At 72.0% G+C, this 55,853-nt stretch carries 53 protein-coding genes and 2 pseudogenes (2 of these 55 running past the window's edge); 18 read left to right on the top strand and 37 right to left on the bottom strand.

Translation table 11 applies throughout. The annotated features are described in order from the left end of the window. On the top strand, positions 1-341 hold the 3' end of the coding sequence (locus AB0K34_RS03075) for a helix-turn-helix transcriptional regulator (RefSeq protein ID WP_364544950.1). The gene continues 472 nt to the left of window position 1, outside the view; 341 of the gene's 813 nt are visible here — the last part of the coding sequence; its start codon lies off the left edge, out of view; its stop codon occupies positions 339-341. Then, on the top strand, positions 338-538 hold the full coding sequence (locus tag AB0K34_RS03070; RefSeq protein WP_364544947.1) for a DUF397 domain-containing protein: 201 nt from the start codon (positions 338-340) through the stop codon (positions 536-538). Before AB0K34_RS03075 ends, AB0K34_RS03070 begins: the two co-directional genes overlap by 4 nt. A gap of 143 nt (positions 539-681) precedes the next feature. On the opposite strand, the gene AB0K34_RS03065 is transcribed toward AB0K34_RS03070, so the two are convergent. Then, entirely contained in the window at positions 682-1,287 is a 606-nt protein-coding gene (locus AB0K34_RS03065; RefSeq protein WP_364544944.1) for a TetR family transcriptional regulator, read from the bottom strand. 105 nt (positions 1,288-1,392) lie between these two features. Here AB0K34_RS03065 and AB0K34_RS03060 point away from each other — a divergent pair, with 105 nt between their 5' ends. Both AB0K34_RS03060 and AB0K34_RS03055 read left to right on the top strand, forming a co-directional pair. Then, on the top strand, positions 1,393-2,580 hold the full coding sequence (locus AB0K34_RS03060; RefSeq protein ID WP_301175714.1) for an alkane 1-monooxygenase: 1,188 nt from the start codon (positions 1,393-1,395) through the stop codon (positions 2,578-2,580). 186 nt (positions 2,581-2,766) lie between these two features. Continuing rightward, on the top strand, positions 2,767-4,050 hold the full coding sequence (locus AB0K34_RS03055) for a phosphodiester glycosidase family protein (RefSeq protein ID WP_364544941.1): 1,284 nt from the start codon (positions 2,767-2,769) through the stop codon (positions 4,048-4,050). 2 nt (positions 4,051-4,052) lie between these two features. Here AB0K34_RS03055 and AB0K34_RS03050 read toward each other — a convergent pair whose 3' ends face one another. Then, positions 4,053-4,829, bottom strand: coding sequence for an NYN domain-containing protein (locus tag AB0K34_RS03050; protein ID WP_364544938.1), 777 nt, complete (start codon positions 4,827-4,829; stop codon positions 4,053-4,055). Between the two features lie 48 nt (positions 4,830-4,877). After that, positions 4,878-5,585: a MerR family transcriptional regulator gene (locus AB0K34_RS03045; RefSeq protein ID WP_364544935.1), complete on the bottom strand. Its 708-nt coding sequence runs from the start codon at positions 5,583-5,585 to the stop codon at positions 4,878-4,880. Between the two features lie 87 nt (positions 5,586-5,672). Here AB0K34_RS03045 and AB0K34_RS03040 point away from each other — a divergent pair, with 87 nt between their 5' ends. Next, positions 5,673-6,149, top strand: a complete 477-nt coding sequence (locus tag AB0K34_RS03040; protein ID WP_364544932.1) for a DUF6194 family protein — start codon at positions 5,673-5,675, stop codon at positions 6,147-6,149. Between the two features lie 10 nt (positions 6,150-6,159). Here the strand turns inward: AB0K34_RS03040 and AB0K34_RS03035 are convergent, their stop codons facing one another. The 6 genes from AB0K34_RS03035 to AB0K34_RS03010 form a co-directional block, all read right to left on the bottom strand. Then, the gene (locus tag AB0K34_RS03035; RefSeq protein ID WP_364544930.1) at positions 6,160-6,981 is read right to left on the bottom strand and encodes an SAM-dependent methyltransferase; all 822 of its coding nucleotides are present in this window, start codon (positions 6,979-6,981) and stop codon (positions 6,160-6,162) included. Positions 6,982-7,050: 69 nt separating this feature from the next. After that, positions 7,051-8,088, bottom strand: coding sequence for a phosphotransferase (locus AB0K34_RS03030; RefSeq protein WP_171069483.1), 1,038 nt, complete (start codon positions 8,086-8,088; stop codon positions 7,051-7,053). Further along, a complete protein-coding gene (locus AB0K34_RS03025; RefSeq protein WP_301175708.1) occupies positions 8,085-9,044 on the bottom strand; it encodes a hypothetical protein in 960 nt (319 codons plus the stop codon). The genes AB0K34_RS03030 and AB0K34_RS03025 overlap by 4 nt, the downstream gene beginning before the upstream one ends. Positions 9,045-9,179: 135 nt before the next feature. Further along, positions 9,180-10,745 (bottom strand): PQQ-binding-like beta-propeller repeat protein, encoded by a 1,566-nt coding sequence (locus AB0K34_RS03020; RefSeq protein WP_364544925.1) that lies wholly within the window; start codon positions 10,743-10,745, stop codon positions 9,180-9,182. 75 nt (positions 10,746-10,820) lie between these two features. After that, positions 10,821-11,264: a LytTR family DNA-binding domain-containing protein gene (locus AB0K34_RS03015; RefSeq protein WP_240807460.1), complete on the bottom strand. Its 444-nt coding sequence runs from the start codon at positions 11,262-11,264 to the stop codon at positions 10,821-10,823. A 94-nt stretch (positions 11,265-11,358) separates the two neighbouring features. Further along, a complete protein-coding gene (locus tag AB0K34_RS03010) occupies positions 11,359-12,978 on the bottom strand; it encodes a carboxylesterase family protein (RefSeq protein ID WP_138636090.1) in 1,620 nt (539 codons plus the stop codon). A 229-nt stretch (positions 12,979-13,207) separates the two neighbouring features. On the opposite strand from AB0K34_RS03010, the gene AB0K34_RS03005 reads away from it, so the two are divergent. Together AB0K34_RS03005 and AB0K34_RS03000 are read left to right on the top strand one after the other, a co-directional pair. Continuing rightward, complete coding sequence (locus AB0K34_RS03005; RefSeq protein ID WP_364544922.1) at positions 13,208-14,338, top strand: acyl-CoA dehydrogenase family protein; 1,131 nt, start codon at positions 13,208-13,210, stop codon at positions 14,336-14,338. Between the two features lie 151 nt (positions 14,339-14,489). Then, positions 14,490-15,389, top strand: a complete 900-nt coding sequence (locus AB0K34_RS03000; protein ID WP_364544919.1) for an acyl-CoA dehydrogenase family protein — start codon at positions 14,490-14,492, stop codon at positions 15,387-15,389. Here the strand turns inward: AB0K34_RS03000 and AB0K34_RS02995 are convergent. Then, the gene (locus AB0K34_RS02995; RefSeq protein ID WP_138636093.1) at positions 15,373-16,944 is read right to left on the bottom strand and encodes a FadD3 family acyl-CoA ligase; all 1,572 of its coding nucleotides are present in this window, start codon (positions 16,942-16,944) and stop codon (positions 15,373-15,375) included. The two genes, AB0K34_RS03000 and AB0K34_RS02995, sit on opposite strands and share 17 nt — an antisense overlap. Before the next feature lie 49 nt (positions 16,945-16,993). Further along, positions 16,994-18,391: a GH1 family beta-glucosidase gene (locus AB0K34_RS02990; RefSeq protein WP_138636094.1), complete on the bottom strand. Its 1,398-nt coding sequence runs from the start codon at positions 18,389-18,391 to the stop codon at positions 16,994-16,996. A gap of 60 nt (positions 18,392-18,451) precedes the next feature. Between AB0K34_RS02990 and AB0K34_RS02985 the strand changes: the two genes are divergently transcribed. The 5 genes from AB0K34_RS02985 (at position 18,452) to AB0K34_RS02965 (ending at position 24,632) form a co-directional block, all read left to right on the top strand. After that, positions 18,452-19,075 carry a TetR/AcrR family transcriptional regulator gene (locus tag AB0K34_RS02985; RefSeq protein WP_171068957.1) on the top strand — a complete coding sequence of 208 codons (624 nt, stop codon included), beginning with the start codon at positions 18,452-18,454 and terminating at the stop codon, positions 19,073-19,075. Positions 19,076-19,156: 81 nt separating this feature from the next. After that, complete coding sequence (locus AB0K34_RS02980; RefSeq protein ID WP_138636096.1) at positions 19,157-20,788, top strand: Coagulation factor 5/8 type domain-containing protein; 1,632 nt, start codon at positions 19,157-19,159, stop codon at positions 20,786-20,788. Next, the gene (locus AB0K34_RS02975) at positions 20,785-22,026 is read left to right on the top strand and encodes an MFS transporter (RefSeq protein WP_171068958.1); all 1,242 of its coding nucleotides are present in this window, start codon (positions 20,785-20,787) and stop codon (positions 22,024-22,026) included. Before AB0K34_RS02980 ends, AB0K34_RS02975 begins: the two co-directional genes overlap by 4 nt. A gap of 10 nt (positions 22,027-22,036) precedes the next feature. Further along, complete coding sequence (locus tag AB0K34_RS02970) at positions 22,037-23,806, top strand: sulfatase-like hydrolase/transferase (protein WP_138636098.1); 1,770 nt, start codon at positions 22,037-22,039, stop codon at positions 23,804-23,806. Positions 23,807-23,819: 13 nt separating this feature from the next. After that, positions 23,820-24,632, top strand: coding sequence for a formylglycine-generating enzyme family protein (locus tag AB0K34_RS02965; protein WP_138636099.1), 813 nt, complete (start codon positions 23,820-23,822; stop codon positions 24,630-24,632). A gap of 4 nt (positions 24,633-24,636) precedes the next feature. Here AB0K34_RS02965 and AB0K34_RS02960 read toward each other — a convergent pair whose 3' ends face one another. From AB0K34_RS02960 to AB0K34_RS02950, 3 genes are read right to left on the bottom strand one after another with little or no spacing between them, the layout of a single operon-like run. Beyond that, on the bottom strand, positions 24,637-25,230 hold the full coding sequence (locus AB0K34_RS02960) for a TetR/AcrR family transcriptional regulator (RefSeq protein WP_138636100.1): 594 nt from the start codon (positions 25,228-25,230) through the stop codon (positions 24,637-24,639). After that, a complete protein-coding gene (locus AB0K34_RS02955) occupies positions 25,220-25,459 on the bottom strand; it encodes a hypothetical protein (RefSeq protein WP_240807461.1) in 240 nt (79 codons plus the stop codon). Before AB0K34_RS02955 ends, AB0K34_RS02960 begins: the two co-directional genes overlap by 11 nt. Further along, the gene (locus AB0K34_RS02950; RefSeq protein WP_240807476.1) at positions 25,408-25,989 is read right to left on the bottom strand and encodes an SDR family NAD(P)-dependent oxidoreductase; all 582 of its coding nucleotides are present in this window, start codon (positions 25,987-25,989) and stop codon (positions 25,408-25,410) included. The genes AB0K34_RS02955 and AB0K34_RS02950 overlap by 52 nt, the downstream gene beginning before the upstream one ends. A gap of 204 nt (positions 25,990-26,193) precedes the next feature. Here AB0K34_RS02950 and AB0K34_RS02945 point away from each other — a divergent pair, with 204 nt between their 5' ends. Together AB0K34_RS02945 and AB0K34_RS02940 are read left to right on the top strand one after the other, a co-directional pair. Continuing rightward, positions 26,194-26,730 carry a hypothetical protein gene (locus tag AB0K34_RS02945; RefSeq protein WP_171068959.1) on the top strand — a complete coding sequence of 179 codons (537 nt, stop codon included), beginning with the start codon at positions 26,194-26,196 and terminating at the stop codon, positions 26,728-26,730. A gap of 25 nt (positions 26,731-26,755) precedes the next feature. Next, a complete protein-coding gene (locus AB0K34_RS02940; protein ID WP_138636102.1) occupies positions 26,756-27,268 on the top strand; it encodes an HXXEE domain-containing protein in 513 nt (170 codons plus the stop codon). On the opposite strand, the gene AB0K34_RS02935 is transcribed toward AB0K34_RS02940, so the two are convergent. After that, the gene (locus AB0K34_RS02935; RefSeq protein WP_138636103.1) at positions 27,265-29,391 is read right to left on the bottom strand and encodes a hypothetical protein; all 2,127 of its coding nucleotides are present in this window, start codon (positions 29,389-29,391) and stop codon (positions 27,265-27,267) included. The genes AB0K34_RS02940 and AB0K34_RS02935 overlap by 4 nt on opposite strands. Positions 29,392-29,480: 89 nt before the next feature. Here AB0K34_RS02935 and fxsT point away from each other — a divergent pair, with 89 nt between their 5' ends. Then, complete coding sequence (gene fxsT, locus AB0K34_RS02930) at positions 29,481-31,559, top strand: FxSxx-COOH system tetratricopeptide repeat protein (protein WP_364544910.1); 2,079 nt, start codon at positions 29,481-29,483, stop codon at positions 31,557-31,559. Positions 31,560-31,587: 28 nt separating this feature from the next. Here the strand turns inward: fxsT and AB0K34_RS02925 are convergent, their stop codons facing one another. From AB0K34_RS02925 to AB0K34_RS02825, 21 genes and pseudogenes are all read right to left on the bottom strand, one after another. Then, positions 31,588-32,217, bottom strand: coding sequence for an HNH endonuclease family protein (locus AB0K34_RS02925; protein ID WP_364544908.1), 630 nt, complete (start codon positions 32,215-32,217; stop codon positions 31,588-31,590). Positions 32,218-32,471: 254 nt separating this feature from the next. Then, a complete protein-coding gene (locus AB0K34_RS02920; RefSeq protein WP_364545126.1) occupies positions 32,472-32,681 on the bottom strand; it encodes a hypothetical protein in 210 nt (69 codons plus the stop codon). Next, positions 32,609-32,872, bottom strand: coding sequence for a MaoC/PaaZ C-terminal domain-containing protein (locus tag AB0K34_RS02915; RefSeq protein ID WP_364544905.1), 264 nt, complete (start codon positions 32,870-32,872; stop codon positions 32,609-32,611). The genes AB0K34_RS02920 and AB0K34_RS02915 overlap by 73 nt, the downstream gene beginning before the upstream one ends. Before the next feature lie 671 nt (positions 32,873-33,543). Next, entirely contained in the window at positions 33,544-34,890 is a 1,347-nt protein-coding gene (locus tag AB0K34_RS02910) for a DUF222 domain-containing protein (protein ID WP_364544902.1), read from the bottom strand. 562 nt (positions 34,891-35,452) lie between these two features. Then, positions 35,453-35,554, bottom strand: coding sequence for a DUF397 domain-containing protein (locus AB0K34_RS02905; RefSeq protein WP_364544899.1), 102 nt, complete (start codon positions 35,552-35,554; stop codon positions 35,453-35,455). A 32-nt stretch (positions 35,555-35,586) separates the two neighbouring features. Next, positions 35,587-35,892: pseudogene (locus AB0K34_RS02900) on the bottom strand (Scr1 family TA system antitoxin-like transcriptional regulator); the annotation flags it as partial. Between the two features lie 53 nt (positions 35,893-35,945). Further along, positions 35,946-36,125, bottom strand: a pseudogene (locus AB0K34_RS02895) (helix-turn-helix transcriptional regulator); the annotation flags it as partial. A gap of 396 nt (positions 36,126-36,521) precedes the next feature. Further along, complete coding sequence (locus tag AB0K34_RS02890) at positions 36,522-37,313, bottom strand: MaoC/PaaZ C-terminal domain-containing protein (protein ID WP_364544896.1); 792 nt, start codon at positions 37,311-37,313, stop codon at positions 36,522-36,524. Further along, on the bottom strand, positions 37,310-38,485 hold the full coding sequence (locus tag AB0K34_RS02885) for a lipid-transfer protein (protein ID WP_138637811.1): 1,176 nt from the start codon (positions 38,483-38,485) through the stop codon (positions 37,310-37,312). The genes AB0K34_RS02890 and AB0K34_RS02885 overlap by 4 nt, the downstream gene beginning before the upstream one ends. Then, positions 38,482-38,928 carry a MaoC family dehydratase gene (locus tag AB0K34_RS02880; RefSeq protein ID WP_240807857.1) on the bottom strand — a complete coding sequence of 149 codons (447 nt, stop codon included), beginning with the start codon at positions 38,926-38,928 and terminating at the stop codon, positions 38,482-38,484. The genes AB0K34_RS02885 and AB0K34_RS02880 overlap by 4 nt, the downstream gene beginning before the upstream one ends. Then, the gene (locus tag AB0K34_RS02875) at positions 38,925-40,001 is read right to left on the bottom strand and encodes an acyl-CoA dehydrogenase family protein (RefSeq protein WP_364544892.1); all 1,077 of its coding nucleotides are present in this window, start codon (positions 39,999-40,001) and stop codon (positions 38,925-38,927) included. Before AB0K34_RS02875 ends, AB0K34_RS02880 begins: the two co-directional genes overlap by 4 nt. Further along, entirely contained in the window at positions 40,001-40,984 is a 984-nt protein-coding gene (locus tag AB0K34_RS02870) for a MaoC family dehydratase N-terminal domain-containing protein (protein WP_301174682.1), read from the bottom strand. The genes AB0K34_RS02875 and AB0K34_RS02870 overlap by 1 nt, the downstream gene beginning before the upstream one ends. Beyond that, on the bottom strand, positions 40,981-42,144 hold the full coding sequence (locus AB0K34_RS02865; protein ID WP_301174683.1) for an acyl-CoA dehydrogenase family protein: 1,164 nt from the start codon (positions 42,142-42,144) through the stop codon (positions 40,981-40,983). The genes AB0K34_RS02870 and AB0K34_RS02865 overlap by 4 nt, the downstream gene beginning before the upstream one ends. A gap of 31 nt (positions 42,145-42,175) precedes the next feature. Next, a complete protein-coding gene (locus AB0K34_RS02860) occupies positions 42,176-43,831 on the bottom strand; it encodes an AMP-binding protein (protein ID WP_301174684.1) in 1,656 nt (551 codons plus the stop codon). Beyond that, positions 43,824-45,023, bottom strand: coding sequence for an NADH:flavin oxidoreductase (locus AB0K34_RS02855; protein WP_301174685.1), 1,200 nt, complete (start codon positions 45,021-45,023; stop codon positions 43,824-43,826). Before AB0K34_RS02855 ends, AB0K34_RS02860 begins: the two co-directional genes overlap by 8 nt. 89 nt (positions 45,024-45,112) lie before the next feature. Further along, the gene (locus AB0K34_RS02850; protein WP_301174686.1) at positions 45,113-45,466 is read right to left on the bottom strand and encodes a hypothetical protein; all 354 of its coding nucleotides are present in this window, start codon (positions 45,464-45,466) and stop codon (positions 45,113-45,115) included. A gap of 6 nt (positions 45,467-45,472) precedes the next feature. Then, a complete protein-coding gene (locus tag AB0K34_RS02845; protein ID WP_301174687.1) occupies positions 45,473-46,222 on the bottom strand; it encodes an ABC transporter ATP-binding protein in 750 nt (249 codons plus the stop codon). Then, a complete protein-coding gene (locus tag AB0K34_RS02840; RefSeq protein ID WP_301174688.1) occupies positions 46,215-46,979 on the bottom strand; it encodes an ABC transporter ATP-binding protein in 765 nt (254 codons plus the stop codon). Before AB0K34_RS02840 ends, AB0K34_RS02845 begins: the two co-directional genes overlap by 8 nt. Further along, complete coding sequence (locus tag AB0K34_RS02835; protein WP_301174689.1) at positions 46,972-49,182, bottom strand: ABC transporter permease; 2,211 nt, start codon at positions 49,180-49,182, stop codon at positions 46,972-46,974. Before AB0K34_RS02835 ends, AB0K34_RS02840 begins: the two co-directional genes overlap by 8 nt. 42 nt (positions 49,183-49,224) lie before the next feature. Next, positions 49,225-50,634 carry an ABC transporter substrate-binding protein gene (locus AB0K34_RS02830; protein WP_301174690.1) on the bottom strand — a complete coding sequence of 470 codons (1,410 nt, stop codon included), beginning with the start codon at positions 50,632-50,634 and terminating at the stop codon, positions 49,225-49,227. A gap of 245 nt (positions 50,635-50,879) precedes the next feature. After that, the gene (locus AB0K34_RS02825; RefSeq protein WP_301174691.1) at positions 50,880-51,641 is read right to left on the bottom strand and encodes an SDR family oxidoreductase; all 762 of its coding nucleotides are present in this window, start codon (positions 51,639-51,641) and stop codon (positions 50,880-50,882) included. Positions 51,642-51,891: 250 nt separating this feature from the next. Here AB0K34_RS02825 and AB0K34_RS02820 point away from each other — a divergent pair, with 250 nt between their 5' ends. Further along, positions 51,892-53,493 (top strand): AMP-binding protein, encoded by a 1,602-nt coding sequence (locus AB0K34_RS02820; RefSeq protein WP_138637799.1) that lies wholly within the window; start codon positions 51,892-51,894, stop codon positions 53,491-53,493. Between the two features lie 73 nt (positions 53,494-53,566). After that, complete coding sequence (locus tag AB0K34_RS02815) at positions 53,567-54,067, top strand: DUF4240 domain-containing protein (protein ID WP_138637798.1); 501 nt, start codon at positions 53,567-53,569, stop codon at positions 54,065-54,067. A 59-nt stretch (positions 54,068-54,126) separates the two neighbouring features. On the opposite strand, the gene AB0K34_RS02810 is transcribed toward AB0K34_RS02815, so the two are convergent. Further along, positions 54,127-55,035 carry a LysR family transcriptional regulator gene (locus tag AB0K34_RS02810; RefSeq protein ID WP_301174692.1) on the bottom strand — a complete coding sequence of 303 codons (909 nt, stop codon included), beginning with the start codon at positions 55,033-55,035 and terminating at the stop codon, positions 54,127-54,129. A gap of 71 nt (positions 55,036-55,106) precedes the next feature. Here AB0K34_RS02810 and AB0K34_RS02805 point away from each other — a divergent pair, with 71 nt between their 5' ends. Continuing rightward, positions 55,107-55,853, top strand: the 5' portion of a protein-coding gene (locus AB0K34_RS02805; RefSeq protein ID WP_138638302.1) for a putative sulfate exporter family transporter. Its footprint extends 273 nt past the window's final position; the window shows 747 of its 1,020 coding nt (coding positions 1-747); the start codon lies at positions 55,107-55,109; its stop codon lies off the right edge, out of view.

Below are 55,853 nucleotides of genomic sequence, written 5' to 3'. Positions count from 1 at the left end.
TATTCGTACGCCAGTCGGTCCTAGAGGATCCTGTGGGCGGGCCTGAGGTGATGCGGGCACAACTTGGTCACTTACTGGAATTGAGCCAACGCAAGGGAGTTGTGGTGAGGGCCATCCCAAAGACGAAGGCCGCCCATGCAGGGGTCGACGGTTCGTTCGTGATCTTGAGGATCGGCCAGTCGGAACACGCCTGGTCACCCGCCGTGAACGGCGGGCGCCTAGTATCCGATCCGACGAAGGTCAGGGCGTACCGACTACGGTGGGATTTGATAGGAGATGACGCCCTGTCTCGAGACTCGACTCGGAGTCTCCTGCGTGAGCTTATGGAGGCCATGAAGTGAATCCACCTGGATGGCGTAAGTCCAGCCGCAGCGGGGGCAGCGCCGGTGGTGGCGATGGGTGCGTGGAACTGGCCGCTCTCACTGGCGTGATCGGTGTGCGTGACAGCAAGGACCCCGGCGCCGGACACCTCACCCTCTCCGCAGAGAGCTTCGCCCAGCTCATCAGCGCTGTGAAGCGTGGAGAACTACACCTCTGACCCCCCACAAATGCTGCGAACGGCCTCGTCTTCTGGCGGGGCCGTTTCTGCTTCCATATGCGGGCGTGATCGAGCGGCCGGCTCCCCGGTAGATCGCGGCAGGGGCGACTGGCGAGGAAGGGGGCGTGCGCCGCTAGGGCGTCCTAGGCGGTGGGGTCGGGGGCGTTCGTGCTGGCTATGCGCATGGTGATCTCGGCCACGCGGCCGGCGGTCTCCTCTACCGGTGCGACCGGCTGGACGAGGTGGCTGATGGTGATGCGGACGACCGTCTCGATGGCCAGGCTCCTCGACAGCGGGTCGATCTCCGGCCAGGCGTCGGAGACGTAGTCGCCGAGCATCCCCTCCGCCGTGCGCAGGAGCTGGTCGGAGCGGACCGTCAGGAGTGCCAGCAGTTCCTCGTTGCCGCCGCGCGCGCTGGTGAGGACGCTCTTGAGCAGCGGGTTGTCGGCCGCCTCGCGGAGCGTGAAGGACACCCCGGCGGCGATCGCGTCGGCGAGCCGGTCGCGGTTGGCGTCGAGTTCCGTCTTGATGCCGGCCAGGAAGCGCTCCACCTCCCGCATGACCAGCGCCTCGCCGATCGCGTCCTTGGTGCCGAACTCGGTGTAGACGGTCTGCCTGCTCACTCCCGCCCGGGACGCCAGATGCGTCATCCGCATGCCGCCCCATCCGCCCGCGGCGACCAGCTCGTAGGCGGCGTCCAGCAGACGCTCGCGCAGCAGCGAACGGACGGTCTCTCGGTAGGGCGTCATCTCGCCCCATCGTAGACGGCCTGTGACGTACCTAATGCTTGACACTTTTGGAGTAAATGTCTAATTTCCAGACAGAACTTGCCGATCTGTAAGGCGGTGGTGGCCGTGGTCGCGACTGAGGCGGCCGGCGCGGGGAGCGCCGGCCGGGCCGAGGCGGAGTGGAAGGACCCCAAGCGGTACGCATGGCTGCTCGGGCTGGTGGTGCCCGCGATCCCCTTTCTCGCGTGGGGCCTGGTCGGCCTCACCGGGCTGGACGTCTTCTGGTGGCTCGGGCCGGTGCTGATCTTCGGGGTCTTCCCGGCCTTCGACCTGCTCTTCGGCGAGGACCCCACCAACCCGCCGGAGAGCGCGATGCCGCGGCTCGCCAAGGACCGCTTCTACATGTGGGCCAACCTCCTCTTCATCCCGATCCAGTACGCGTCGCTGATCGTGGGCAGCGCGCTCCTGGTGCGCGAGTCGATGAGCGTGGTCGACCGGATCGGGTTCGCCACGACCATCGGCATGATCGGCGGCATCGGCATCGCGGCCGCGCACGAGATGGGGCACCGCCGGGAGAAGGTCGAGGTCTTCCTCGCCAAGGTCACACTCGCGCAGACCGGTTACGGCCACTTCGTCGTCGAGCACAACCGCGGACACCACGCCCGCGTCGCCACCCCCGAGGACCCGGCCACCGCCCGCATGGGCGAGTCGTTCTACCGCTTCCTGCCCCGGACGATCTTCGGCGGCATCCTGTCCTGCTGGCGGCTGGAGAAGGGCCGCCTGGCGAGGAAGGGCAAGAGCCCGTGGACGCCGCGCAACAACGTCCTCCAGGGCTGGCTCGTGACCGCGGCGCTGTTCGGCGTCCTGGCCGCCGTCTTCGGTCTCGAACTCCTGCCCTACCTGGTGCTGCAGGCGGTGCTCGGCTTCATGATGCTGGAGGTCGTCAACTACCTGGAGCACTACGGCCTGCTCCGGCGCAAGAACGCGAACGGCGGCTATGAGCGCACGGCGCCCGAGCACAGCTGGAACAGCAACCGGGTCGCCTCCAACGTGCTGCTCTACAACCTGCAGCGGCACTCCGACCACCACGCCAATCCCGGACGCCGCTACCAGATGCTGCGCGACTTCCCGGACGCGCCGCAGCTCCCCGCGGGCTACGCCACCATGATCCTGCGCGCGGTCGTGCCGCCGTGGTGGTTCCACGTCATGGACAAGAAGGTGCTCGAGCACTACGACGGCGACATCACCCGCTGCAACGTCCACCCGGCCAAACGCGCCAAACTCCTCGCCCGCTACGGCGCCGCCGCCCGGTAACCGCGCGGGGGCTGCATCTCTGTACTGCGAACGGCCTCGCCTTCCGGCGGGGCCGTTGGCGTGTTGGGTGCGGCCTTTCTTGCGGCTCGTTACGGGGTCTTGCGGGAGTGTTCACTTGCGGCGGGTGGGCGTTTCGCCGGGGACGCGTCATGATCATCGGGCTGGTGATCGGTGAGAGGGGCGTCGATGCGCGGGATCGTGGCCGGGATGATCGTGGTCGGGCTGGTGGGGGCCGGGGCCGTCCCGGCGGTCGCGGAGTCGTGGCCGGTGGACGGGGCCGGGTCCGGGGAGCGGCCGGACGTGCGGGTGCGGGCGCTGCCGTCGTCCGAGGTCGGGCAGGTGCGGTTCACTTCGTCGGAGCGGACCGCGCCCGGCGTGACCTTCCGGACGTTCGAGACGTCCGGCACCGGCGGGCGGGTCGAGGGCGACCTGCTGGACGTCGATCTGCGCAGCCCGAAGGTCTCCGTCGGGCTGTTGCGTCCGCCCGTGGTCGCGGCGCGGCGCACGGTGTCGGAGATGGCGGACGCGCAGCAGGCGGTGGCCGGGGTGAACGGCGACTTCTTCAACATCAGCGAGACCCATCCGGGGGTGCCGCCTACCGGGTCTTCGTCCGGGCCGACGGTGGACGGTGGGCGTCCGCTCAAGGGCGCCGTGCCGGACGGGCAGCGGTTCGGGCCGGGGCTGCCTCCCGGCACGTCCACCGAGGACGTCATCGGCGTCGGCCGCGACCGGCGCGGCCACGTGGCGCGGCTCCGCCTGACCGGCACCGTCCGGTCGGGGAAGAAGTCCATCGCCCTGCGCGGGCTCAACCAGTACGCGCTCCACGTCGGCGGGGTCGGCGCGTTCGACTCGCGGTGGGGTGAGGTCTCCCGGCAGCGCGCCGTGTGCGGGACGGACGAGGTCCGCAGCGCCCCGTGCAGCACGAACACCGCCGAGGTGACGGTGCGGCGGGGCGTGGTGACGGGCGTGTCCGACACGGTCGGCGCGGGCGCGATCCCCTCCGGGACGACCGTGCTGGTCGGGCGGGAGAAGGGCGCGGACGCGCTGCGCCGGCTCCGGCCCGGCGACCGGGTGCGGGTGTCGTACCGGTTCACCGGCCCGGTCCGCTTCCGGTTCGCGGTCGGCGGGTTCCCGATCCTGCGGGACGGCGAGCCGCTGGACGGCCTGAGCCCGAACGGACCGGCCCCGCGCACCGCCGCCGGGGTCAGCCGCGACGGCCGGCGCCTGTACCTCGTCGTGGCGGACGGCAGGTCGGAGCGGAGCGGCGGCCTGACGGTCGCCGAACTCGCGTCCCTGCTGGACAAGGTCGGCGCCGACGACGCCGTCAACCTGGACGGCGGCGGCTCCTCGACGTTCGTCTCGCGCGTCCCCGGCGCCGCCTCGGTGACCGTCCGGAACTCCCCGTCGGACGGCGCGCAGCGCGCCGTCGCCAACGGCATCGGTGTGTTCGCAGCGGACGCTCGCGGCTGAGCTCAGCCGGACTTCTTGTCCTGGTGGCGCCTGTCGCGGACGTACATGATGGCCGCCTTGCCGTCGCCGGGGCTGCGGCGCTCCAGCACGAACAGCGTCGTCGCGGTGATCAGCTCGCTGAGCTTGGCGTAGCCGTAGTTGCGGGAGTCGAACTCGGGGCGCTGCTTGGTGATGATCTGGCCGACGCTGCCCAGGGCGGCCCACCCGTCCTCGTCGGACGCGGCGTCCACGGCGTTGCGGAGAAGGTTGACGAGTGCGGTGTCCTGCTTGAGCTTGGCGGCGGGCGTCGGCGGCTCGGGCTTCAGCGCCGTCGCGGCGGGCGCGGCCGAGCCCGGGTCGTAGGCGAGGTTCTCGATGTAGATGAACTTGTCGCACGCCGCCACGAACGGTTTGGGCGTCTTGCGCTCCCCGAACCCGTAGACGGTCAGCCCGGACTCCCGGATCCGCGCCGCCAGCCGGGTGAAGTCGCTGTCGCTGGACACGATGCAGAACCCGTCGAAGCGGTCGGAGTACAGCAGGTCCATCGCGTCGATGACCATCGCCGCGTCGGTGGCGTTCTTGCCGGAGGTGTAGGCGAACTGCTGGATCGGCTGGATCGACTGGTCGAGCAGGTGCTCCTTCCAGCCCCGCAGGTTCGTCCCCGTCCAGTCGCCGTAGGCGCGCTTGACGTGCGCGGTCCCGTACTTGGCGACCTCGGCCAGCAGCCCCTCGACGACTCCGGGCTGCGCGTTGTCGGCGTCGATGAGCACCGCCAGCCGGTCGGCGTTCTCGTTCACCATGCCGCGCGCCTCCTCACGGTCTCCGCCGGTGGGAACCCGTCCAGTACATCAGACCGCGCCGCTCTCGGGGTTCGGCGAGAGCAGGGTGCCGAGTGCGGCGGCGCCGTCGAGGAGGGCTCTGGAGCGGGCGTCGATGACGGCGTCCCTGGCGGCCAGCGCGGAAGCGATGTCCTCCAGCCGCCGGGCGCTCCGCAGCTCCGGCATGAGGGCCCGGAGGGGTTCGATGCGGTATCCGGCTTGGCGCAGTTGGTGGACGATCCGCGCGTCCCGCACCTGGGCCGGGGTGTACCGTCGCGTCCCACCGGCCGGGTCGCGGTCGGGGACGACGAGCTGCTCCTTGTCCCAGTGCCGGAGCGTCGAGGGGCGCACGCCGAGCGCGGCGGCGAGTTCGGAGATGCTCATCGCGTCCGAGGCGCGGACGTCGTCGAGCGGCTCGCCGGAGATCGCCCGGGCGGCGTCCCTGGCCAGCCGTACCTCCCCGCGCTCCGCGTGGAGGCGTGCGTGCACCGCGTCGAGAAGGGCGAGCGCCTCCGCGGCGGGACCCTGGTGGACGGCCCGGACGATCCTCTTGGCCTCGACCGGCCCCGCGCCCGCCGCGAGGGCGCGGTAGGCCACCGCGGACCGCACGTGCTTCTCCCCATAGACGCGGTAGCCCGTGGCCGTGCGCGCCGCCGACGGCAGGACGCCGTCGCGTTCGAGATTGCGCACCTGCTGGACGGAGTACCCGGCGCGCAGTGCGACGTCGACCGTGCGCATACCGCGCGAGTTGAGACCTGACACCACAAAGCCCCTCAGTAGCGGTCCAAAAGTCTCCACAAGCACTTCAATGCCAGGCTAGAACGCATGACGATGGACGAGATCATCGATTTCACGACGGGCCTCGACGGTGTCCTGGCCTCCCGGCCGGGACCGGGTGACGGGTCGCCGGAGATCAGCTGGGGCGACACGTTCTTCTACTACTCGCCGGACGGCGTCGTCCCGGCGAACACCCAGCCCTTCGCGACGCTCGTGACCAAGGACTATCCCGGCGACGAAGCATCGCGCCTGGACCGGCCGGGCGCCTTCCGCGTCAACATCTCCGCCGGGAAAGAGGCGTTCGTCCGCTGGACCGGCCACGCGCCGCGCGAGCCGTCCGGTGCGGAGGTCGACGCCGGCACCGCCGACACGGTGATCGCCCATCCCGTCTACGGCACCGTCGGCTGGCTGGCGGTGGTGAACCCGGGCCCGCGCACTGAAGCCGCCGTCCGCGAACTGCTGGAGGCGGCCTACCATCTCGCGCGTGCGCGCCACGAGCGACGCGCAGGCGCGGACGGAAACTGACCCCGTGGCGTCAGGCCGACTTGCGGGCCACTCCGCCCCAGAGGGCGGCCGGGGCGGACGCCTCCAGGTCGGAGCGGGGGCGCCAACGCGGAACCTCGACGACGCCGGGCTCGACGAGGTCCAGCCCGCGGAAGAAGCGGGTGACCTGCTCGCGGTCGCGCAGCGTCACCTTCTCCGCCGACTTCTCGTTCATGGCCCGCTCGAACGCGGCCATCTCCTCGGGGAAGATGTCCTTCGCCGTGTGGGACGCCACCAGGTGGCTGCCCGGCGGGACGGCGGCCATCAGCGTGTCAACGATCTTGTAGGGGTCCGCCTCGTCGGAGACGAAGTGCAGCACGGCGATGAGCATGACCGCCACCGGCTGGGTGAAGTCCAGCGTGCGGGACGCCTCCTGGAGGATCCTCGCGGGGTCGCGCAGGTCGGCGTCGATGTAGTCGGTCGCGCCCGCTCCGCTGCTCTTCAGCAGCGCCTCGGCGTGGACGAGCACGATCGGGTCGTTGTCGACGTAGACGATCCGGGATTCGGGCGCGATCGCCTGGGCGACCTCGTGGGTGTTGTTCGCCGACGGCAGGCCGGTGCCGATGTCGAGGAACTGGCGGATTCCGGCCTCGGCGACCAGGTACTCCACCGTCCGCGCCAGGAACGCGCGGTTCGCCCGGACCGACTTGACCGTGGACGGGAAGGCCTGCAGCCCGGCTTCGGCGGCCGCGCGGTCGGCGGCGAAGTTGTCCTTGCCGCCGAGCCAGGCGTCATAGACCCGCGCGGGATGAGGGATGTTCGTATTGACCCGGGAAAGCTTGTCCTGGCCTGACGCCTCTCCGTCCGATGCCACGAACCCTCCTCAAACGCCGCTATTGATAGTGGTCGACAGCATATAAGCGTCCTCTGACCCTGAGATGGCTCAGCTGAGAAGCGAAAGGGAGTTCAGGTCGCGGGCGTGGTGGGCGTGGCGGGTGGTCATGGTGCGGAACATCTCGTCGCCGCGCGGGGTGCGTTCCACGAGCATCGAGGCGCCGATCGCCATGACGATGCCGTGGAAGGTGTGGTGACGGTAGACGGTCCAGCAGTCGTCCCAGGTCAGGGCGACTCCGCGGGCCGTCAGGGCTTCGTGGTAGCGCTCGACCAGCGCCTTCTCATGGGCGCGGCGGGCCTCGGTGGGGAGGCTTGAGCCCAGGAAGTAGGAGAGGTCGGCGAGGCCGGGGCCGTAGGCGCAGGTCTGCCAGTCCAGGACGGCGGTGCGGGGGCCGCCGAACAGCAGGTTGTCGGCGCGGAAGTCGCCGTGGGACAGGGTCAGCGGCCCCTCGCGGGCGGTCAGGTACGCCAGCAGCGAGGGCATGAACTCTTCGATCAGGGCGATGACGTCGGGGCCCAGTTCGGCGGCGTAGCGGTCCTTGAAGCCGGTGTAGAGGTCGGTGACCATCGCGGCGGTGAAGGCGGCGGCGTCGGCGTCGTGGCGGTTCAGCCAGGGCAGGGCGGCCAGGCCGGGGTCCTCCCAGCCCGCCGCGTGGAAGGCGGCCATCTCGGTGATCGCGGCGGCGGCGTCCTCGGGGGTGATGCCCGCGAGCTGGTCGCCGGGCCGCGCGGGGGCGAGGTCCGCCAGCAGGACGGTGTACTCGTCCTCCTCGGCGGCGTAGGCCGAGAAGTAGCAGGTGGGGATGCCCGCGTCGAGGCCGCCCGCCAGTTCGGCGTAGAAGCTCGCCTCGACCTCGTAGGTGCGGATGGCGCGGGCGGCGGCGCGGCTGGACGGGTCGGCGGCCGGGACCTTGGCGACCATGGTGGGCGGGAGGGACGTCTCGCCCGCGTAGGTGAGGTGCAGGCGGAGGCTGTCGGAGACCTGTCCGGTGCCCACCGGTTCGGCCCGGACGGCGGTCACCTTCGTCCCGAGGGCGTCCGACAGGTAGGACGCCGTCAGGTCCCCGGCGCCGGAGGCTGGCGTCATGCGCTCTCCTCGGCCAGGTGGGTCCAGCCGTGGTCCTGCCAGCCAGGGGGCTGGTGCCATTCCGTCCAGCCGTGGCCGGTGCGCCCGTCCTCGGTCTCGAAGCGGCACAGGGCGCGGGGGAAGTGGGCGTCCCGCCCGTCGGGGGACGTGACGGAGACGGGGGCGAAGGCGACCGGGGTCACGGTCATGGGGGCGCCGGGGAAGCGGAGGTCGGAGCGGGCGGGCAGGCCGTCGGCGAAAGACGTCTCGGCGGAGAAGCCGGCGCGGTGCTCGATGTCGCCGCCCGGCGGGACGGCGAAGCACGGCCACGGGAGCGGGAGGCCGACGTTGGCCTGCATGCCGTGGACGAACATGCCGTCGGAGAGGCGGCCGGACGTCCAGAGCCAGGAGACGTTCCACCAGTCGCGCTCGCCCCAGCTGTGGTCGCGCTCCCCGGGCGCGTCCACGGCGATCTTCTCGCCGGCCACGCTGACCAGGCCGGAGACGGTGCACGGGATCTCGTAGCGCGGGATGTCCTTGTAGGGGTAGACGCCGCTGACGGTGTCCCAGCGCAGGTCGAAGGAGAGCCCGGCGGTGCCGGTGGCGGGGCCGAACGGGTCGGGGTGGACGGACGCGGTGCCCTGCAGCGTGATCCGGGCCGGGCCGAAGGGGTCGGGGATCTGCTGGGTCGCGGTGTAGGCGTCGGCGTGGACGTCGGCCGTTCCGGGCTTGGGCAGCGGCGCGTTGTTGTCGGCGATGAGGAGCAGCGGGTGGCCGGGGCGCACCAGCGCGGCCCAGTACCAGGCGCGGTCCCAGTTCGGGTAGAGGCCGAGCCGGACGTAGCCGGCGACGGAGCCGTCCGGGGCGGCGAAGTCGAAGTAGTAGGACTCGTTCCAGAGCAGTTCGGGGCCGGGCTCGTGCAGTCCCTCGTCCGCGGGCGTCAGGTTCCAGGTGCCGTGCTCGACGATCCTCGCCATGGACCCTCCGAAGGTTCCGAACGCGATTCTAGAGCGCCGATCCTAACCCTGGCGGCGGCGCTTCCAACAGGGATCAGCCCCGGCGGAACGGCGGAAATCGTAAGATCACCGGCAGACCTCGGCCGCAGGCGTTCCCTAGTGGCCGAAGGCCAGTAGGACCGAGCCCTTGTCGTTGGGGTACGGGGTGAACATGTCGCCGGTCAGGACGTAGACCATGCCGTGCGCGACGACCGCGCCGCCTCCGCCGGCGAGGGAGCCGCCGCGTCCGGTGCCGCCGTCCACGGTCGGGAAGTCGGCGATGGTGTCGAAGCTCCAGAGCACCTCGCCGGTGCGGGACGAGTAGGCGCGCGTCTTGCCGTCCATGCTGCCCTCCCAGACCAGGCCGGGGGTGGTGGTGACGGCGGGCGGGTGGCCGAGCCGGCAGACGCCCGGGTACTGGGACGCGCCGCCGGTCGTGCATCCGTCGGACGGGTTCGGCGTCTTCCAGATGACGTGGCCGTTGGCGGGGTCGAGGGCGTAGAGGGTGCCGGGGTTCGCCATGTAGGTCGCGATGTAGAGGCGGTGCCCGTCGTAGGACGAACCCCACTGGATGCCGCTGAGGCCGCCGCCCGGCATGGGCGTGGAGAGCTGCCGCTGCCACACGATCTGGCCGGTGCGGGCGTCCAGGACGTGGTAGACGCCGACCTTCTGGCCGATGCCGATGAGGCGGCGCCCGCCGGCGGTGAAGATGTTGGGCGCGGCGCCGAGGTCGAAGTCGAGGGCGGTCCCGTCGGGCAGGTTGGGGCAGTACTGGTGGTCTTCCGGGGTCGGGCTGCTGCACTCCTGGCGCCAGGTGTCGACGTCGGTCATCTTGCGCGTCCAGCGTGCGCGGCCGGTGCGGGTGTCCAGGGCGAGGACGGAGTCGAAGTGGCCTCCACTGCCGGTGTAGTTCTGCCCGGTGCCGACGTAGAGGGTGCGGGTCGCCGGGTCGATGGCGGGGGTGCTCCACACGCCGCCACCGGACGGCGCATAGCGCGGCACCCCGTTGGGCCAGGTGCCGTCCTGCTTCGGCTCGGGGACGGTGTAGTAGCGCCAGTCGAGTTCGCCTGTATCGGCGTCCAGTGCGTCGACGTGGCCCCGGAACGTGCAGCAGGCGTGGTCCTTGCCCAGGAGGTTCTCACCGCTGGACACACCGACGTAGACGCGGCCCTGGTAGACGATGGGCGAACTCGTCACGATGGCGCTGACGGTGGTGTCGAGCCGGGTGGCCCAGAGCAGTTTCCCCGTGTACTGGTTCAGCGCGTACATGTAGCCGCGGGTGTCGCCGAAGTACACCTTGCCGCGCGATACCGCGGCACCGTCCCGCACTTGGGCGAAGCCCGTCCCGACCGTGCTGAGGTCGAACTCCCACTTGGCCACGCCCGTCCTGGCGTCGCGCGCGCGGAAGCGGCCGTCGGGGCCGCCGAAGTAGATGGTGCGCCCGACGACGGCGGGCTGGCTGTGCGGGGCGCCGGCCCGCGCCGGGAACCCGAACGCCCATTTGAGCTTGAGGCCGCCGACGTTCGCGGGCGTGATCCCGCGTTCCGCCGGGTTGAAGCGGGTGCCGCGCAGGTCCTTCTGCCAGGACGGCCAGTCGCCGGACCGCGGATGGGCGGACGCGGGCGGCGCGGACGCGGACGGCGCCGCCGCCCCGGCCAGGGCCAGGCAGGCGGCGGCGAGCACGGCCGCCGCCCTTCTCGTGGGACGAGCCCCTCTCGTGGGACGAGCCCTTCTCGTGGGACGCATGATCGATCTCCCTCAGGGGGTCGGGGCGCCGCGGCGCCCGGCGGACCGGTGCCGGTCGGCGCCGGGCAGGGCGCCGCGCAGCAGCCGGTCGCGGAGCGCGCCGGTGTTGCGGCGGCTGACGGCCAGCCGGGCGCCGCCGACCCGGAGCGTGCACCGGCCCGACTCGATGACCAGTTCCTCGACGTGGGCCAGCGAGACCAGGTGCGACCGGTGGATGCGGACGAACCCGGCGTCCCGCCACGCCTCCTCCAGCGCGGCCAGCGGCACCCGGACCAGGTGGCTGCCCGTGCCGGTGTGGAGGCGCGCGTAGTCGCCGTTGGCCTCGGCGTACCGGACGTCCGACCGCCGGACGAACCGGACGGTCCGCCCCACCCCGACCGGGATCACCTCGTCGGCGCCGTCCGGCGGCACGACCAGCACGACCACGGTGGTTCGCAGAGGCACTGCGGTTCGCATGGGCTCATGGAATCCGCGGGGCCGATGGCGATCAAGGGTGGGGTGGGGCATCTGGCATGTCTGGCACAAACTGTGGCATTCCACGACAAAGCGCTCAGTGCGCGAACGGGGTGTACCGGTTCCAGAAGCGGCAGTGGTGCTGCTGTGCTATCTCGTGCGTGACCTGGCTGTCCCCCGCCGGGATGAGCGACAGCACGGCCGGGTCGCGGCGGGTGAACCGCGGCCAGTACGGCGTGCCGTCCACGGTCGGGTTCCCGGTGCGGGCGAAGCCCGTCCACTGCGCGGTCAGCTGCCGGCCGAACGCCTCCTGGTTCGGGGTCAGCTCCGCTCCGCCGGGCATCGGCGCCAGGAACGGGGTCTCGCTGACGTGGTACGACCCGTTCGGCTTCGTCGGGTCGAGGAAGAACATCGGCGGCGCGTCCGGGTTGTCGGTCTGGTAGGCGAACACCGTGATGTGCCGGGCCAGCCGCTCGTCGTTGAGGAGCGCCGGGCACACGGAGTTGGAGTCGGCGACGATCGTCCGGTAGGCGATGAACGCCGACGGCTCCGGGAACCGCTCCAGCGGATACAGCTCGAAGACCCGGTCGGCCAGCGGCCCGTACTGCCGCCGCACGAACTCCCGGTACTGCGCCGGTGTCTCGGCCGAGGGCAGCTGCACCTCGTCCCGGTCGACGCCGTGCATCAGCGTGACGTCGTTGACCTTTCCTTCGGCGAGGGCTTGGCCGGGCGACATCGGGAGGATCTCGCCGTCCACGACGGGGCCCTGCGTACCGACGTCGGCGCCGATGCCCTCCCCGGCCTGCTCCAGCAGCTTCGCCACGGGCAGCGCGCGCAGGCAGGCGATGTCGGAGCAGCCCAGCGCGTCCGCGAACCGGGCCCCCGCCCGCTGCGCCTCGCGCTCGCTCGGCAGGACGGCCTTGCAGTCCTGCGCCTGCCACTGGACGTCGACGCCCCGCAGCGAGTTGTACTCGCCGCTCTGCGCGATGCCCTTCTGGAACAGGCCCTTCGCCGCCGGGGACGCGGTGTTCGCGCACACGCTCGACCCGCCGGCGGACGCACCGTAGATCGTGACGTTGCCCGGGTCGCCGCCGAAGCGCGCGATGTTGCGCCGCACCCAGCGCAGCGCCGCCTGCTGGTCGCGCAGCGCGTAGTTGCCGGAGTGCGCGCCGAGCCCCTCATGCGCCATGAACCCGAAGATGCCGAGCCGGTAGTGGACGCCGACGTTGATGACGCCGCCCTCCTTGACCAGGTGCGTCCCGTCGGACGGCGCCCCGAGCCGGAACCCGCCGCCGTGCAGCTCCACCATCACCGGCAGCGGCTTCCCGCCGGGCTTCCCGGGCGCGACGACGTCGAGCTTCAGGCAGTCCTCGTCGGCCGATCCGGGGCCGAGGCCGGGCGGCTGCGGGCACGGGCTGCCCGGCTCGGTGGCCCGCAGCGTGGACGTCCAGCCGGCGTGCGGCGCCGGCGGCGCCCACCGCAGGTCGCCGAGGGGCGCCGCCGCGTACGGGATGCCCCGCCAGGCCCGGACGCCGTCGCCCGCGGTGCCGCACACCGCTCCCCCGTCGGTCTGGACGGTCGTCCCGTCCGCGCAGGCCGGCGCCTTCGCGCCGCGCGCCGCGGCCGGTAACGGCGCCGACACCCCGATCGGCACCGCCAGCGCGAGCGCCGCCGCGCCCGCCGGCGCGACCGCGAAGAACCCTCTCCTCCGCCGCATACCGCCCCTCCTCACCGCCTCGTCCCGATGTACGGCTTGAACGTAGGACGGTGCGAAAGACCCGTGACAGGAAGATCGCGAGCGTATGCGGACAGCGGCGGCGGTCTCGCGCCGAACGGCCTGATATCGCCGCCGAGCGGTCGCCGGGGATCTCACTGGACGGGAGGGCGGGCGCCCGCCCGTGAAGGTCGGTTACTCTACCAAACAGTTGTTAGAAAGAAGGGTGCTCATGGATCTTGAGTTCGGGACGGCGGACGAGGCGTTCCGCGCCGAGGTGCGGGAGTGGCTGCGCGCGCACGTCCCGGCCGAGCCGCTGCCCTCGCTGGAGACCGAGGAGGGGTTCGCGGCCCACCGGGAGTGGGAGCGGACGCTCGGCGCGGCGCGCCTCGGGGTGGTGTCGTGGCCGGCGGAGTACGGCGGCCGGGGCGTGTCGGTCCTGCAGTGGCTGATCTTCGAGGAGGAGTACTACGCGGCGGGCGCGCCCGGCCGGGTCAGCCAGAACGGGATCAACCTGCTGGCGCCGACGCTGCTCAAGCACGGCACGCCGGAGCAGCTCGCGCGGATCCTGCCGCCGATGGCGGCCGGCGAGGTGATCTGGGCGCAGGCGTGGTCGGAGCCGGGCGCGGGCAGCGACCTCGCGGCGCTGCGCGCCACGGCGACGCGCACCGACGGCGGCTGGCTGCTGGACGGGCAGAAGACGTGGAGCTCCCGCGCCGCGTTCGCCGACAAGGGCTTCGGGCTGTTCCGGTCGGACCCGGAGTCGTCCCGGCACAAGGGCCTCACGTACGTGATGTTCCCGCTGGACGCCGAGGGCGTGACCGTGCGCCCGATCGGGCGGCTGGACGGCAAGCCCGCGTTCGCCGAGCTGTTCCTCGACAAGGTGTTCGTCCCCGACGAGGACGTCATCGGCGCGCCGGGCGACGGCTGGCGGGTCGCGATGGCGACGGCCGGGAACGAGCGCGGCCTGACGCTGCGCAGCCCCGGCCGGTTCACGGCGGCGACCGAGCGGCTCGTCGAGCTGTGGAAGGAGCGCGCCGACCCGTCCGACACCGCGCTGCGCGACCGCGTCGCGGACGCCTGGATCAGGTCGCGGGCCTACCGGCTCAAGGGCTTCGAGACGATCTCGCGCAGCGACGACGTCGGCGCCGAGTCCAGCCTGAACAAGGTCTTCTGGTCGGAGCTGGACGTGGCGCTGCACGAGACGGCGCTCGACCTGCTCGGCCCGGACGGCGAGATCGAGTCGGAGTGGCTGGAGAACTACGTGTTCTCGCTCGCCGGCCCGATCTACGCGGGCACCAACGAGATCCAGCGCAACGTGATCGCCGAGCGGCTGCTCGGCCTGCCGAGGGGATCCCGATGACCGCGGCGAAGCGAGGATCGTCGGGATCCCGACCCCGGGGGTCCGGGGGTCGCCCCCCAGAAAGGCAGAGCCCGATGACCGCAGCGAAGCGAGGACCGTCGGGGCCCCGCCCCGGGGGTCCGGGGGTCGCCCCCCAGGAAGGCAGGGTCCGATGAAGTTCGTTCTGGACGCCGAGCAGCGGATGTTCGGTGAGACGCTGCGGCGGCTGCTCGCCGACGCGGGCACCGCGAAGATCTCGCGCGCGTGGGCGGCCGGGGACTCCGGGCCGGGCCGGGCGCTGTGGACGTCGGTCGCGGAGGCCGGGGTGTTCGCGGTCGCGGTGCCGGAGGAGTTCGGCGGCGCCGGGCGGCTGCCGGTGGAGCTGGTCGTCGCGGCCGAGGAACTGGGGCGCGCCGCCGCGCCGGGCCCGTACGTGGAGACGCTCGCGGCGGCGGAGCTGCTGGGCGAGTCGCCGTGGCTGCCGCGGATCGCGGAGGGCGAGGCGGTCGTGACGCTGGCCGTCCCGCACGCGCTGGACGCCGACGTCGCCGACCTCGTCCTGACCCCGGACAAGGTGGAGCGCAAGGCCGGTGAGGCGCTCGCCTCGCTCGACCCGGCGCGGCGCCTGTTCCGCGTCGAGGGCGGCGGCGGTTTCACCGACTTCGGCGTGCTGCTGTGCGCGGCGCAGCAGATCGGGCTCGGCCAGGCGCTGCTGGACGTGTCCGTGGAGTACGCCAAGACGCGGCAGCAGTTCGGGCGCCCGATCGGCGAGTACCAGGCGATCAAGCACCACCTGGCGACCGCGATGGTCGAGCTGGAGTTCGCCCGCCCGCTCGTGTACGGGGCGGCGCTGTCGTACGGGACGCCGGACTTCGCCCGGGACGTCTCGGCCGCGAAGGTCGCCGCTTCGGAGGCGTCCTACAGCCTGGCCAAGACGGCCCTACAGGTGCACGGCGCGATCGGCTACACCGACGAGTACGACCCGTCGCTGTGGATCCGCAAGGCGCGCGCGCTGTACTCGGCCTGGGGCTCGGTGGCCGAGCACAGGGCCCGCGTCATGGCTGCTCTTTGAAGTCCTTGAGTTCCACGCGGCGGACCTTGCCGGACGCGGTCTTCGGGAGGTCGTCCACAAAGACGACCTCCCGGGGGACCTTGAAGTTCGCGAGCCGCTCCCGGCAGTGCGCGATCAGCTCGTCCGCCGTGGCGGCCCGGCCGGGGCGGAGCCGGACGTAGGCGCGGGCGACCTCGCCCATCCGCTGGTCGGGGACGCCGATGACGCCCGACTCGGCGACGGCGTCGTGGCGGGCGAGGGCGTCCTCGACCTCGGCCGGGTACACGTTGAACCCGCCGACGACGAACATCTCCTTGCTCCGCCCGGTGATGGCGAGGTTGCCGCGCTCGTCGAGGCGGCCCCGGTCGCCGGTGTCGAGCCAGCCGTCGCGGACGGTCTCGGCCGTCGCCTCCGGGTCGCCGAGGTAGCCCTTCATGACGTTGTAGCCGCGGACGAGGATCTCCCCGTCGGTGCCCGCCGGGACCGGCTCGCCCTTCTCGTCGACGATCTTGACTTCGACGTCGTCGATGGCCCGGCCGGACGTCGTCGCGATCGTCTCGTCATCGTCGTCCACCGAGCAGGCCGTCACGGTGCCGGACGACTCGGTCAGCCCGTACGCGGTCACGACCTGCGGGAACAGCTCTTCCTTGATGCGCCGCACCAGCGCGACGGGCACGTCCCCAGCGCCCGTCACGGCCAGCCTGAGCGACGAGAGGTCGCGCTCCTCGCGGCCGGGCGCGTCCAGCAGCGAGGTGTAGATGGTCGGCGGGCCCGGCAGCACGGTGATCTTCTCCTGCTCGATCAGCCGCAGCGTCTCCGGGACGTCGAAGGTGCGCTGGAGCACCATCGCGGCGCCCTTCATCACGCACGCCAGCACGCCCGCCTTGTAGCCGAACGTGTGGAACATCGGGTTGACGATGAGGTACCGGTCGCCGGCCTTCAGGCCGGTCCGGCTCGTCCACGCCGCGTAGGTGCGGACGTTCTGCTCGTGGGTGACCACGACGCCCTTGGCCCGGCCGGTCGTCCCGGACGTGAACAGGATGTCGGCGACGTCGTCCGGCCGGACGGCCGCCGTCCGCGCGTCGGCCTCCGCCGCGGGCACGGCCCCGGCGGTGAACTGGTCCCAGGCGGCGACGCCCGGCCGCGCGGGCCCGTTGAACGTGACGATGCGCTGGAGGTCGGGCAGCCCGGGGACGGCGCCCGACTCGTCCAGGCCGAGCATGCCGGGGTAGTCGATGCCGAGGAACCCGTCCTCCACGAAGAGCATCTTGACCTCGGCCTTGGTGAGCGGCCACCGGGCCTCGTCGCCCTTGTACCGGGTGTTCAGCGGGACGAGCGTCGCGCCCGCGCCCATGGCGCCGAGCACGGTGACGATCCAGCGCAGCCCGTTCGGCGCCCAGATCGCGATGCGGTCGCCCGGACCGACGCCGGCGCCGATGAACGCGGCCGTCGCCTCCCGCACCCGCTCGCGCAGCTCCGCGTAGGTCACCCGGACGTCGCCGTCCACGACCGCCTCGGCGTCCGGAGAGTCCTGCGCGGCCCGCTCCAGCAGACCCGGAATCGTCAGCTCGCTCATAACCGTCCATGATGGGCGCGGCGCGCGCGATCAGGCCAGGGCGTCCCGCTCACCGGTACCGGGCCAACTCCTCGCGCAGCCAGTGGTAAGACGCCTTCGGCGTGCGGCGCTGGGTGGCGTAGTCGACGTGGACGAGGCCGAAGCGCTGGTCGAAGCCCTCCGCCCACTCGAAGTTGTCGAGCAGCGACCAGACGAAGTAGCCGCGGACGTCCACGCCGTCGCCGATGGCGCGGTGCAGTGACCGGAGGTGGCCGTCCAGGTAGTCGATCCGGTCCCGGTCGGGGCGGCCGGGCTCGTCGGGCGCGGAGCAGCCGTTCTCGGTGATCAGGATCGGCGGCAGCGCGTCCCGGTAGGCGTCGCGGAGGCCGGTCAGCAGCTCGTGCAGGCCGTCCGGGACGACGGGCCAGCCGAACGCCGTGACCGGGTGGCCGTCGATCGGCACGTCCTCGAAGGGCAGGCCCGCGCCGTCGAGATGGCGCTCGACCTCGCGCAGGACGGACGCGCCGCCGGAGGCGGGTGCGTGCCCGTGCGGCGCGGCGACCTTCGTCGGGCTGTAGTAGTTGACGCCGAGCAGGTCGAGCGGCGCGGCGATCGCGGCGAGGTCGCCGTCCCGGACGAACGGGAGGTCGGCCACGCCGTACGCGCTCAGGTCCGGGTAGCGGCCGAGAAGAAGAGGGTCGGTGAACAGGCGGTTCTGGAGCGCGTCGAACGCGGCCGCGGCGGCCCGGTCGGCGGGCGCGTCGCTCGCGGCCCACACCGGGCTGTAGTTGTTGGTGAGCGCGACCTGGCCGGACGTCCGCTCGCGCAGTGCGGGGACGGCGAGGGCGTGGGCGAGGAGCAGGTGGTGGGCGGCGGGAAGGGCGTCCAGGAGGAGCGCTTCGCCGGGCGCGTGGGTCCCGACGCCGTAGCCCTCGGTCATGTGGACGAACGGCTCGTTCAGCGTGATCCAGACGCCGACGCGGTCGCCGAGCCGGTCGGCGACGAGGCCCGCGTACTCGGCGAACCGGTGCGCGATGTCGCGGTTCATCCAGCCTCCGGCGTCCTGGAGCGCCTGGGGCAGGTCCCAGTGGTAGAGGGTGAGCGCGGGCAGGATGCCGCGTTCGGCGAGGGCGTCCACGAGCCGGTCGTAGAAGTCGAGGCCCTTGGGGTTCGCGGGGCCGCGCCCGTCGGGCTGGACGCGCGGCCACGCCGCCGAGAACCGGTAGGCGTTCACGCCGAGGCCGGCCATCAGCGCGACGTCCTCCGGCCAGCGGTGGTAGTGGTCGCACGCGATGTCGCCGGTGTCGCCGTTCTTGACGCGACCGGGCCGGGCGCAGAAGGAGTCCCAGATGCTGGGGCCGCGGCCGTCCTCCTTCACGGCGCCTTCGATCTGGTACGCCGCCGTGGCCGTACCCCACAGGAAGCCCTCGGGAAAGCGGGGAAGCACGCGCGTCTCCTCTCCTAACATGAGTGGACGTCACATTAAAACATGAACATGTGTCATGTTCGGCCGGAGCGGGGAGGGGCGATGACGGACGGGGTGCGCCGCAGGCCGACGCAGCGCCGCAGCGTGGAGCGGTTCGAGCGGCTGCTCGACGCCTGCGCGGAGCTGCTCGCCGAGGCCGGGCACGACGCGCTGACCACCAGGGACGTCGCCCGCCGGGCGGGCGTCCCGATCGGCACGCTGTACCAGTTCTTCGACGGCAAGTCCGGGCTGCTGTACGAGCTGGCCATGCGGAACCTGGCGATCCTGATCGGGCGGGTGCACGAGCGGCTCACCTCCGAGCCGGTGCGGACGTGGGCGGACGCGGCCGTGCTCGTCTACGACGAGAGCCTCGCGCTGCGCCGCACCGTGCCGGGCTTCTTCATCGCCGACTTCCGCGACACCGGCGCCATCGACCAGGGCCTCGTCCGCCGGATCGACACCGAGATGGCGGCGCGCATGTACGAGCTGGGCACGCAGAAGGCGGGCCTGCCGCCGCTGGCCGACCACGAGCGCGTCCTGCTGGTGGCCATCACGGCGTCGGACGGCCTGCTCCGGCTCGCCTACCAGTCGGCGGAGGACGGCGACCCGGCCGTGGTCGCGCTCGGCGCCCGGCTGCTGCGGGCGTACTTCACCGACCTCGCGGCGGATCCCGTCCCAGATCCATAACATGAGCCTTGTTCACTTTTTCTCCGATCGGTGATATCACTCACCTCAGATCCGTGGCCCCCACCCCGGTCGAGGTGCCCCATGCCGTTCCGACGCTCCCTCCGACGTACCGCCTGCATCCCGCTCGTCCTCGCCCTGCTCGCCGCGCTGGCCTCCGGCCTCGCGACCGCGCCGCCCGCCCGTGCCGCGTCCCTGTCCGCCGATGGCGGTGAGGTGCGCGGCTACATCGACGCCCACAGCCACCTCATGTCGTACGAGGCGTTCGGCGGGCAGCTGCTGTGCGGCAAGCCGTTCGACCCGGACGGCATCCAGGCGGCGCTGCGCGACTGCCCCGACCACGCCGGGAACGGCGCGTTCGCCTGGTTCGAGAACTTCACCCGGCACGGCACCCCGTTCGGCACCCACGACCCCACCGGCTGGCCCACGTTCAAGGACTGGCCCGCCTGGGACTCCCGCACCCACCAGCAGGTCTACTACGCCTGGCTGGAACGGTCCTGGCGCGCCGGGCAGCGCGTCCTGGTCAACCAGCTCGTCGCCAACCGGCAGCTCTGCGAGATCTATCCGCTGAAGCGCAACGCGTGCGACGAGATGGCGGTCATCCGGCTCGAAGCGCGGCGGATGCGGGAGATGCAGTCCTACATCGACGGGCTCAGCGGCGGTCCCGGCAAGGGCTGGTTCCGCATCGTGCGCGACGCCGGCGAGGCCCGCCAGGTCATCGGGCAGGGCAAGCTCGCCGTCGTCCTCGGCATCGAGACGTCCGAGCCGTTCGGCTGCCGCGTGATCGGCGGCGTCCCGCAGTGCACGCGCGCCGACATCGACCGGGGCCTGGACGAGATGAAGGAACTCGGCGTGTCCTCGATGTTCCTGTGCCACAAGTTCGACAACGCCCTGTGCGGGGTGCGGTTCGACGGCGGCACGACGGGCGCCGTCATCAACGCGGGCAACTTCCTCGGCACCGGGCGGTTCTGGCAGGCCGAGACGTGCACCGGCGCCGCCCACGACAACACCATCGCCCCGGCCGGCGCCGTCAACGGGCAGGTCGCCGAACTCCTGCGGCTGCTCGGGCAGGCCGGGATCACGCTGCCGCTGTATCCCGACGCGCCGCACTGCAACCTGCTCGGCCTCACCGACCTCGGCGCCTACATGGTGAAGGGCCTGATGAAGCGGCACATGCTCGTCGAGATCGACCACATGAGCGTGAAGGCCGCCGACCAGACCCTGAGCCTGCTGGAGGACGCCGGGTACTCGGGCGTCGTCTCGTCCCACAGCTGGACCGACGACACCTACATGCGGCGCGTCTACCGCCTCGGCGGGATGATCACCGGCTACGGGAGCTCCGCCGACCGTTTCGCGGCGGAGTGGCGGCGCAACAAGAGCGCCGCCGACCCGCGCTTCACCTTCGGCTACGGGTACGGGCTCGACGCCAACGGCATGGGCCCGCTGCCGTCGCCGCGCGCGGACGCGAAGGAGAACCCGCTGCGCTACCCGTTCACCTCGCCGATCGACCCGGCGGTGAAGCTCGACCGGCTCCGCACCGGCCTGCGCACCTGGGACCTGAACACCGACGGCGTCGCCAACTACGGGCTCGTCGCCGACTGGATCGCCGACATGCGCGCCTACGGCGGGCAGGCGCTCGTCGACGACATGGCCCGCGGCGCCGAGGCGTACCTGGAGATGTGGCGCCGCGCCGAGACCTGGACGGGAGGCGCGTGAGCGAACTGACGGCCGCCCGCCGCCCCGGCGAGCGCGGCACCGCGGAGGTCGGGCGGAGCTGGCTGCTCGGCTACGCCGCCGCGTGGTTCGGGTACTGGCTGGTGATCCTGCTGCCGCCGCAGTTCATGACCCCGCACCTCATCGGCCGCATCGCGGCGGAGGACAAGGTGGACGTGCTGTCCTACCTGCTGATCCAGAACTCCGTCGTGGTGGTGCTGTGCGTGCCGCTCGCCGGGATGGCCTGCGACCGCACCCGGACCCGCTTCGGCCGCCGCCGCGTCTGGGCGCTCGGCGGGTTCGCGGTCGCGGCCGTCCCGTACGCGCTGATCGGGACGCAGACGAGCTGGCCGGTCGTGGCGGCCCTGATGGTCGTCGTGTCGATGGGCGCGGCGGCCGTGCTCGCCGCGCTCAGCGCCGTGATCGCCGACCGGGTGCCGCACCATCAGCGGGGCGCGGCGTCCGCCGCGATGGGCGTCCCGCAGGTCGTCGCGCTCGTCGTCGGGATGGTGCTGGTGACGATGGTCGTCACGTCCGTCCCCGGGATGTGGGCACTGATCGCGGTGCTGGCGGCGGTGTCGGCGCTGCCGTTCTTCCTCGGCCGGCCGGGTGCCCGCCCGGCCGCTCGGAACGCGCACGAGATGCCGGGCGCGGGCGAGCGGGTCCCGTTCCCGCATCCGCGCCGCCACCCGGACTACTACTGGGCGCTGCTGTCCCGCGTGCTGATCAACGCCGGGAACCTGGCCGGGACGACGTACCTGCTGTACTTCCTCACCGACGTCCTGCACCGGACCGACCCCGACGGGTCCCTGCTGATCCTCACGCTGATCTACCTGGTGTGCTGCGCGGCGACCGGCTGGCTCGGCGGGAGGGCGTCGGACGCGCTCGGCCGCCGCCGCGACCTCATCGCGGTCGCCGGCGCGCTCCAGGCCGGCGCGGCGGCGCTGCTCGCGGTCGCGCCGGCGTGGCCGTCCGCCATGGCGGGGGCGGTGCTGCTCGGGGCGGGCTACGGCGCGTTCCTGTCGGTCGACCAGGCGCTCGTCACGGACGTGCTCCCCGACCAGCGCAGCCGCGCCCGCGACCTCGGCGTCGTCAACGCGGCGCAGAACGTCCCGCTGGCGTTCGGCGTCGCCTGGTTCGTGCTCACGTTCGTGGGCGGCTACCGCGTGCTGTACGCGGTGTCCGCCGTGATCATGCTGCTGGGGTCCGCCTCCGTGTACCGGATCAGGAGCGTCCGTTGAAAGGTGCCTCATGAAAGCGGTCATGGTCATGTTCGACACCCTCAACCGGCGCTTCCTGCCGCCGTACGGGGCGTCGGACGTGCACGCCCCGAACTTCGCGCGGCTCTCGGAGCGGACCGCGACGTTCGACAACTGCTACGGCGGGAGCATGCCGTGCATGCCGGCGCGGCGCGAGATGCACACGGGCCGCCACAACTTCCTGCACCGGGGCTGGGGGCCGCTGGAGCCGTTCGACGACTCCGTCCCGGAGATGCTGAAGGAGAACGGCGTCTACACCCACCTCGCCACCGACCACCAGCACTACTGGCTGGACGGCGGCGCGACCTACCACCCGCGCTACAGCACCTTCGAGTTCTTCCGGGGGCAGGAGGGCGACGAATGGAAGGGGCACGTCGCCGACCCCGACGTGCCCGACTCCGTCCCGCACACGGCGAACCCGCTGCGCCGCCAGGACTGGGTGAACCGCCTCTACATGAAGGACGAGGCCGACCATCCGCAGACGGGCACGTTCGACGCGGGCGTCCACTTCATCAAGACCAACCATGCCGAGGACAACTGGTTCCTCCAGATCGAGACATTCGACCCGCACGAGCCCTTCTTCAGTTACGACCACTACAAGAAGCTCTATCCGGACGACTACGACGGCCCGCATTTCGACTGGCCCGACTACCGGCGCGTGACGGAGACGCCCGAGCAGGTCGAGCACCTGCGGAACCAGTACCTGGCGCTGCTGTCGATGTGCGACCGGTCGCTCGGACGCGTCCTCGACCTGATGGACGAGCTGTCCCTGTGGGACGACACCCTCCTGATCGTCTGCACCGACCACGGCCTGCTGCTCGGCGAGCACGACTGGTGGGGGAAGAACGCGCCGCCGTTCTGGGACGAGACGATCCACACCCCGCTGTTCATCTGGGACCCGCGCAGCCGGGTCGCGGGCGAACGGCGGTCGAGCCTCGTCCAGACCATCGACTTCGGGCCGACGCTGCTGGAGTTCTTCGGCGTCGACCGCACGCCCGACATGCTGGGCGTCCCGCTGCGGGAGACCGTCGCCCGCGACTCCCCCGTCCGGGAGGCGGGCCTGTTCGGCTGCTTCGGCGGCCACGTCGGCGTCACCGACGGCCGCCACGTGTACATGCGCGCGTGCGCGGAACCGGGCAACCGGCCGCTCGCCGAGTACACGCTCATGCCCACGCACATGCGCGGCCGCATGCCGGTGGAGACGCTCCGGGACGCGACCATGGCGTCCCCCTTCTCCTTCACGAAGGGCGTGGCGCCGCTGCGCCTCCCCGGCTTCTCCTACACCGACCCGCACGCGTTCGGCACGCTCCTCTACGACCTGGAAGCCGACCCCGAGCAGCTGTCACCGCTCATCGACGACGACCTGGAACTGCGCATGGCCGGGTTGATGGTCGACTTGATGCGCGCGAACGACGCGCCGCCGGAGCAGTACGAGCGGCTCGGCCTGCCGGCGGACGGCCCGGTGGCGTCCGCGCACCTGCTCGTCCGGCGGCAGTGGGAGCAGGTCGTGACGTCGGAGCGTCCGCCGCTGACCGCCGCCGAGTTCCCCGCGTCCCGCCTGTCGGTGACGACGCCGACCCGGCTGCTGGTCGCCGAACCGGCCGCCGAGGCGGTGCTCCGCAAGCACCTCGGCGCGCTCATGGACAGCCCGCTGCTGCCCGAGGCGATGCCGTTCTCCCTGCTGGAGATCGCGGGCCTGGCGGTCGGCGTCATCGACCGCGAGACCCTGCACGCGATCGCCGGCGACCTGGCGGCCCTGTGACCGCGCTGAAGCTGTGACCGCGCTGAAGCCTGCGACCGCGCTGAAACGCCTTCCCGGCGGGACGTTCCTGATGGGCGGCGACGACCCGGACGCCAACCCCGGCGACGGCGAGGGCCCGGTCCGCGAGGTCGCCGTGGCCCCGTTCGCGATCTCCCCGTACACCGTCACCAACGAGGCGTTCGCCGCGTTCGCCGACGCGACCGGCCACCGCACCGACGCCGAGCGGTTCGGGTGGTCGCACGTCTTCGCCGGGTTCCTGCCGGGCCGGCTCCGCCGCATCTCCCCCAGAGCCGGCCGGGCCCCCTGGTGGTGCGCCGTGCGCGGCGCGGACTGGCGGCACCCCGAAGGGCCGGGCTCCACCCTCGACGGGCGGGCGGACCATCCCGTCGTCCACGTCTCCTGGAACGACGCCGCCGCGTTCTGCCGCTGGGCGGGCGTCCGGCTCCCCACGGAGACCGAATGGGAGTACGCGGCACGCGGCGGCCTGGCCGGGAAGCGCTACCCGTGGGGCGACGACCTCACCCCGGACGGCGAGCACATGTGCAACATCTGGCAGGGCCATTTCCCCACCCGCAACACGGCCGAGGACGGCTACAAGGGCACGGCCCCGGTCACCGCCTTCCCGCCCAACGGCTACGGCCTGCACAACATGGCCGGAAACGTCTGGGAATGGTGCGCCGACGCCTGGGGCGACGGCAGGGCACTGCGCGGCGGCTCCTACCTGTGCCACGCGTCCTACTGCAACCGCTACCGCGTCGCCGCCCGCACCGCCAACTCCCCCGACAGCTCCTCGGGCAACACCGGCTTCCGCTACGCCGCCGATTAGGTGATCAGGGTTGGAGGGAGGCCCAGATGCGGGGCGGTAGGACGGCGGCGGCCTCGTCCAGGTCCACGGCGCTCGGATCTGACAGCCAGCGCCGTGCCGTCTCGGCGACCGGCCCGATGAGGAGCATCTCCATCATCACCGGTGACAGCCGCGCGACCCGGCCGCCCGCCACATGCGGCACCATCCACGCGACGAGCTTCGCGATGCGCGGCGTCTTCAGTTCTGCGATGACGGCCGCGTGCTCCGGCAGGAAGGCCGCATAGGCCGAGGAGTGGATGAACCGAGCCGCGTCGCTGCGCTCGCGCGTGAAACTCAGGTAGGCCCTTGTCGCCGCCTCGACGCCCTCTTGTGCGTCGGTGATTCCCTCCAGCGCGTCCAACAGCGTGTCGAGCAGGTCGGCCATGCAGCGCGCGTAGAGGGCGGCGGCCAGGCCGTCGAACGATCCGAAATGGTGGTAGAGGCTGCCGCTGCTCATCCCGGTGGCCGCGATGACGGCCTTCATCGTGAAGCCCCCGTGCCCGCGTTCGGCGTGCACCCGGAGCGCCTCGGTCAGGATCCGCGCGACGGTCTCGTCCGTGCCCTGGTGCTTAGGCGACATCGAGCACTTTCTCGGCGTCGCCCCAGAGCCGTGCCGCCAGTGAGGCGTCGAGCGCCTTCGGCTTCAACGGCGTCTCCTTCTTCACGTGGAAGTAGCGGCCCGTCCCGTCCGCGGTGATCAGGTCCGCGACGGGCGGCCCGCTCTTCGACGCGGGCTTCAGCGTCCACTTGACCGCCTTCAGCAGGGCGCCGAAGAGGCCCGTCCGGGCGCCGAGGTCCGTGCGGAGCACTCCGCGTCGATCGTCACCCCGGCGTCCTTCCACCGCTCGGCGAACAGCGGGACCATCATCAGGTTCGCCAGCTTCGTGTTGGCGTACGTGTGGACGGCATGGAAGTCGTCCCCGGTCGGCGTCCGGTCCGGATCCACCCGTCCGGTGACGTACAGGCCCGCGCTGACCTGCACCACCCGCCGCAGCCGCTCCTCCAGCAGCCGGTTCAGCAGGAACGGCGCGAGATGGTTGGTGAAGAACGCCTGCTCGAACCCGTCCTCGGTGAGGACCCGGCGGCTGGGCCAGACGCCCGCGTTGTGGACGAGCACATCGACCTCGGACAGCTCTCCGGCCAATTCCCGCACAGCCTGCACGGACGACAGGTCGCCCACGACCAGCTCCGCGCCGATCTCGCGCGCGGCGGCCGCCCCCGCATCCGGCCGCCGCGCCACGATCACCACCCGGTGCCCCCGCCGGGCGGCCTCGCCCGCCACCGCGCGTCCCACACCCCGGTTCCCGCCGGTGACGGCGACCCGCAACGCCCCGCTCACACCCGGCACCCTTGGCTCATACCGGGCACCCTAACGATTTCCAGAGACCTTCTCTAGAGAGAGTCTCCAATTACCTCGCCGGTGGTACCGCCCGCGTCCCCCGCTGCGCCGCCCGTCGTACGCGCGAAGCCGCCGCGCACGTGACGACACCCCCCGGACCCGACCGGCATCGTCATGGCAGACCGCACAGAAAGGACCGTGGACATGGCGATACAGGAACGCACCCGCGCGCGGCGGGAGGCCCGCTTCCCCCTCGGCAGGCGCTGGCGCAAGACGACGCTGATCGTCCACATCATGTCCGCCGGGGCGTGGATCGGGATCGACGTCATCGTGGCCGTCCTCGTCCTGACCGGCCGGTTCGGCGGCAGCGACGACGTCCGCGGCCTCGCCTACCGGGCGCTCGCGACGTTCGTCGTGTGGCCGATGCTGACGTCCGCGCTCATCTGCCTGGTCACCGGCGTGATCCTGGGCCTCGGCACCCGCTGGGGGCTGCTGCGCTACTGGTGGGTGGCGGTCAAGCTCGTCCTCAACCTGATCCTTTGCACGTTGATCCTGGTGGCCCTCCAGCCGGGCATGGCCGAGGTGGACGAGTACGGCCGCACCTTCAGCGCCGACGCTCCCGAACCGGCCTTCATCTCAAACCTGTTCTTCCCGCCGGCGGTCTCCCTCACGACCCTGACGTTCGCCACCGTCCTCGCCGTCGCCAAGCCCTGGGGCCGCCTCCGCCGCCGCTCCGCGTGATCACCCCTGCCAGACTGGCCGTGTGATGCGAGATGCCGGAATCGGGCTGCTTGTCGCGTGGGCGGTGCACGACGCCGAGGAGGTCGCGGCCGGGCCGCGCTGGATCCGGGCGCACCTGCCCGAACTGCGCGAGCGGTTCCCGCAGGCGCCCGCCGCCGTGTGGCGGTGGATGGAAGCCGTGGACGAGCGCGAGTTCGCCGTCGCCGTGACCCTGATGGGGGCGCTCGTCGCGGGGGCCGCGGTCGACGGGCAGCGCACCGGCGGACGGTCCGCCACCTACCAGACCGCGCTCGCCGGGTTCGGGCTGCACGGCCTGGTCCATCTCGGGCAGGCCGCCGCGCTGCGGCAGTACACGCCCGGCTCGGTCACCTCGGCCCTGGTGGTCGTCCCGTACACGGTGTGGGCCCGCGCTCGGCTGCGGCGCCAGGGCGTGCTGCGCCCCGCACGGACACGGGACGCGGCGCTGGGCCTGGCGTTCGCCGCCGCCGGTGTCGCCGGAGCGCACCTGGCCGCCCGGCGGCTCACCGGACGGCGCTAAGGCGTGAGGCCGGGCAGGATCGCGAGGAGTTCGCGGCGTTCCTCCTCGTCCTGGCGGACCTGCCGGCCGTAGACGCCGACGCCCGGGATCGCGGCGTCGCCGTCGACCAGTTCGCGCAGGTCAGGGACGAGCGGGGCGGCGTCCGTGCCGAGTTCGCGCAGCAGAGCGTCGAGCCAGGGACCGGCACCCAGGTAGGGAAGGTTGCGGCGGACGGCGTCCAGAAGCGGGGCGGAGTCGCCGGTGATGCGGCGGATCGCCAGCGCGGCGGCGGTGGCGGAATGCCGGTCGCCGAGGAGCTTCCGCAGGCGCGGGAGGAGCGGCGCGGCGTCCGGCCCGACCAGGCCGGCGAGGTCCATCGCGTCCGCGGTGTGGCGGCCCCTGTCGATCGCGTCGGCGGCGGCCTGGATCGCCGTGGCCTTGTCGCCGGTGCGCAGCAGCAACCCCGCCGCCTCCAGCCGGGACTTGATGGCGGACGGGTCGTCTCCCGTGCCCGCGTCGGCAAGGGCGCGCAAGACGGGCAGGAAGTCGTCGAGGGGCAACTCGTGGTCGACGGCCGTCTGTGCCGCCAGCACGGGGTCGGCCGTCGCGGCTTCGGCGATGCAGGCGGTCAGCTGGGCGGTGTCGCCGGTGATCGCGGCGAGGGCCCGCGCGCCGTCGAGGCGCTGCCGCCAGGAGGCCTCCGGGTCGTCGCGGGTCGAGGTCAGCGCGGGCACCGCCGCCGAGGCCGCGGGACCGATCGCGGCCAGCGCGCGGGCCGTCCACCAGTTGTCGTGCGGGACGAGCCGGAGGAGTTCGGGCACCGCCTCCGCCGCGCCGGGGCCCCAGCGGTGCAGCAGCCGGGTCAGGCCGTTCACCTCGTTGTGGTGACGCATCCTCGCGAGGTGGGCGTCGTAGCCGCCGGACTCCGCGGGCCCTCCGAGAGGGATCGCCGCCAGCCGCCGCCGCACGGCCGCGAGCAGTTCCGCGTCGGCGGGCACGCCGGTGTCGATCAGCAGGCTGACGGCGTCGGCCGTCGCCGCGCCCGCGCCGAGCGCGGCGATGAACGGCTCGCGCCAGCGAGTGTCACCCAGCCCGATCAGCGTCTCCAAGGCCGCGTCGAAAACCCGCGCTTCGAGGGAGTCGGCGTCCGCGGGCGGCTCGGCGGCGAGGGCGGCCAGGGCGTCGGCGGTCTCCACGGCGGCCTCGCGCACGTCGCGGATCGCGGTCGCGGCGGCGACGCGGACGCCGAGGTCGGAGTGCCGGAGGCCCGCCGCCAGCACCGGCGCCGCCTCGGCACGGGCCGAGCGCGACCGCACGCAGCGCTGGTAGGCGGCGTCGACGGCCGTCCGCGCGGAGTCGGCGGGCCCCTGGTCGAGCAGGGTGCGGGCCAGTGCGGCGAACGACGGGCCGTCGATCCGGCCGGCGATGTCGTCGAACGGGTCGTCCGCCCAGATCCAGCCCTTCAGCGGCTCGCCCTCCAGCCAGCACCGGGCGGCCGCCTCCGAGGCGGCGTCCGTCCAGGGGAGGCCGTTGGCGGCGATCGCCCACAGCGCTCCGGCGCGGACGGCGGCGGACCGTCCCGCGACCTCTTCGGCCAGCCACGCCGCGCTGCCCCGCGGGTCGAGGCGGCCGGCGGCGGCGAGCAGGCCCGCCAGCACGAGCGGCGACCGCTCCTTCTTGCGCCGGGCCCGGAGCGCGGGCAGCACCTCGGCGGCGCACGAGTCCGGGAGGTGGCCGAGCAGGTAGGTGGTGTAGTCCCGGATGTCGGTGTCCGGGTCGTCCAGCAGCGCGACCATCAGCGGAGCCTCACGGGCCAGGGCGGCGCGGACGTCCGCGAGGACCTCCGGGGTCGCGTCATCGGCGGCGGCGATCGCACCGAGCAGCGACACCAGCACGTCGCGCCTGCGCGTCCCGGGATCGGCGGCGAGGCGCGCGACGAACGGCACAGCCCACGGCGTCGCCGTGTACAACGTGCCCTGGTGGTAGACACTGCCGAACAGGTGCTCGGTCGCGTCCCCGGCCCGCTCGTCGTCGTCGCCGACCGCGTCCCGCAGCGTCTGGGGGAAGTCCTCCGCCGCCCCATAAGCGTGCCGGAGCGAGGCCCAGCCGACGTCGTCTACCCCCTCAAGCCCGCCCGCCGTCATCGCACTCCCTGTCCGCCGTTCCGGGCAACGAAAATATCTGTCAACGAACTCGCAGCGGTCACCATTGTCCTCTGCGGCCATGGAACCTGATGCTGGAAGACGTGAGTCGTTCGGGCAGAGGGCACCGGGTGGTGTCACCGGTCGCGGTGGCGGCGGTACCGGTCGGGATCGGGCTGGTGGGAAATCTGGCCACCGGCACCGTGGAAATGAAGGCTTGGTGGTGGGCACCGGCAACGTGGGTGGTCACCGGATTGCTCGTGGCGGTGACGGTGATCGTGCAGATCCGGCAGTCCCGGGCAGAGGCGGATCGTGACGAGTCGGAAAGCGGGCGAGGAGCCGCACAGATCACCAACCTGCCCGCTCGCAACCCGTACTTCACAGGACGGACGGCGCTCCTCGACCAGATCCATCACCGGCTGCGGTCCTCAGACCGAAACGGTGACACGGTGGTGCCGCTGGGAGGCATGGGCGGCGTCGGAAAGACCCAGCTGGCCCTGGAATACGCCCACCGTCATGCTGACGAGTACACGGTCGTCTGGTGGGTGAACGCGGAGACCGCGGCGCTGGCGACCACCGATCTGCTCGCCCTGGCCGAGAGACTCGGCATCCGCGCCACTGCCGCGCCCGCCGCGGTGCTCGCTGAACTGTGGACGGTCCTGGCCGATCACGAAGACCGGTTGCTGATCTTCGATAACGTCGAGGACACGGCGTTATGGGGCGGCCTGCGTCCCCGCAGCGGCGGTCGGCTGCTGATCACGGGCCGCATCACCGCGCTGCGCAGACTGGCACCGGTGATCGAGGTCTGCGAGATGCCCCGCGCCGAGTCCCGGGGCCTGCTGCGATCACGCGCACCGGCACTGGCGCCCGACGACCTCGAGCGAGTTCTGGACGCGCTCGGTGATCTCCCACTCGCCCTGGAGCAGGCCGGCTGCTTCCTCGCGGAAACCGGCCTGGACGTCGACGGCTTCCTCGATCTTCTGGCCTCACACCCGGCCGGCGCGGGCCTGGACGACCCCACGCTCGACCGGCACCCGGGGCTCGCCGGCATGGTCGCGGCCGGACGCGCCCGGTTGCGCGCGCTCGACGCGAGCACCGGGGAGCTGCTCGACCAGATCTCCTTCCTCGCCCCCGAACAACTTCCCGTGGCCGCCGGCAGTGACCAGCGCGGAGTCCGTCTTGGGAATACCGCCACGACACTGCGGAAGCTGGCCCTCCTCACGGCGTTAGGTCTTGCCCGTAACGACGGCCAACGATTGCTCGCACACCGGCTGGTGCAGGCGCTCCTGCGCAGCGCCCTGTCCGAGGCAGAGCGCGCGACGGCCTTGGCAGGTGCCCAGAGACTCCTGGCGACCGCCCCGCTGGGCGAAACCCGAGACATGGCAGCGTGGCCGGCCCGCGCGCTCTTCACTCCGCACATCCAGGCGCTCAGCACCCACCTGACCAGCACGGACACGGCCTCCTTCATTGAGGACGAGCAGTTCCGAAGACTCGTGATCGACCATCTGGACTACCTCAACACCTCGGGACAGCACGATCCGGTCGCCCTCGCGCTGGCCGGCCAGACACGGCGACGCTGGACCGCCGCCCTCGGCCGCGACCACCCCGACGTCCTGGACGCGGCACATGCACTGACCACCGCCCTCTACTGGACGGACCAACTCGAGGCGGCATTCACGTGCGGTCAGGACACCCTCGAACGGCGCCGACGCGTCCTCGGCGAGGATCACCCGAGCACCATCCGGACCGCCAACAACCTCGCCTTCTGCCTGATGAGACTCGGCCGGCACGGGCAGGCCCGCGACCTCTGCCTCGCGATGGCCGGACATCGGCGAACACTCGGCGACGACCATCCGGCGGTCCTCGGCACCGCCTTCGCCCTCGCGGCCGCCAACAACCGGCTGGGTGACTACGCGGAGGCCCGCGACCTGGACCTCGACGTCCTGGAACGCCGCCGCCGGCTCTACGGCGAGGACCATCCCGACACCCTCCGCTCAGCCCGGAACCTCGCCCATGACCTCTTCCACCTCGGGGCCTTCGAGCAAGCGCTCCGCCTGCAACGGGACACTCTGCGGCGGCAACGCCGCGTCCTCGGCGACGACCACCCCGACGCCCGGCAATCGGCGAACGACCTCGACATCACCCGAAGATCACTCGCCGGTGAAGGGTGACGAAGGGCCGGGCGTCGGGGCGGACGGCTCAGCAGGTGCCGAGCATCGAGGTGAGCGCGCTCTTCTCAGCGCTGTCGACGGTGAGGTCGTAGTACCACTTCACCTGGATCCAGGCGCGGGCGTAGGTGCAGCGGAACGCGGCGCGCGGCGGCTGCCACTCGGCCGGGTCCTTGTCGCTCTTGCTCTGGTTGACGTTGTCGGTGACGGCCCACAGCTCGGGGCCGCCGAGGTCGTTGGCGTAGGTCTGGCGGCGGGACGTCGTCCAGGCCCAGGCGCCGGACGCCCACGCCTCCGCGAGCGGCACCATGTGGTCGATGTCCAGGTCGGACGCGAGGGTCCAGGTGGCGCCGTCGTAGGGCGAGTACCAGCTGCCGGACGTCGGGTAGCAGGACGAATCGGTCACGACGCCCGTGCCGTCCCGCTTGAGGACGGTCTCACGGGTGTTGCACGCGCCGGAGATCGTGATCCAGTGCGGGAACAGGTCGCGGTCGTAGGTGCTCTGGTGCGATTCGGCGGCGACGGTGAGCTCGGAGAGCCGGGTCGCGGCGGTCGCGGCGGACGGGATGTTGGGCGGGGTCGCGGACGCCGGCGCGTCCAGGACGGCGATCAGCGCCGCGGCCAGAATGGCCGGGAGCAGGAACGACAGCAGTCGTCGCATGGGGGGAGCCCTTCCGCTGCCGCTCCCGGCCGGGGCGGGGGGCGCCCCGAGGGGGATCGGGAACGGCGGCACTGCGACGGTGACATTTCGGGCAATTGCCGTTAAATGTCACGCTTTGCCCAGGCGCGGCCGCACCCTTGGTCGGATGCTGCCGTCAGAGCGCCGCCCTCACCTCACTGACCTGCGAGATCACGCCCATGGGGCCGCCGGTGCGAGGGCGGATACAGCGGATGAAGGCTCGCTGAACTGATCCGTCAGGCGAGGCGGGCGCGTCCAGCGGAGATGACCGTGCGGTCTTCCACGGCGGCCTCGAAGAGGGTCGCTTCGCCGTCCGTCCACGTTTCGAGGCGGAGTTCGTCGACCGGGAAGACCGGGGCGACGAAGCAGCCCTCTAGTTCGCGTAGGTCGGCCGGGTGGGCACCGAGCGACGACGCCAGGGAAACATGATCGCCGCCAGTGTGCACAGGCCGTGCATGATGGGGCGCGGCATCCCAGCCGTCCTCGCGGCCTCCGGGTCGATGTGCAGATGGTGGCGGTCGCCCAGGAGGCGGTAGAGGGCGGCCTGGTTAGTGGCCGTCCGGACGGTCAGCGAGTCGTCCGGCGTTGCCTCGGGGGCGCCTGCGAGCGGACCCGGTCCCCGCCGAAGCCGCCGCATCCTGGGGCTAACAGCGACCAGGCGGCCTCGAAGTACTCGCTCTCCACGGCCACGTCGAGACCGCCGCCGAACCCTTGTCCCAGACCTCCGCGACGCGGGCGCTCATCTCCGCGGCTCCCGAACGAGGGAGGTCCTTCAGGACGCGGAGCCGCTGGGTGCCGTGGACGACCGGACGTCGAAGGCGCCTGCCGAGCCGAGTGCGTCCGGCGCCCACCGGGCGACTCCACGAAGACGGGGTCGAGGTCGGCGGCGTCCGCGCCGACCGCCAGCGCGTCAAGGACCGCCCGGGTCTCGTCATGGGCGACGGTCCGGATACCGAGGTCCTTTCCGATCCATTCGCTCACGCGTCCGCTCCCAGGATCAGGCCGCTGGCCGGAACGCCGGTCCCGCGGTGACCAAGACGTTGTGGACGTCGCCCGGCTGGTTCGACGACGTGCCGCGCAGCAGCCGCACCGCCTCAGCGACGCCGTTCATTCATCCCGTGGATGTACGCCTTTGCCGGGTTGCCCGCCGTGGGTATTGAACGGGAGCGCGCAGGCACTGCCCTGAGGGAAGAGGCCACGCCCAGGGCCTGCCGCACAGGCGGAGTACCACCGAAAGCCGTCTCCACACTTTGAGGGGATTGGCAGAGAAGCAGGTGCCAAAGAGCAGTCACTCCCCGGCTGCTCGTGTTACGGCCCGGCTGTCTGGCGGCGGCTCTTGTGGGGAATGCGCCGGGTGTGGCGGGGGCGGGCTCGGGCGTGGTGGGTGGTGGTGGTCCAGAGGTTGGTGGCTGATGGTTGCCGCGTCGGCGGTGTGCGGGTGCCGGGTGGGTCGTCGGGCGTGTCGTCGGGTGGTAGGACGCGGTAGGCGTAGCGTCCGGTGTGGTCTTGGGTGATGGCGATCTGGTGTGGGTTGGTGTGTTTGAAGCGGTTGTGCCATCCGCAGGTGAGTGCGAGTTGGTCGATGTCGGTGGGGCTGTGGCCGAGTGCCCAGCCGTGGACGTGGTCGACTTCGCACAGTGTCCCGGGTACTTCGCAGTCCTGGACGGCGCAGGTGGAGTAGAGGGTCTCCAGGACCTGGCGTTGTGGGGCGGTGGCGAACCGGACGCGATGTCCCAGGTACAGCGGAGTGTTCCCCTTGCCGAGCAGCAGTGGTGAGACTCCGGCTGCGAGTGCGATGCGGCGGGCTTGGGCGGCCGGGATGGGGGTGCCGTCGGTGAGGCGTGCCGGGGTGGTGCCGCCGGTGAGGGTGTCCAGGTCGCAGATGACGGTGACCTTGGTGGCCTTGTGCCCGCCCGACAGGACGGTGGTGAGTGCGGCGGCGGTGCGTTCGGACAGGTCGCGGTGGTCGTCGGTTCCGGCGGGTTTGGCCAGCGGGGCGAGGGTGCCGTGCCAGATGGCGGCGTCCTCGGCGTTGAGCCAGCCCTTGATGTAGCGGCCGCCGTCCAGCGACCGGGTCGAGTCGATCCAGGACCGCTCGTAGCCGCGTGAGACGTCCTCGGGGGCTTGCTCGCGTCCGTCGCGTTCGGCGATGAGGTCGGTGATCTTGTTGCCGAACGCGGCGACCTTGCCCGCGGAGAAGCCCTGCCCGGCCAGGTCGAGGAGGATGTGTTCGGCGGCGGCGCAATCGGTGTCGTCCAGCCGTGCGACGGCGGCGCTGATGGTGGCGGCGTATCCGTAGGACAGTTCCCCGTCGATCAGGCGGCGGGTGACCTCGGGGAGGCGGTGGCGCTGGCGGGCCAGGTGCAGGCGTTCCTTGGCGCGGGCTTCGCGCATGCCCAGCCGGGTGCGCAGCCACGCCAGGGTGGAAGGCAGTCCCCACCGGCGCATCTCCCCGGAGGCGTCGACGCGGGCGATCAGAGCGGCCAGTGCGCTTTCGTGCTGGTCGGTGGCGCGGGCGAGGGTCTCGGCCTGGGCCAGGCAGGCGGCGGCCGAGGCGGGCGCCTCGCGGCGGGCGAGTTCGGCCGCGATCGCTGCCGCCGCGTCCACCAGCTCTGCGGTGGACATCGACGCGATGTCGACTCGGCTCGAACACATGTCTCAATGTTATCGAACAGTCACGCTAGATCACCCTGATTTCGATAAAGAATCTTGTCGTCTTTACCGTCGAGCCGAATCGGGGAATATTTCGCCCATTCGGGCGCCGTAAACGGGTCCCGATCGCCCAGCCGCAGTCCTTCGGGGCCGAAGGCCCCGGGTCAGAGGTCAGCGGCCACGCACCGACCTGCAGCCGAACCACCACACCCCACCAGCGAGCCCAGCCGAAGTGACTCCAGCCCACCCTGACCGCAACGTCCACACCGACCCGCAGAGGCCACCGCAACCGGGCACCTGCAGCACCACACTATTCCGGTAAAAACCACCGCAACCAGGACCAACAACAGAACACCCGCTAATTCGGCTTTACCCCGGCCGCCCACGCCACCGACGGCATCGAGTTGCCGAACCGCCGGCTTCACAAGGCCACAAGGCGGGCGGGGGGTGGCGGGCCCGACCAGTCGTCGACCCGCGGTGTCTCGTGGGTGGCCGGATCGTCGCAGACCAGATGCACCTCCGGTCATCGACCCCAGCGCCACATGCGCCCCATGGCAGATGAACACTAGAGGCTGAACTCTCCGCGCTTCACCCGGACCAGCAACCCGGCGAACGCCTCACGCTCGAACGCCAGCCGTTCCCCATCCGGGTCCTTGGAATCCCGCACCCACACCCGGTCGCCTGATTCCGAATGAGGCAGCGCAAATGCTCCGCCATGACAGCGGGGCCTCCGACGACGTTTTCGAGCACCTCCTGATCGATGAGTATCCACAAGTACGGGGGGTTCTCACGTTGCAGCACCTTCTGGCGCTTCGTCCGGGCTCTGCTCTCCGCCTCAGCCTCGGCGCTCCGCCCGGCGACATTGAGGAGTGCCTCCGCGTACGTCTGCGTCTCTGCCAGCGCTGGGACGGTCTTGCCGTGGTACATCTTGAGGACGTCTGCGGCCTCTTCATACTGGATGTACTGCTTGAACCAGTCCGGGTCGTGCCCACCGCACGCGAACATGTGCAGTCTCTCGAAGTGACCGCCGGTCTCCATGCCTGGTCGAGCCGCCTCATGTCTGTATCGCGCGGCCGAAGGCAACCGGCCTCCCAATTCGATACGGTCGCCCGGGTCACGTGGACGACCATGGCGGTCTGTGCGAGCGAGAGACCTCGCTGGGTGCGATGAAACCACAGGTCAAAGGCCAGCCAGGCCCACAGTGAGGACGCCGGGTCGATCGACTCTCGAACACTCATCGCTCCCCCACGGGTGTATCGCGCCACCTCCCAGCCACGAAGTGATCAACGACTCGACTCTCGTGATGAGCGAGATCGTCACCAACGCCGTCACGGCGGCCCGCGGCCGGGAGATCCGGCTCCGCTGCGCTCTGGAGGACGGGACGCCTCTCCTGGAGTGCTGGGACCGTCCCCCGACCTACCGGCTCCGGCCCCGGCCCCGCCGTCCTTCACCGCCGGGAATGGACGCGGCCTCGCCATCGTCTCCGCCTACGAATAGGCCAAGGAGACCGGCACGCGCCCCTCCGCCACCGGCGAAGGAAAGATCGTCTGGGCCCAGATGCCCGCTTGACCCCGTCAGGAGAGCGAGGGCAGGCGGGGGCGCGGTGTGCTGCCGAGCCCCCGCAGGGAGTGAGCTCAGGCGAAGCGGGCGAGGCCGGCGGAGATGACCGTGCGATCGTCCGCGGCGGCCTCGAAGAGGGTCGCCCCGGCGTCGTCCTTCCAGGTTTCGACGCGCAGGGCGTCGCCCGGGAAGACGGGGGCGGCGAAGCGGCCCTCTAGTTCGCGTAGGTCGGCCGGATGGGCGCCGACGGACGAGGCCAGGGGCAGGGTGATCGCCGCCAGCGTGCACAGGCCGTGCATGATGGGGCGCGGCATCCCGGCCGTCTTCGCCGCCTCCGGGTCGATGTGCAGGTGGTGGCGGTCGCCCAGCAGGCGGTAGAGGGCCGCCTGGTTGGTGGCCGTACGGACGTCCAAGGTGCTGGAGGGGGCCATCTCGGGACGGCGGCGTGCGGATGGGCCGCGGTCGCCGCCGAAGCCGCCCGCGCCCGGTGCGAACACCGACCACGTCGCCTCGAAGTACTCGCTGTCCACGGTCACGTCGAAGACCGCCGCCGAGCCCTTGTCCCAGACGTCCGCGACGCGGGCGCTCATCTCCACCGCCCCCGAGCGCGGAAGGTCCTTCAGCACGCGCAGGCGCTGGGTGCCATGGACGGCCGTCCCGGTGTCGAACGCGCCCGCCGCGCCGAGGGCGTCCAGGGCCCACTGGGCGAGGGTCAGCGCGAACGTCGGCAGGACGCGCAGCCGCTCCTCGAAGACCAGGTCGAGGTCGGAGGCGTCCGCGCCGACCGCCAGCGCGTAGAGGATCGCCCGGGTCTCGTCATAGGTGACGGTCCGGGTGCCGAGGTCCTTGCCCTGCCATTCGCTCACGCGTCCGCTCCCAGGATCAGGCCGCTGGTCGGGACGCCGGTGCCGGCGGTGACCAGGACGTTGTGGACGTCGCCCGGCTGGTTCACCGACGTCCCGCGCACCAGGCGGACGCCCTCGGCGATGCCGTTCATCCCGTGGATGTACGCCTCGCCGAGCTGCCCGCCGTGGGTGTTGAACGGGAGCCGGCCGCCGAGTTCGAGGTTGCCGTCCGCGATGAAGTCCTTGGCCTCGCCCTTGGCGCAGAAGCCGAGTTCTTCGAGCTGCGGCAGCACCAGCGGCGTGAAGTGGTCGTAGAGGATCGCGGCCTGGACGTCGGCCGGGGTGAGCCGCGACTGCGCGTACAGCTGCCGTCCCACCAGGCCCATCTCGGGGATGCCGGTGATCTCGGAGCGGTAGTAGCTCGTCATCATGTGCTGGTCGTTGCCGGACCCCTGCGCGGCGCCCCAGATCAGCGCGGGGCGGTGCGGCAGGTCGCGGGCGCGCTCGGCGGAGACGATCACCAGTGCCTGGCCGCCGTCGCTCTCCTGGCAGCAGTCGAGGAGCCGGAGCGGTTCGGCGATCCAGCGGGACGCCTGGTGGTCTTCGAGGGTGATCGGGCGGCCGTGGAACCACGCGGCCGGGTTCTTCGCGGCGTGCGCCCGGTCGACGACGGCGACGCGGCCGAAGTCCTCGCTGGTCGCGCCGTACTCGTACATGTAGCGGCGGGCGAACATCGCGACCCACTGCGCGGGCGTCGACAGCCCGAACGGGTTCATCCACGCGTACGCGGCGCTGTCGGCGCTGACGTCCATCGGCCGGTTCGCCTGGCCGAGGCCGTAGCGGGTGCCGGACCGCTCGTTGAACGCCCGGTAGCAGACGACGGCGTCGGCGACGCCGGTCGCGACGGCCATCGCGGCCTGCTGGACGGTGCCGCAGGCCGCGCCGCCGCCGTGCCCGACGCGGGAGAAGAACTTCAGCTCGCCGATGCCGAGGTTGCGGGCGATGTGGATCTCGGAGCTGGTGTCGGCGGTGAACGTCACCATCCCATCCACGTCGGACGGCTGGAGGCCCGCGTCCAGGATCGCGGCGAGCACGGCCTCGCAGGCGAGCCGCAGCTCGCTGCGCCCGGACTCCTTGGAGAACTCCGTGGCGCCGATCCCGGCGATCGCGGCCGCTCCCGGCAGCACGCTCATGCTCCGCTCCCTTCCAGCTGGACGACGGGCAGTTGGACCACGACGGTGCCGGTGACGTGCGGGCCGATCGCGTTGACGCCGCGCACCTTGATCTCGACCCGGCCGCCGTCCCGCTTCTCGGTGACGGTGCCGGTCAGGACCATCGTGTCGCCCGGGTAGTTCGGCGCGCCGAGCCGGATCTTGATGGCCTTGACCACGGCGGCGGGCCCGGCCCAGCCCGTGACGTACCGGTCGACGAGCCCGTTCGTCGTCAGGATGTTCATGAAGACGTCCTTGGAGCCGCGCTCGACCGCGAGCGACGGGTCGTGGTGGACGTCCTGGTAGTCGCGGCTCGCCAGCGCGGTCGCGACGATCATCGTGCGGGTCAGCGGGACGCGCAGCTCGGGGAGCTCCTCCCCCACCGCGACGTCGGCGTAGGCGCGGCTCACAGCGTTCTTGCTCACAGGGCCGCCCCCAGCAGGTCCAGGTCGGCGGACGCGCCGCCGAGCGTCCCGGCGAGCTGCTTGCCCCACAGGAAGTGGCGGTGCACCGGGTAGTCGACGTCCACGCCGATGCCGCCGTGCAGGTGCTGGACGCGGTGGACGACGTTCAGCCCGCCCTCGTCCGACCACCACTTGGCGGTCAGGACGGCGGTCTCGGCGTCCTCCCCGGCTCCGATCAGCGAGACCGCGTGCCAGAGGCAGACGCGGAGCGCGTCGATCTCGATGTAGCAGTCGGCGAGCTGGTGCTGCGCGGCCTGGAACGTGGCGAGCGGGCGGCCGAACTGCTCCCGCCCGGACAGGTAGTCGGCGGCCATCCGCAGCGCGCCCTCCGCCACGCCGACCTGCAGCGCGGCGACCGAGACGCGGGCGAGCCGCAGCGCCTCCGCCAGCGCGCCCTCCCCGAGGGCCCGCGCCGGGACGCCGTCGAGGGTGAGGTGGCCGGCCTTGTCGTGCGTGGTGGTCTCGGTCGCCTCCCAGGAGGCCCCGGCGGCGGACGTCTCGACCAGGAACAGCCCGGGGCCGTCCGGCGGGGACGCCGACACCAGCACGTGGCTCGTCCCGAACGGGGTGGGGACGACCGCCTTCGTGCCGGTCAGCAGCCACCCGTCGCCGTCGCGGACGGCGGCGCAGCGCGGCGCGGCCGGGTCGGACGGCCCGAACTCCTCCAGCGCGACCGTCAGCCGCACGGACCCGTCCAGCACGGGCGGCAGGATCTCCCGCTGCGCCGCCGACCCGTGCGCGGCCAGCGTCATCGCGGCGACGACGACCGGCCAGACCGGGACGGGCGCGACGGCGCGGCCCTGCTCTTCCAGCAGGACGGCCAGCCCGGCGGCGCCGAGCCCGGCCCCGCCCGCGTCCTCCGCCACCGCGACGCCGAGCAGCCCGGTCTCGCCGAGCTCGGCCCACAGGCCCTCGTCCACGCCGCGCTCGGACGCCTCCGCGGCCTTGATCCGCGCCTGGGACGCCTGATCGGTGAAGATCTGGCGGGCCAGGTCCCGGACGGCCTCCAGCTCCTCGCCCAGGGTGAAGTCCATCAGCGCTCCTTAGCGTCTGCGTCGGCCGGGCGGAACGCCGGCAGGGACAGGTCGGGGTCCGGGTCGATCCAGTCGAGGACGACGGGCATGCCGACCTCGACGTCCTCCGGCGCGACCCCGGTCATGTTCGCGATCAGCCGGGTGCCCTCGGTCAGCTCGATCACCGCGACGACCAGCGGGTACTCGAACGCCGGGTGGCGCGGGTGGTGGTTGACCACGTAGCTGTAGACGTGGCCGTTCCCCTGCGCCTCGACGGTGTCCCACGCGAACGACCCGCACTGCGGGCAGCACGGGCCGGGCGGGTGCCGCAGCGACTTGCAGTCGGCGCAGCGCTGGATGACGAGCCGGTGCTCGCGCGCCGCCTCGAACCAGAACGCGTTGTCCAGGTTGATCGCGGGCCGCGGCCGCAGCGCCTTCGGCTTCGCCTCGTCCGCCGGCTCGGCCGCCTTATCCGGGGGGCGGAAGCGCAGCAGCCGCCACCCCTGCGTCGCGACGACCTCGCCGGAGGCGTCGCGGTAGGTCCGCAGGGTGGTGATGAAGCGGCCGGCGCCGAGGCCCGTCTTCTTCTCCGGGGAGATCGCCTGCACGACCTCCTCGACGCTGACGCGGTCGCCCGGCACCAGCTCCCGGACGAACTCGAACTCCGAGTCGGTGGCGACGACGGAGGTGTACCCGCCCTCGGCGAGCAGCGCCGTCAGCTCGTCGGAGCCCGTCGGCTCAGGGTCGGGGCGGACGGACGCCGCGTAGCCGCGCATCGTCCACGCCTGCACCATCGACGCGGGCGCCACGACGCCGTCGCGGCCGGTCTCGCGGGCGGTGTCCTCGTCCAGGTAGACCGGGTTGCCGTCCTCCATGGCCTCGACCCAGTGCCGGATCATGGGGACGTTCACCGGGTCCTGCCCGAACCGCCGGGTCAGCAGCTCCTTGCCGACCCAGGCTTGCAGCCTCTCCTCATAATCATCCGTAACCGCGTAGTCGCTCATGACCGCTTCACCCTCGGCAGGCCCAGGCCCTGGACGGCGACCATGTCGCGGAGCACCTCGTTGACGCCGCCGCCGAACGTGTTGACGATCCCCTGCCGGGACAGCTGCTCGATCTGCCCATGCAGCACCGCGCCCGGCGACTCGGGACGGATCCGCCCGGCCGCCCCCAGCACCCCGGTCAGCGTCCGCTGGACGAAGATGTGCGTCTCCGTCCCGTACGTCTTGGTGGCCCCGGCCTGCGCGCCGGTGAGCTCCCCGGCCTCGACCGCCATGGTCATCTTCCAGTTCATCAGCCGCATCGCCTCCAGCCGCGCGTACGCGCGGGCGAGGTCGGCGCGCACCCACGGCAGGTCGATCACGCCGTTCTCGCGGGCCCAGTCCCGGACGTTCTCCCACAGCCGGATCATCCGGCCGCCGAGGGCGGCGAGGCCGATGCGCTCGTGGTTGAGCTGGGTGGTGATGAGGCTCCAGCCGCCGTCGACGTCCCCGACGACCGAGGACGCGGGCACCCGGACGCCGTGGTAGTACGTCGAGGTCACGACCATGCCGCCGACGGTCGGGATCGGGCTCCAGGAGAACCCGTCCGCGTCGGTCGGGACGATCAGGATCGAGATGCCCTTGTGCTTCGGCGCGTCCGGGTTGGTCCGGGCGGCGAGCCAGATGTGGTCGGCGGTGTTGGCGCCGCTGGTGAACACCTTGCTGCCGTCGACGACGAACTCGTCCCCGTCCAGGACGGCCCTGGTGCGCAGCGACGCGAGGTCCGTGCCGGCGTCGGGCTCGGTGTAGCCGATCGCGAAGACGATGTCGCCGGACAGGATGCCGGGCAGGTACTTCTTCTTCTGCTCGTCCGTGCCGAAGCGCATCAGCGTCGGGCCGACCGTGTTCACGGTGACGAACGGGAACGGCAGCCCGGCCCGCTGCACCTCGTCGAAGAACACGTACTGCTCGGCGATCGACTTGCCCTGCCCGCCGTACTCGGTCGGCCAGCCGTAGCCGAGCCAGCCGTCGTTGCCGAGCATCTTGACGATCTCGCGGAACCGGTCGCCGCCGACGCCCTGCTCGCCGGCGCGGCGGCGCACGTCCTCGGGCAGCAGGCCCGCGAAGTACGCCCTCAGTTCCGCGCGCAGTTCACGATGCGCGTCAGACTCACGCAGATCCATACCTGCCCTTTCTCGGTGACGGAGCCACAGTTCACGGAAGGAAGCGCACGCGTCCGGCGGCGATGAACTCGTCCCGGAGCGCGGCCTTGTCCGCCTCGGTCATCAGCACGTACTCGGGGGCGCCGCGGCCCGCCCACCGGTAGACGGGGTCGGTGGTGCGCCAGCCGTCGAGCTGCAGCTCCTTCTTCTTGAGCTTGCCCGAGCCCGTCGTCGGCAGCGCGTGCGAGACGCGCACGAACCGCGGGGCGCCCTTGGTGCCGAGGTCGTCCTGCGCGGCGAGGAACGCGGGGAGGTCGAGGTCCTCGAACGCGACGCCCTCGGGGATCTCGATCGCGGCCATCACCTGGTCGCCGGAGCGCGGGTCGGGGACGCCGAACGCGACCGCGTCCACGATCCTCGGGTGGCGGCGGACGACGTTCTGGGTGAGCAGCGCCGAGATGTTCTCCGAGTCGACCCGGATCCAGTCGCCGGACCGGCCGCCGAAGTACAGGAACCCGTCCCCGTCGATGTAGCCGAGGTCGCCCGTCCAGTACCAGCCGTGCCGGACGCGTTCGGCGTCCGCCTCCGGGTTCTTGTAGTAGCCCTCGAACTTCGCGGCGCCGTGCACGTCGACGATCTCGCCGACGGCGGCCTCGGCGTTGGTGACGCGGCCGTGCTCGTCCAGGACGGCGCGGGCGCAGGTCTCGCGCGTCTCCGGGTTGACGATGCGGACGCCGTCGTGGGCGGGGCGGCCGAACGCGGTCGGCGGCGCGGCCGGGTCCCGCTTGATCATGCCGGCGCTCTCGCTGGAGCCGTAGCCCTCCACGAGCCGCGCGCCGAACCGGCGCAGGAACTCGGCCTTGTCCTCGGGGGACGCCTCGGTGCCGAACCCGTGGGTGAGCGTGTTGTCGCCGTCGTCCGGGCGCTCCGGCGTGGCGAGGACGTACCCGATCGCCTTGCCGACGTAGTTGAAGAACGTCGCGCCGTAGAACCGGACGTCCGGCAGGAACCCGGACGCGGAGAACTTCGGCGCGAGCACGACGGTCGCGCCGACCGCGAGCGACGGCGCCCACAGCGCCATCAGCGCGTTGCCGTGGAACAGCGGCATCGAGCAGTAGCTGATGTCGTCGCGCTTGATGTCGTACTTGGTGCTGTTGTTGCGGCCCAGCTCGGCGAGGCGGCCCTGCGAGCAGCGCGCCGCCTTCGACGCGCCCGTGGTCCCGGACGTGAACAGCAGCAGGATCTGCGTCTCGGGGGTGACGGACGCGTCCACCCACGGCTCGCAGGCGTGGGCCTCGACCCGCGCGGCGTAGTCCTCGTCGTCGATGAGGACGAAGCGGTCGCGGGGGACGCCGATGTCGAGGCCGTCCAGGAGCTTCAGCCCGGCCTGGTCGGTGACGAGGAGCTGCAGGTCGGTGTGCCGGACCTCCTGCTCCAGGTAGGCGCCGGTCCGCGTCGAGTTGATCCCGACGATCGTCGCGCCGCTGAGCGCCGCCGCGCCCAGCCACAGGACGTACTCCGGCACGTTCTCCAGCAGCACCCCGATGTGGAACGGGCCGTCCCGCCGCAGCTCGCGGGCGAGCGACGCGCGCGCGGCGCTCTCCCGGACGACCTCGTCCCACGTCCACGTCCGCTCGCGGCTGCGCAGGCCGTGCCGGGTGTCGCCCACCCGGTCCAGCAGCATCGCCGCGATCGTCTCGTCACGCACTCGCGGCACCCCAGGCCGGCTCGGTGGACAGGACGCAGTGCGTGCCGCCGTAGATCGCGGTCATGCACTTGTTGCAGTGGATGCACAGCGACTCGGTCGCGGGCTCCGCCTGGATCCGGTTGATCAGGTCGGGCTCGCGCAGCAGGGCGCGGGCCATCGCGACGAACTGGAAGCCCTCCGCCATCGCGGTGTCCATGCCCGCCTTGTCGGTGACGCCGCCGAGCAGGATCATCGGCAGCTTCACCGCCGCGCGGATCTGCCGGGCGTCCTTCAGCAGGTAGAGGTCCTCGTACGGGTAGGACTTCAGGAAGTGCTTGCCGATCAGCTTGATGCCGAGCTTGGTCGGCTGCTTCATCACGGACGCGAACTCGTGCAGCGGCGCGTCGCCCTTGAACAGGTACATCGGGTTCAGCAGGGAGCTGCCCGCGGTCATCTGGAGGGCGTCGACGGAGCCGTCCTCCTCCAGCCACCGCGCGACCTGGATGGCCTCGTCGATCCAGAAGCCGCCGGGCACGCCGTCGTCCATGTTCAGCTTCGCGGTGACCGCGATGCGATCGCCGACGGCGTCGCGGACGGCGCGGCCGATCTCGCGCGCCAGCCGGGCCCGGTTCGCCAGCGACCCGCCGTACTCGTCCTTGCGGTGGTTGACCTTGGGGCTGAGGAACGAGCTGGTCAGGTAGTTGTGCCCCATGTGGATCTCGATGGAGTCGAACCCCGCCTCGATCGCCATCCGGCCGGCGCGCGCGTGCGCCTCGACGACCCGCGCGATGTCGCCGTGCGTGGCGGCCTTCGCGACGGTCTGCGTCGTCAGGTGGAAGTGGCGGCTCGGCGCGAGCGCGGGGAGCTTGTTGCTCTTGGGGTTGGCGACCGGGCCCGCGTGCCCGATCTGCGCCTGGACGGCGGCCCCCTCGGCGTGCACGGCGTCCGTCAGCTTGCGGAGGCCGGGCATGGCATCGTCCCGCCAGTGGATCTGCCTGCGGTCGGTGCGCCCCTCCGGCGCGACCGCGCAGTACGCGACGGTGGTCATCCCGACGCCGCCGCGCGCGTGCCGGACGTGGAAGTCGATCAGCGCGTCGGTGACCTGGCCGTCCTTGGTCAGGCCCTCGTACGTCGCCGCCTTGATCGTGCGGTTCCGCAACGTGACCGGGCCGAGCTTGGCCGGGGTGAAAACGTCGGGCTTCGGGTCGTTCATTCAGAGTCCTCCATCCGGACTAGACGGTAATCAGCGGGATGTCCGGGCACTCCGGACATCCCGCTGACTGGGAGCGTCGACCTGCCCCGCTACCCCTGGTCGCGGAGCGCGGCGGCGATCTGGTCGGCCTGCGCCTGCTGCTCCATCAGCTGCCGCAGCAGCCACAGCCGCAGGACGCGGGTCACGGCGGCGGCCAGGTACAGGGCCGCGCCGAGGACGGTCACCGCCAGGAACCCGATGGCGAGCGTCTGCAGCGAGCCCACGTCCCGCATGTCGTCCTTGGTGAGCGAGACGTTGTAGGCGATGAAGGCGCCGACGACGCCGGCGACCATCGCGAGGGCGCCGGCGATGCGCAGGGCGCCGTCGAAGCGGGACCCGTCGGTCCTCAGCTTCTGGCCGGCCACGTCGTCCTTGAACTGCTTGCGTCGTTCCTCAGTGAGCATTCGGGGTCAACCTCCCAGGTAGTCGCTGGACAGCCGGTCTTCGATCTCGGCGGGCGGGCCCACCGCCGCCACGCGCCCGTGCAGCATCAGCGCGGCGGTGTCGGCGATCGGCAGGACGGCGCGGGCGAACTGCTCCGCGACCAGCACCGACAGGCCGCCCTCGACCAGCTCGGCGACCGTCTCGTACATCCGGGTGACGATCATGGGCGCGAGGCCCATGGACAGCTCGTCGAGCAGCAGCACCGCCGGATCGGTGCCGAGCGCCCGGGACAGCGCGAGCATCTGCTGCTCGCCGCCGGACATGGATCCGGCGAGCTGCCGGCGGCGCTTGCCGAGGATCGGGAAGCGGGCGTACGCCTTCTCCTCCAGGTCCTCCAGCCGCGCGCCGGTGCCGGTGGCGGCCCACAGGTTCTCCCGCACCGTCAGGTTCGGGAAGATCCCGCGGCCCTCGGGGATCGAGCAGACGCCGAGGCGGGCCGCGTCCTGCGCGGAGATGCCGTTCACCTTGCGGCCCGCGAACCGCAGCTCCCCGGCGGTCGGGGGGTGCAGGCCCGCGCACACCCGCATCGTGGTGGACTTGCCGCCGCCGTTCGGGCCGAGCAGCGCCAGCAGCGACCCGGGCTTCAGCGCCAGGTCGACGCCGTGCAGCACCTCGATCGCGCCGTAGCCCGCGCGGACCCCGGCCAGTTCGAGCAGCGGCTCGGCCTCCGCCTCGGCCGCCGCCCGCGGCTCGGGGACCGCCTTCGACTCAGGCATGGGACGCCTCCTCCGTGCCGATGTAGGCGGCGATGACCTCCGGCGACTCCTTGATCTCCGCCGGGGTGCCGGACGCGATCAGCGCGCCGTAGTCGAGGACGTGGATCGTGGCGCACAGCTTCATCACGAGCGGCAGGTCGTGCTCGACCAGGCAGATCGCGAGGCCCTCCCCGGCGAGGCCGGTGAGCATCTCGGCGAACGCGTCCGTCTCGCGCTCGGTCTGGCCGGACGCGGGCTCGTCCAGCAGCAGGACGCGCGGTGAGGTCATCAGCGCGCGCGCCACCTCCACGACGCGGGCCCGTCCGATCGGGATGTCGGACACATCGCGGTCGGCGATGTCGGTGAGCCCGGTCCGTTCGAGGACCTTGTCGGTCTGCTCGTCCAGGTCGAAGCGCTTGCGGCTGTGGCTGCGCAGGATGTCGCCCGCGACGCGGACGTTGTCGCGCACCGAGAGCGACAGGAACAGCTCCAGGCGCTGGAACGTCCGCGCCATGCCGCGCCGCGCGCGCTTGGCCGGGGACAGCTTGGTGATGTCGTCGCCGTCCAGGAGCACCTGGCCGGACGCGGGCTTCTGCAGGCCCGTGATGGTGTTGAACATCGTGGTCTTGCCGGCGCCGTTCGGGCCGATCAGCCCGGTGATCTGCCCGCCGGCCATCGTGAGGCCGACGTCGTCGACGGCGGTGTTGCCGCCGAACCGGACGGTGATGTTCCGCGTCTCCAGCAGCGCCGCTGCGGGCTCTGACGTCGTGTCAGGCATGGACCCCTCCCTTCAGGCCGAGTTCGCGGTCGACGCGCGCGCGCAGTTCGTCGGTGTAGGGCTCGTCCACGCCGAGGAGTTCCAGCGGCGTCGGACGGTTGCGCCGCCCCTCGTCCAGGTACATGCGGCCGAAGACCGGCAGCAGCATGACGGCGCAGAGCGCGATGATCGCGAACAGCCACGTCCCGATGACGCCGGTGAGCGCGAGGACGTAGAGGACGGCGCCGAACGCCCCCGCCCCGTACAGGACGGGCCTGGCGTCCCGCGTCGCGCGGTAGCCGTCGATGATGTCGTGGACGAAGCCGCTCGGGTTGCGGCCGACGCCCATCCCGACCAGCGCCGTCCCGACGAGGACGAGGTGGCCGAGGGCCGTGTAGATGGTCGCCAGGCCCTCGTTGTCCAGGGCCAGGTCGCCGAACGTCGACACGAGGACGGCCGAGCCGACGCCCGCCATCAGCCCGCCGAGCAGCGCGCCGCTGAGGTAGCCGATCCCGGCGACCACGACGAGCATCAGCAGCGCGAGGCTGCCGACGAAGGAGAAGTTCTCCTGCGCGACGGTGCCGGTCGCGGCCGACATCAGCACGCCGCCGAGCCCCGCGATCGCCGCGGAGATCATGAAGACGCTCAGCTTCAGCCGGACCAGGTTCTGCCCGAGCATCGCCGACGCCGCCGGGCTGTCCTTCATCGCCGCGAGCCGCCGCCCGTACCCGCTGTTGCGCAGCGCGGCGAGCCCGACCGCGATCAGCGCGAACAGCACGGTCGCCGTCATCAGCGACGTCGTCCCGTCCCGCAGGTCGAGCGGGCCGGCCTTCAGCGGCGGGACGATCAGCGACCCGTCCGGGAACAGCGTGAACTTCACGCCGAACAGCTCGTGCTGCGTGGTGTCGCGCAGCACCATGTTCGACAGGAACTCGCCGAACGCCATCGTGGCGAGCGCCAGGTAGAGGCCGCGCAGCCGCAGCGCCGGCAGCGCGACGAGCCCGCCGACGACCGCCGCCGCGACGACGGCCAGCAGCACGCCCTGGATGTTCATCCGGGCGTCCAGGCCGGTGCCGACCACCCCGGCGTGGAACGCCACCACCGTCCCGACCGCGCCGAACGCCAGCGGCGCGAGGTTCAGCTCGCCCGCGTAGCCGGTGAGGACGGTCAGCGACAGCGCGATGATCGCGAACGTCATGCCGAGCGCGAACGTGGTGACGGCGCCGTCCGACAGCAGCAGGCTGTAGAGGTACACGACCGCGACGAGCACGAGGCCCCACACGGCCGCGCCCCGGACGGTCGGCACCCGGTACCGCTCGCGGGTCCGGATCGCGGCCCCGCGCAGCCGGTCCTGGGGCAGCACCACCAGCACCACGAACAGGATGATCATCGGCAGCGAGACGCGCAGGTTGCCGGTGAAGGTGCCCGCCGACGGCAGGTAGGCGAGCACGTAGTTGGCGGTCAGGCCGAGCACCATCGCCCCGACGAAGGTGCGGGGGATGCTGCGCAGCCGGCCGAACATCGCCGCCGCGAACGCGTCGATCACCAGCAGGGTCAGCGCGTTCGCGTCCAGGCCGCCGCCGCTGATCGGCACGATCAGCACCCCGGCGAGGACGGCGAGGGTGGAGCCGAGCGCCCACGACAGCATCGCGGCGCGCTCGGGGTCGTGGCCGTTCAGCCGGAGCAGGTCCGGGTCGTCGACCGAGCCGCGCATGACGACGCCGATCCGGCTGCGGGTGAACAGCACCCGCAGCCCGACGGCGATCGCCACGGCGGCGACCAGGCAGACGATCTCGTGGTAGCGGACCACCACGCCGCCGACCGTGATCTTCGAGCCCGCGCCGAAGAACATGTCGACGGTGTGGGCCTCGTCCGGATTCCAGATCCACTGCGCCAGGTAGACGGTGCCGAGCAGCACCGCCACCGTCACGATGATCTTCGTGACGTCGGCGGTGCCGCGCAGCCCCTTCATGATCGCGGCGTGCAGCGCGGCGCCCATCGCGGGACCGACCACCCCGATCACGACGACCAGCGCGAGCCAGACCGGCCAGCCCCACCGCTCGGTGAAGTGCCAGTACAGGAACGTGCCGAACATCGCCTGCGCGCCGTGGGCGAAGTTGAAGATGCCCGAGGTGTTGTACGTCAGCACGAGCCCCGATGCCGCGATGGAGTACACCGACCCGAGGACCAGCCCCAGGATCGTGTAGGTCAGGAACGTCGTCACTTGCTCACCGCCATGTGGGTCACCGCCTCCGGCGGGTTCGGATCAGGAGGACTGGGGCTTGATGACGTCGTCGGTCAGGAACTTCGTCGAGATCCGGTCGCCGTTCAGCTGCACGCCCGACGCCTTCGGGTCGGTCTTCACGACGAACTCGGGGCCGCACTCGAACTCGCCCACGTTCTTCGGGTAGACCTGCTCGTACTTGGTCTTGTTGAGCTTGACCATCAGCGAGCAGGACGCCGGCTTGTTGTTGCCCGGGTCGGTCGGCGCGTGCAGGCCGCCGCCCGTCCACTCGTGCACCTTCGACAGCTCGTTGATCACGCACTGCCGGGTGAGGTCGGAGCCGCACTTCTGCGCGGACTGCGCCCACAGCAGGAACGCGGAGGTCGCCTGCATGCCGAGCAGCGCGACCTTGCCCTGCTTGGCGTTGACGACGTCCATGTACTGCTTGACCGCGGGGACCTTCTCGGCGTTCTCGAACGGCTGGAAGATCATGCCGACGTGCAGGTTGTCACCGGCGCCCGAGGTGTTCCACTTCGACACCATCGTGCTGTACCAGGTCGCCTCGAACACGTACTTCGGCTCGGCGCCCGCCCGCTCGATCGACTCCAGCAGGCTGAACTGGCCGGGGTCGGGCGAGTCGGACGACCACAGGTAGCCCGCGCCGCACTTCTTGATCTTCTCGGCGAACGGCATGTAGCTGCTCTCGCCCGCGTCGTTCAGCCGGACGCCGCACTCCAGCGGCTTGACGCCGATCTCCTTCATCGCGCCGGCGATCTTGCCGGTGCCGGTGCTGACGGCCGGGGACGTCGACAGCAGCAGGTCCGTCTTCTCCTTGAAGTCGGGGAACTGCTTCTCGGCGAGGCGGAGCCCGCCGATGTTCATCATGTCGACCGGGTACGGGACGGCCTCGTACTTCATCGGGCCCATCGCGGCGTTCGGGCCGACGGTGTAGCCGGCGACCGTCGGCAGCTTGCACGCCACCCGGTACTGCTCGGCGGCCTCGTCCATCGCGAAGCCCTGCCCGACGAGCATGAAGTCCTGCTTGCAGGACTCCTGCATCACCTTCGCGGACTGCGCGTAGGCGGCGTCGTACTGGTTCCCCTTGATCTTGCGCCCGTTGATGCCGCCCTGCTGGTTGCACCAGTCGATCATCGCGGAGACGGCGTCGCCCATCTCCTTGGACAGGCCCGGCGCGGACGCGAAGCCGCGGTCGTCGCCGAAGCCGATGGTGATCGCGTCGTCGCTGACGCCCTGGTCGGTCTTGCCCTTGGCGTCGCCGGGGCCGCACGGGGACGCCAGCGTCCCGAACGTCTTGCTCGCGGCGGCGGTCGCGCCGCCGGAGTCGCCGCCGGACACCCCGTCGGTGCCCGAGCGCTCGCTGGAACAGGACGCGGTCACGAGCGCCACCGCGAGGGCGCCTGCGGCGAGGCGCCCGATCTTGTCGACCTTCATACGGTCGTACTCCTTTCACCGGCCGCCGGGGCGGCAAGTGGTGTTTCGGGCAGGCGGGGGACGGGGTTCTCGGGTAGGGGGCTCCGGCCCGGCCGGCACTGGGGCTCTGCGGCGCTGCGTCACTGCCGCACCGCAGCGTGGCCGGGCGTCAGAGGGAGTTACCGGTGTTGTGGGGTGCGTTCAGCCGCGGTGTGGTGCGGCGGGTGTCTTGTGGGAGGTCCGGACGGCTCCGTCCGGGCCCCGGGTCAGCCGAAGTTGGCCTGGCCGCCGTCCAGCGGGATCGTCGCACCGGTCAGGTAGCGCATCGCCGGCTGGACGAGCGCGACCACGGCCTTGCCGATGTCGTCCTCGCAGTCGCCGATGTAGCCGAGCGGGATCGTCTTGCGGAACTCCTCGGCCGCCTCGGGGTTGTTCTCGGCCCACCACTTCAGCCCCGGCGACAGGGCGTGCGGGGCGATGTTGTTGGCGCGGACGCCGTCCGGGCCCCATTCGGCCGCGGCCGTCCGGGTTAGCGAGCGGAGGGCCTGCTTGGCCGCCGCGTAGGCGCCGTACGTGGCCGGGTCCCACCGGACCATGGCCGAGGTGACCAGGTTGACGATGCTGCCGCCGCCGCGCGCCTTCATGTGCGGGTGGCACGCCTTCATGAACGCGAACGCCGCGAACGGGCCGGTGACGAAGCCCTTCTGGAACTTGGCGTCGCTCATCTCCAGCAGCGGGCCGTAGGACCCCGCGTAGGCGTTGTTGACCAGGATGTCGACGCCGCCCAACGCGCCGGCGACCCGCTCCACCACCCCGGGGATCGCCTCGGTGTCCGCGACGTCGCACACGAAGGGCTCCGCCTTCGCGCCGCGTTCCCGGATCAGCCCGCAGGTCGCGTCCAGTTTGGCCGCGGTGCGGCCGAGCACGGCGACCGCCGCGCCCTCCGACGCCAGCGCGAGCGCTATGCCCTGCCCGACGCCCTGTCCCGCTCCGGTCACGATCGCGACCTTGTCGCTGAGGCTTCCCATTGGTTCTCCCGCTCAGTCCTGCTTGCGCGCCCAGCCCGGTCCGCCGGGGTCGTGCCCGGCCGGTCCGGTCTGCTCAGTCCTGGTGCGGTCATGGTGATGTGACGCGGCGCACGTAAAAGCTCCAGTCCCGCTGAGCGGGAATGAGTTCGGTCTGGAACGGTCCGTGACCGTCCCGCTGAGCGGAATGCCCTGGTGGAGCCGGTGTGCCGCAGCCCACAATGGGCCGTCCCGGCGAGGAGGAGGGGGTTCGATGGACGGCATCGCGAAGCTGACCGGTCCCGGCGGCGAGTTCGAACTGCGCGAGGAGGAGGTGCTCGGCACCCGGCTGCCCGTGTTCGCCGGCCGCGCCCGCAGCCTCGGCGAGGTGCTCGCCCGCTCGGCCGCCCACGGCGATCGCGACTACCTCGTCACCGCGTCCCGCCGGCTGTCCTTCGCCGAGCACGCCGCCGCCGTCGCGTCCATGGCGAAGGCGCTGCGCGACGACCTCGGCGTCCGGCCGGGCGACCGGATCGCGATCAACGCGGCCAACTCCCCCGAGTGGATCGTGTCGTTCTGGGCGGCGATCGCCGCCGGCGCGGTCGCCGTCGGCTACAACGCCTGGTGGGCGCCGGCCGAGATCGAGTACGCGCTCGGCCACACCGACCCGAAGATCGTGATCGCCGACGAGAAGCGGGCCGCGCTGATCTCCGAGGACGTGCTGACGATCGAGAAGGACGTCCCGTCGCTGATGGCGCGCTACCCCGGCGCCGAACTCGACGTGCCCGAGGTCGCCGAGGACGACCCGGCGGTCATCCTCTACACGAGCGGCACGTCGGGCCGCCCGAAGGGCGCCGTCCACTCGCACCGCAACCTGACCTCGGTGATCGAGTACCACCGCTACAACGACGCCCTGATGGGCCTGTTCGGCATCGACCCCTCGGCCCGCCGCTACCTGCTCGCGCTGCCGCTCTTCCACATCGCGTCCCTGCACAACCTGGCCGTCCCGCGGCTCGCCACCGGCACCGCCGTGGTCATGCACATGGGCGGCTTCGACGTGGACAAGGTGCTCAGCCTCGTCGAGAAGGAGAAGGTCACGAACTGGGGCGCCGTCCCCACGATGGCGCACCGGATGATGGAGCACGGCGACCTGTCGAAGTACGACCTGTCGTCGCTGACCGCGTTCGCGCTGGCCTCGGCGCCGTCGTCGCCCGCGTTCAAGGAGCGGCTCCAGTCGGTGTTCCCGCCGGCGCGCGGCGCCCTCGTCGACAGCTACGGGCTGACGGAGTCGTGCACCGCCATCTCCGTCGCCACCCCGATGGACCTCGCGGAGGCGCCGGGCACGCTCGGCACCCCGAACATCGGCGTCCAGCTGGAGATCCGCGACGCCGAGGGCAAGCCCGTCCCGGACGGCACCGAGGGCGAGGTCTGCGCCCGCAGCGCCTACAACATGATCGGCTACTGGCGGGACCCGGAGGCCACCGCCGGCGCCATCGACGGCGACCGCTGGCTGCGCACCGGCGACTTCGGCAGGATCGACGACGGCCGGCTGCGGCTCACCACCCGCCGCTCCGACCTGATCATCCGCGGCGGCGAGAACGTCTACCCGACCGAGGTCGAGAACGTCCTCGCCGAGTACCCGGGCGTCTCGGAGTGCATCGTCATCGGCGTCGCGCACCCGGACCTCGGCCAGGAGGTCGCGGCGGTCGTCGTGTGCGGCGGCACGCCCCCCGCGGTCGAGGACCTGGCGGCGTTCGCCAGGGAGCGGCTCGCCTACTTCAAGGTCCCGTCCCGCTGGCACATCACCTCGGACCCGCTCCCCCGCAACGCGACCGGGAAGGTCCTCCGCAAGCGGGTCGAGGAGGAGATCTCCTGAGCGCTCCCCGTCCACCGGGCGTTCTGTCGGAGGCGGCTGGTCGAATGCGGGCCACCGAGCCAAGGAGGACGACGTGGACGAACAGCGGTTCTGGGACCTGATCGAGGCGGCGTGGGCGCCGCTGGGCGTCGACGCGGCGCGCACGGCGCTCGCCACCCGCGACCCGGAGTCGGCCGGCTACGAGATGCCGGAGTTCACGGCGGTCGACAAGGCCCTCAACGGGTTCGTCGACAACCTCCGCGGGCTCGCCCGCGACCTCGGCGCGGCGGAGCTGACCGACCTCGACCGGGTGGCGGAGCGCCTGCTCCACGCCATCGACCGCCGCGACGTCCACGAGGTCACGGACGGGTCCGACGACGGCTTCCTGTACGCGCGCGGCTTCATCCTCGCGCTGGGCCGCGAGTTCTACACCGCCGTCGCCGCCGACCCGCGGATCGCCGTCGAGGACGCCGGCTGCGAGTCGATGTGCTACCTGTTCGCGCACGTGCACCGGGAGCGCTTCGGCGACTTCCCCGACACCGGCTCCGGCATCTCCCGCGAGTCCTGTACGAACCCCGAGGGCTGGCAAGACTGACGGAGTAACGCGCGAGCACTGACTGCGCGGCCCGGCCGGCGGAACGCCGTTGGGCCGGGTCAGGGTCGGGTGGGGGCGCGGCGGGCGTGGGCGAGGAGGGCGGCGGCCGGGCCGGACGGAGTGGTGCCGGTCCGCCAGACGGCGCGCAGGGAACGTTCCAGCGCCACGCCGTCGATCGGGACCTCGGCGAGGGCGCCGGAGGCGAGGTCGGCGCCCACGACCAGGTCGCTGATCAGCGCGGGGCCCGCGCCGGCGACGACCGCGTTCCGCACGGCGGTGCTGGAACCGAACTCCAGCAGCGGCGGGACGAGGTCCAGGCCCTGGGCGGCCATCGCCTGGCGGGCCGCCTGCCGGGTGCCCGAGCCCGCCTCCCGGCTGATCAGCGGGGTCGCGGCGACCTCGGCGGCCGGGACGGGCCGCGTGCGGCGCGTCCAGCGGTGGCCGGGCGGCGCGACGAGCACCAGCCGGTCCCGCGCGACGGTCCGCGAGCGCAGCCCCGCCGGGCGGCCCGGCGACTCGATGAAGCCGATGTCGGCCTCGCCCTGCCGGGCCAGCTCGCAGACGTGCGCCGAGTTCGTCACCCGCATGCCCACGTGCAGGTCGGGGTCGGCGCGGCGCAGCTCCCCGATCCAGGCGGGCAGCAGGTGCTCGGCGACGGTGAGGCTGGCCGCGACGGTCAGGTTGCCGGTGTGCTCGCGTCGCAGCGCCTCGACGCCGGCGCCGAGCGCGGCCAGGGCGTCCAGGACGCGCTGCGCCCATCCCGTGACCGCCGTCCCGGCGGGGGTGAGGGACGAGCCGCGCCGGGTCCGGTCGACGAGCCGGACGCCGAGCCGGCGCTCCAGCCGGGACAGCCGCTTGCTCGCCGACGGCTGGCTGATCCGCAGCTCCCCGGCGGCGGCCGTGAGGCTGCCCCGCTCGGCGACCAGCACCAGCAGCCGCAGCGACTCGATGTCGGGCTCGGGGGTCATGCCCCCAGGCTATGACGTGAGGCCGAACCGCCCGGTACCGGGACGGCCGGGTGCGCGGAAGCCTCGGATCCATGAGCGTTCTGGAAGCGGTCCGCACCGGGCGGGCACGGTCGTGGTGGGAGCGGACGGCGCCGGGCCTGGCGGTGGCGGCGGGCGGCGCGGGCGTGGCGATGGCGGTCAACCGGCTCGTCCCCGCGCTGAGCGCGCTCACCGTCGCGGTGCTCGCCGGGGTGCTGGTCGGCGGGGCGCTGCCCGCGGTGACCGCGCATGGCCTGCGGTGGGCGACCCGCGCGCTGCTCCGCGCCGGGGTGGTGTTCCTCGGCCTCCAGCTCAGCCTCGCGGAGGTGCTGCGGCTCGGGCCGGGCATGCTCACCGTGGTCGTCGCCACCGTGCTGCTCGCGTTCACCGGGACGCTCGCCCTCGCCCGGCTGACCGGCGTGTCCCGCGGCCTGGGGCTGATGGTCGCCACCGGTTTCTCGATCTGCGGGGCGTCGGCGATCGTCGCGATGGACGGCGTCGCCCGCAGCGAGAAGGAGGACGTCGCGACCGCCGTCACGCTCGTGACGATCTACGGCAGCGCCGCCATCGCCGTCGTCCCGTTCCTGGGCTCGCACGTGCTGGGGCTGGACCCGGAGACCGTCGGCATGTGGGCGGGGCTGAGCGTCCACGAGGTCGCGCAGGTCGTCGCGGCCGCGTCCCCCGCCGGTGCGGCGGCCGTGGGCGCCGCCGTGATCGTGAAGCTGACCCGGGTGGTGCTGCTCGCGCCCATGGTGGCGGGGATGGGCGTCATCGAGCGCCGCGCCGGGGGCGCCGTGGAC

Origin of the sequence: Actinomadura sp. NPDC049382, assembly GCF_040677125.1 — a bacterium.
Classification (GTDB): domain Bacteria; phylum Actinomycetota; class Actinomycetes; order Streptosporangiales; family Streptosporangiaceae; genus Spirillospora; species Spirillospora geliboluensis.
The sequence above is the reverse complement of the archived record's forward strand: the minus strand, read 5'-3'. Positions and strand labels throughout refer to the sequence as shown.

Bases quoted from the DNA above. Each gene is read 5' to 3' on its own strand.
- AB0K34_RS02885 (WP_138637811.1), bottom strand. From the start codon at position 38,485: ATGAGCGTGCTGCCGGGAGCGGCCGCGATCGCCGGGATCGGCGCCACG.
- AB0K34_RS02910 (WP_364544902.1), bottom strand. From the start codon at position 34,890: ATGTGTTCGAGCCGAGTCGACATCGCGTCGATGTCCACCGCAGAGCTG.
- AB0K34_RS02990 (WP_138636094.1), bottom strand. From the start codon at position 18,391: ATGTTAGGAGAGGAGACGCGCGTGCTTCCCCGCTTTCCCGAGGGCTTC.
- AB0K34_RS02970 (WP_138636098.1), top strand. From the start codon at position 22,037: ATGAAAGCGGTCATGGTCATGTTCGACACCCTCAACCGGCGCTTCCTG.
- AB0K34_RS03015 (WP_240807460.1), bottom strand. From the start codon at position 11,264: ATGCGAACCGCAGTGCCTCTGCGAACCACCGTGGTCGTGCTGGTCGTG.
- AB0K34_RS02935 (WP_138636103.1), bottom strand. From the start codon at position 29,391: ATGACGGCGGGCGGGCTTGAGGGGGTAGACGACGTCGGCTGGGCCTCG.
- AB0K34_RS02940 (WP_138636102.1), top strand. From the start codon at position 26,756: ATGCGAGATGCCGGAATCGGGCTGCTTGTCGCGTGGGCGGTGCACGAC.
- AB0K34_RS02945 (WP_171068959.1), top strand. From the start codon at position 26,194: ATGGCGATACAGGAACGCACCCGCGCGCGGCGGGAGGCCCGCTTCCCC.
- AB0K34_RS03045 (WP_364544935.1), bottom strand. From the start codon at position 5,585: ATGCGCACGGTCGACGTCGCACTGCGCGCCGGGTACTCCGTCCAGCAG.
- AB0K34_RS02825 (WP_301174691.1), bottom strand. From the start codon at position 51,641: ATGGGAAGCCTCAGCGACAAGGTCGCGATCGTGACCGGAGCGGGACAG.
- AB0K34_RS03030 (WP_171069483.1), bottom strand. From the start codon at position 8,088: ATGACGCCAGCCTCCGGCGCCGGGGACCTGACGGCGTCCTACCTGTCG.
- AB0K34_RS02830 (WP_301174690.1), bottom strand. From the start codon at position 50,634: ATGAAGGTCGACAAGATCGGGCGCCTCGCCGCAGGCGCCCTCGCGGTG.
- AB0K34_RS03040 (WP_364544932.1), top strand. From the start codon at position 5,673: ATGACGATGGACGAGATCATCGATTTCACGACGGGCCTCGACGGTGTC.
- AB0K34_RS02810 (WP_301174692.1), bottom strand. From the start codon at position 55,035: ATGACCCCCGAGCCCGACATCGAGTCGCTGCGGCTGCTGGTGCTGGTC.
- AB0K34_RS02915 (WP_364544905.1), bottom strand. From the start codon at position 32,872: ATGCGGCGGCTTCGGCGGGGACCGGGTCCGCTCGCAGGCGCCCCCGAG.
- AB0K34_RS02985 (WP_171068957.1), top strand. From the start codon at position 18,452: ATGACGGACGGGGTGCGCCGCAGGCCGACGCAGCGCCGCAGCGTGGAG.
- AB0K34_RS02840 (WP_301174688.1), bottom strand. From the start codon at position 46,979: ATGCCTGACACGACGTCAGAGCCCGCAGCGGCGCTGCTGGAGACGCGG.
- AB0K34_RS02875 (WP_364544892.1), bottom strand. From the start codon at position 40,001: ATGGACTTCACCCTGGGCGAGGAGCTGGAGGCCGTCCGGGACCTGGCC.
- AB0K34_RS03055 (WP_364544941.1), top strand. From the start codon at position 2,767: ATGCGCGGGATCGTGGCCGGGATGATCGTGGTCGGGCTGGTGGGGGCC.
- AB0K34_RS02925 (WP_364544908.1), bottom strand. From the start codon at position 32,217: ATGCGACGACTGCTGTCGTTCCTGCTCCCGGCCATTCTGGCCGCGGCG.
- AB0K34_RS02995 (WP_138636093.1), bottom strand. From the start codon at position 16,944: ATGAGCGAGCTGACGATTCCGGGTCTGCTGGAGCGGGCCGCGCAGGAC.
- AB0K34_RS03050 (WP_364544938.1), bottom strand. From the start codon at position 4,829: ATGGTGAACGAGAACGCCGACCGGCTGGCGGTGCTCATCGACGCCGAC.
- AB0K34_RS03005 (WP_364544922.1), top strand. From the start codon at position 13,208: ATGGATCTTGAGTTCGGGACGGCGGACGAGGCGTTCCGCGCCGAGGTG.
- AB0K34_RS03000 (WP_364544919.1), top strand. From the start codon at position 14,490: ATGAAGTTCGTTCTGGACGCCGAGCAGCGGATGTTCGGTGAGACGCTG.
- AB0K34_RS03010 (WP_138636090.1), bottom strand. From the start codon at position 12,978: ATGCGGCGGAGGAGAGGGTTCTTCGCGGTCGCGCCGGCGGGCGCGGCG.
- AB0K34_RS02820 (WP_138637799.1), top strand. From the start codon at position 51,892: ATGGACGGCATCGCGAAGCTGACCGGTCCCGGCGGCGAGTTCGAACTG.
- AB0K34_RS02960 (WP_138636100.1), bottom strand. From the start codon at position 25,230: ATGTCGCCTAAGCACCAGGGCACGGACGAGACCGTCGCGCGGATCCTG.
- AB0K34_RS02980 (WP_138636096.1), top strand. From the start codon at position 19,157: ATGCCGTTCCGACGCTCCCTCCGACGTACCGCCTGCATCCCGCTCGTC.
- AB0K34_RS03025 (WP_301175708.1), bottom strand. From the start codon at position 9,044: ATGGCGAGGATCGTCGAGCACGGCACCTGGAACCTGACGCCCGCGGAC.
- AB0K34_RS02845 (WP_301174687.1), bottom strand. From the start codon at position 46,222: ATGCCTGAGTCGAAGGCGGTCCCCGAGCCGCGGGCGGCGGCCGAGGCG.
- AB0K34_RS02865 (WP_301174683.1), bottom strand. From the start codon at position 42,144: ATGGATCTGCGTGAGTCTGACGCGCATCGTGAACTGCGCGCGGAACTG.
- AB0K34_RS02855 (WP_301174685.1), bottom strand. From the start codon at position 45,023: ATGAACGACCCGAAGCCCGACGTTTTCACCCCGGCCAAGCTCGGCCCG.
- fxsT (WP_364544910.1), top strand. From the start codon at position 29,481: ATGCTGGAAGACGTGAGTCGTTCGGGCAGAGGGCACCGGGTGGTGTCA.
- AB0K34_RS02870 (WP_301174682.1), bottom strand. From the start codon at position 40,984: ATGAGCGACTACGCGGTTACGGATGATTATGAGGAGAGGCTGCAAGCC.
- AB0K34_RS02850 (WP_301174686.1), bottom strand. From the start codon at position 45,466: ATGCTCACTGAGGAACGACGCAAGCAGTTCAAGGACGACGTGGCCGGC.
- AB0K34_RS03065 (WP_364544944.1), bottom strand. From the start codon at position 1,287: ATGACGCCCTACCGAGAGACCGTCCGTTCGCTGCTGCGCGAGCGTCTG.